At 65.1% G+C, this 55,809-nt stretch carries 55 protein-coding genes and 2 tRNA genes (1 of these 57 only partly in view); 30 read left to right on the top strand and 27 right to left on the bottom strand.

Annotation, left to right across the window (positions count from 1 at the left end; translation table 11 throughout):
• The 4 genes from SR3_RS16830 to SR3_RS16815 form a co-directional block, all read right to left on the bottom strand.
• Positions 1-514 carry the 5' portion of a tetratricopeptide repeat protein gene (locus SR3_RS16830; RefSeq protein ID WP_157098916.1) on the bottom strand. 425 nt of this gene lie to the left of the window's left edge, so 514 of the gene's 939 nt are visible here — the first part of the coding sequence; it begins with the start codon at positions 512-514; the stop codon falls past the left edge of the window.
• A gap of 15 nt (positions 515-529) precedes the next feature.
• Complete coding sequence (locus SR3_RS16825) at positions 530-1,300, bottom strand: alpha/beta hydrolase (protein ID WP_068088694.1); 771 nt, start codon at positions 1,298-1,300, stop codon at positions 530-532.
• Between the two features lie 102 nt (positions 1,301-1,402).
• The gene (locus tag SR3_RS16820) at positions 1,403-1,597 is read right to left on the bottom strand and encodes a helix-turn-helix transcriptional regulator (protein ID WP_068088691.1); all 195 of its coding nucleotides are present in this window, start codon (positions 1,595-1,597) and stop codon (positions 1,403-1,405) included.
• A 10-nt stretch (positions 1,598-1,607) separates the two neighbouring features.
• Complete coding sequence (locus tag SR3_RS16815) at positions 1,608-2,027, bottom strand: hypothetical protein (protein WP_068088688.1); 420 nt, start codon at positions 2,025-2,027, stop codon at positions 1,608-1,610.
• 149 nt (positions 2,028-2,176) lie between these two features.
• Between SR3_RS16815 and thrS the strand changes: the two genes are divergently transcribed.
• Positions 2,177-4,168, top strand: coding sequence for a threonine--tRNA ligase (thrS, locus tag SR3_RS16810; protein ID WP_068088685.1), 1,992 nt, complete (start codon positions 2,177-2,179; stop codon positions 4,166-4,168).
• A 262-nt stretch (positions 4,169-4,430) separates the two neighbouring features.
• Here thrS and SR3_RS16805 read toward each other — a convergent pair whose 3' ends face one another.
• Positions 4,431-4,985, bottom strand: coding sequence for a hypothetical protein (locus SR3_RS16805; protein ID WP_068088682.1), 555 nt, complete (start codon positions 4,983-4,985; stop codon positions 4,431-4,433).
• A gap of 181 nt (positions 4,986-5,166) precedes the next feature.
• Positions 5,167-6,939 carry a hypothetical protein gene (locus SR3_RS16800; protein ID WP_068088678.1) on the bottom strand — a complete coding sequence of 591 codons (1,773 nt, stop codon included), beginning with the start codon at positions 6,937-6,939 and terminating at the stop codon, positions 5,167-5,169.
• Positions 6,940-7,161: 222 nt separating this feature from the next.
• Between SR3_RS16800 and SR3_RS16795 the strand changes: the two genes are divergently transcribed.
• The 3 genes from SR3_RS16795 to SR3_RS16785 are packed head-to-tail and all read left to right on the top strand — an operon-like array spanning position 7,162 to position 10,884.
• Complete coding sequence (locus SR3_RS16795; protein ID WP_068088675.1) at positions 7,162-8,730, top strand: NAD(P)/FAD-dependent oxidoreductase; 1,569 nt, start codon at positions 7,162-7,164, stop codon at positions 8,728-8,730.
• 10 nt (positions 8,731-8,740) lie between these two features.
• Positions 8,741-9,121, top strand: coding sequence for a GtrA family protein (locus SR3_RS16790; RefSeq protein WP_068088672.1), 381 nt, complete (start codon positions 8,741-8,743; stop codon positions 9,119-9,121).
• Positions 9,118-10,884 carry a hypothetical protein gene (locus tag SR3_RS16785; protein ID WP_068088671.1) on the top strand — a complete coding sequence of 589 codons (1,767 nt, stop codon included), beginning with the start codon at positions 9,118-9,120 and terminating at the stop codon, positions 10,882-10,884. Before SR3_RS16790 ends, SR3_RS16785 begins: the two co-directional genes overlap by 4 nt.
• Positions 10,885-11,113: 229 nt before the next feature.
• Here SR3_RS16785 and msrB read toward each other — a convergent pair whose 3' ends face one another.
• The gene (gene msrB, locus SR3_RS16780; protein WP_068088670.1) at positions 11,114-11,623 is read right to left on the bottom strand and encodes a peptide-methionine (R)-S-oxide reductase MsrB; all 510 of its coding nucleotides are present in this window, start codon (positions 11,621-11,623) and stop codon (positions 11,114-11,116) included.
• 109 nt (positions 11,624-11,732) lie between these two features.
• Positions 11,733-12,446 carry an OmpA family protein gene (locus SR3_RS16775; protein WP_068088667.1) on the bottom strand — a complete coding sequence of 238 codons (714 nt, stop codon included), beginning with the start codon at positions 12,444-12,446 and terminating at the stop codon, positions 11,733-11,735.
• Positions 12,447-12,643: 197 nt separating this feature from the next.
• Here SR3_RS16775 and SR3_RS16770 point away from each other — a divergent pair, with 197 nt between their 5' ends.
• Entirely contained in the window at positions 12,644-13,960 is a 1,317-nt protein-coding gene (locus tag SR3_RS16770) for a hemolysin family protein (protein WP_068088664.1), read from the top strand.
• 314 nt (positions 13,961-14,274) lie between these two features.
• On the opposite strand, the gene SR3_RS16765 is transcribed toward SR3_RS16770, so the two are convergent.
• Genes SR3_RS16765 through ileS form a run of 3 tightly spaced genes read right to left on the bottom strand, consistent with a single transcriptional unit; the run spans position 14,275 to position 18,076 of the window.
• Positions 14,275-14,682 (bottom strand): DUF3035 domain-containing protein, encoded by a 408-nt coding sequence (locus SR3_RS16765; RefSeq protein WP_068088661.1) that lies wholly within the window; start codon positions 14,680-14,682, stop codon positions 14,275-14,277.
• A 5-nt stretch (positions 14,683-14,687) separates the two neighbouring features.
• A complete protein-coding gene (gene lspA / locus SR3_RS16760; RefSeq protein WP_068088659.1) occupies positions 14,688-15,260 on the bottom strand; it encodes a signal peptidase II in 573 nt (190 codons plus the stop codon).
• Positions 15,257-18,076: an isoleucine--tRNA ligase gene (gene ileS / locus SR3_RS16755; RefSeq protein ID WP_068088655.1), complete on the bottom strand. Its 2,820-nt coding sequence runs from the start codon at positions 18,074-18,076 to the stop codon at positions 15,257-15,259. The genes lspA and ileS overlap by 4 nt, the downstream gene beginning before the upstream one ends.
• Positions 18,077-18,289: 213 nt before the next feature.
• Here ileS and SR3_RS16750 point away from each other — a divergent pair, with 213 nt between their 5' ends.
• Positions 18,290-19,057: an aspartyl/asparaginyl beta-hydroxylase domain-containing protein gene (locus SR3_RS16750; protein ID WP_068088650.1), complete on the top strand. Its 768-nt coding sequence runs from the start codon at positions 18,290-18,292 to the stop codon at positions 19,055-19,057.
• 99 nt (positions 19,058-19,156) lie between these two features.
• Here the strand turns inward: SR3_RS16750 and SR3_RS16745 are convergent, their stop codons facing one another.
• The 6 genes from SR3_RS16745 to SR3_RS31880 form a co-directional block, all read right to left on the bottom strand.
• Positions 19,157-20,086 carry a bifunctional riboflavin kinase/FAD synthetase gene (locus SR3_RS16745; RefSeq protein ID WP_068088647.1) on the bottom strand — a complete coding sequence of 310 codons (930 nt, stop codon included), beginning with the start codon at positions 20,084-20,086 and terminating at the stop codon, positions 19,157-19,159.
• 10 nt (positions 20,087-20,096) lie between these two features.
• Positions 20,097-20,579 carry a dihydrofolate reductase gene (locus SR3_RS16740; RefSeq protein ID WP_068088644.1) on the bottom strand — a complete coding sequence of 161 codons (483 nt, stop codon included), beginning with the start codon at positions 20,577-20,579 and terminating at the stop codon, positions 20,097-20,099.
• A gap of 11 nt (positions 20,580-20,590) precedes the next feature.
• A complete protein-coding gene (locus SR3_RS16735) occupies positions 20,591-21,646 on the bottom strand; it encodes a 5-(carboxyamino)imidazole ribonucleotide synthase (protein WP_068088641.1) in 1,056 nt (351 codons plus the stop codon).
• 18 nt (positions 21,647-21,664) lie between these two features.
• The gene (purE, locus tag SR3_RS16730; protein ID WP_068088640.1) at positions 21,665-22,159 is read right to left on the bottom strand and encodes a 5-(carboxyamino)imidazole ribonucleotide mutase; all 495 of its coding nucleotides are present in this window, start codon (positions 22,157-22,159) and stop codon (positions 21,665-21,667) included.
• Between the two features lie 3 nt (positions 22,160-22,162).
• Entirely contained in the window at positions 22,163-22,849 is a 687-nt protein-coding gene (gpmA, locus tag SR3_RS16725) for a 2,3-diphosphoglycerate-dependent phosphoglycerate mutase (protein WP_068088631.1), read from the bottom strand.
• Between the two features lie 118 nt (positions 22,850-22,967).
• Entirely contained in the window at positions 22,968-23,132 is a 165-nt protein-coding gene (locus tag SR3_RS31880; RefSeq protein WP_169805652.1) for a hypothetical protein, read from the bottom strand.
• Between the two features lie 159 nt (positions 23,133-23,291).
• Here SR3_RS31880 and SR3_RS16715 point away from each other — a divergent pair.
• Positions 23,292-23,366: transfer RNA gene (locus tag SR3_RS16715), tRNA-Thr, on the top strand.
• Between the two features lie 210 nt (positions 23,367-23,576).
• On the top strand, positions 23,577-24,329 hold the full coding sequence (locus tag SR3_RS16710) for a FadR/GntR family transcriptional regulator (RefSeq protein WP_084455649.1): 753 nt from the start codon (positions 23,577-23,579) through the stop codon (positions 24,327-24,329).
• A gap of 238 nt (positions 24,330-24,567) precedes the next feature.
• On the opposite strand, the gene SR3_RS16705 is transcribed toward SR3_RS16710, so the two are convergent.
• The 3 genes from SR3_RS16705 to SR3_RS16695 form a co-directional block, all read right to left on the bottom strand.
• Entirely contained in the window at positions 24,568-26,835 is a 2,268-nt protein-coding gene (locus SR3_RS16705) for a putative bifunctional diguanylate cyclase/phosphodiesterase (protein ID WP_068088625.1), read from the bottom strand.
• Between the two features lie 209 nt (positions 26,836-27,044).
• Entirely contained in the window at positions 27,045-28,256 is a 1,212-nt protein-coding gene (locus SR3_RS16700; RefSeq protein WP_068088622.1) for a M20 metallopeptidase family protein, read from the bottom strand.
• A 12-nt stretch (positions 28,257-28,268) separates the two neighbouring features.
• On the bottom strand, positions 28,269-29,153 hold the full coding sequence (locus SR3_RS16695) for a CDP-alcohol phosphatidyltransferase family protein (protein ID WP_245653957.1): 885 nt from the start codon (positions 29,151-29,153) through the stop codon (positions 28,269-28,271).
• Between the two features lie 393 nt (positions 29,154-29,546).
• Here SR3_RS16695 and SR3_RS16690 point away from each other — a divergent pair, with 393 nt between their 5' ends.
• Both SR3_RS16690 and SR3_RS16685 read left to right on the top strand, forming a co-directional pair.
• Positions 29,547-30,647, top strand: coding sequence for an inositol-3-phosphate synthase (locus tag SR3_RS16690; protein WP_068088617.1), 1,101 nt, complete (start codon positions 29,547-29,549; stop codon positions 30,645-30,647).
• A 331-nt stretch (positions 30,648-30,978) separates the two neighbouring features.
• Positions 30,979-31,728 carry a phosphocholine cytidylyltransferase family protein gene (locus tag SR3_RS16685; protein ID WP_068088611.1) on the top strand — a complete coding sequence of 250 codons (750 nt, stop codon included), beginning with the start codon at positions 30,979-30,981 and terminating at the stop codon, positions 31,726-31,728.
• A gap of 224 nt (positions 31,729-31,952) precedes the next feature.
• Here the strand turns inward: SR3_RS16685 and SR3_RS16680 are convergent, their stop codons facing one another.
• On the bottom strand, positions 31,953-32,459 hold the full coding sequence (locus SR3_RS16680) for a DUF2141 domain-containing protein (protein ID WP_068088608.1): 507 nt from the start codon (positions 32,457-32,459) through the stop codon (positions 31,953-31,955).
• Positions 32,460-32,754: 295 nt separating this feature from the next.
• Between SR3_RS16680 and rpe the strand changes: the two genes are divergently transcribed.
• The 6 genes from rpe to SR3_RS16655 all read left to right on the top strand — a co-directional run bounded on the left by rpe (position 32,755) and on the right by SR3_RS16655 (position 39,163).
• On the top strand, positions 32,755-33,417 hold the full coding sequence (rpe, locus tag SR3_RS16675) for a ribulose-phosphate 3-epimerase (protein ID WP_068088606.1): 663 nt from the start codon (positions 32,755-32,757) through the stop codon (positions 33,415-33,417).
• A 3-nt stretch (positions 33,418-33,420) separates the two neighbouring features.
• Positions 33,421-35,349, top strand: a complete 1,929-nt coding sequence (locus tag SR3_RS16670; protein WP_084455648.1) for a heparinase II/III family protein — start codon at positions 33,421-33,423, stop codon at positions 35,347-35,349.
• Positions 35,350-35,741: 392 nt separating this feature from the next.
• Positions 35,742-37,316 carry a bifunctional phosphoribosylaminoimidazolecarboxamide formyltransferase/IMP cyclohydrolase gene (gene purH / locus SR3_RS16665; protein WP_068088600.1) on the top strand — a complete coding sequence of 525 codons (1,575 nt, stop codon included), beginning with the start codon at positions 35,742-35,744 and terminating at the stop codon, positions 37,314-37,316.
• A 214-nt stretch (positions 37,317-37,530) separates the two neighbouring features.
• Positions 37,531-37,674: a hypothetical protein gene (locus SR3_RS31875; RefSeq protein ID WP_169805651.1), complete on the top strand. Its 144-nt coding sequence runs from the start codon at positions 37,531-37,533 to the stop codon at positions 37,672-37,674.
• Between the two features lie 13 nt (positions 37,675-37,687).
• A complete protein-coding gene (gene msrA, locus SR3_RS16660; RefSeq protein ID WP_245653956.1) occupies positions 37,688-38,416 on the top strand; it encodes a peptide-methionine (S)-S-oxide reductase MsrA in 729 nt (242 codons plus the stop codon).
• 273 nt (positions 38,417-38,689) lie between these two features.
• Positions 38,690-39,163: a Fur family transcriptional regulator gene (locus SR3_RS16655; RefSeq protein ID WP_068088597.1), complete on the top strand. Its 474-nt coding sequence runs from the start codon at positions 38,690-38,692 to the stop codon at positions 39,161-39,163.
• Between the two features lie 68 nt (positions 39,164-39,231).
• Here the strand turns inward: SR3_RS16655 and SR3_RS16650 are convergent, their stop codons facing one another.
• Both SR3_RS16650 and SR3_RS16645 read right to left on the bottom strand, forming a co-directional pair.
• The gene (locus SR3_RS16650; RefSeq protein WP_068088594.1) at positions 39,232-39,615 is read right to left on the bottom strand and encodes a VOC family protein; all 384 of its coding nucleotides are present in this window, start codon (positions 39,613-39,615) and stop codon (positions 39,232-39,234) included.
• Between the two features lie 88 nt (positions 39,616-39,703).
• Positions 39,704-41,473, bottom strand: coding sequence for a peptide MFS transporter (locus SR3_RS16645; RefSeq protein WP_068088591.1), 1,770 nt, complete (start codon positions 41,471-41,473; stop codon positions 39,704-39,706).
• Positions 41,474-41,644: 171 nt separating this feature from the next.
• Here SR3_RS16645 and SR3_RS16640 point away from each other — a divergent pair, with 171 nt between their 5' ends.
• The 3 genes from SR3_RS16640 to SR3_RS16630 all read left to right on the top strand — a co-directional run bounded on the left by SR3_RS16640 (position 41,645) and on the right by SR3_RS16630 (position 42,588).
• The gene (locus SR3_RS16640; protein ID WP_068088588.1) at positions 41,645-41,992 is read left to right on the top strand and encodes a GntR family transcriptional regulator; all 348 of its coding nucleotides are present in this window, start codon (positions 41,645-41,647) and stop codon (positions 41,990-41,992) included.
• Between the two features lie 166 nt (positions 41,993-42,158).
• Entirely contained in the window at positions 42,159-42,443 is a 285-nt protein-coding gene (locus tag SR3_RS16635) for an integration host factor subunit beta (protein ID WP_068088585.1), read from the top strand.
• A 60-nt stretch (positions 42,444-42,503) separates the two neighbouring features.
• A tRNA-Leu gene (locus SR3_RS16630) sits at positions 42,504-42,588 on the top strand.
• Positions 42,589-42,817: 229 nt separating this feature from the next.
• On the opposite strand, the gene SR3_RS16625 is transcribed toward SR3_RS16630, so the two are convergent.
• From SR3_RS16625 to ligK, 3 genes are all read right to left on the bottom strand, one after another.
• Positions 42,818-43,693 carry an amidohydrolase family protein gene (locus SR3_RS16625; protein WP_068088584.1) on the bottom strand — a complete coding sequence of 292 codons (876 nt, stop codon included), beginning with the start codon at positions 43,691-43,693 and terminating at the stop codon, positions 42,818-42,820.
• Positions 43,694-43,741: 48 nt separating this feature from the next.
• Positions 43,742-44,803, bottom strand: a complete 1,062-nt coding sequence (locus SR3_RS16620) for a 4-oxalomesaconate tautomerase (RefSeq protein WP_068088581.1) — start codon at positions 44,801-44,803, stop codon at positions 43,742-43,744.
• Positions 44,804-45,042: 239 nt separating this feature from the next.
• Positions 45,043-45,714, bottom strand: a complete 672-nt coding sequence (gene ligK, locus SR3_RS16615; RefSeq protein WP_068088578.1) for a 4-carboxy-4-hydroxy-2-oxoadipate aldolase/oxaloacetate decarboxylase — start codon at positions 45,712-45,714, stop codon at positions 45,043-45,045.
• A gap of 103 nt (positions 45,715-45,817) precedes the next feature.
• Here ligK and SR3_RS16610 point away from each other — a divergent pair, with 103 nt between their 5' ends.
• From SR3_RS16610 to SR3_RS16560, 11 genes are all read left to right on the top strand, one after another.
• Positions 45,818-46,990, top strand: a complete 1,173-nt coding sequence (locus tag SR3_RS16610; RefSeq protein ID WP_068088575.1) for a LysR family transcriptional regulator — start codon at positions 45,818-45,820, stop codon at positions 46,988-46,990.
• A 67-nt stretch (positions 46,991-47,057) separates the two neighbouring features.
• Positions 47,058-47,891: an NAD(P)-dependent oxidoreductase gene (locus SR3_RS16605; protein WP_068088572.1), complete on the top strand. Its 834-nt coding sequence runs from the start codon at positions 47,058-47,060 to the stop codon at positions 47,889-47,891.
• A 59-nt stretch (positions 47,892-47,950) separates the two neighbouring features.
• Complete coding sequence (locus SR3_RS16600; RefSeq protein WP_068088569.1) at positions 47,951-48,979, top strand: amidohydrolase family protein; 1,029 nt, start codon at positions 47,951-47,953, stop codon at positions 48,977-48,979.
• A complete protein-coding gene (gene ligA / locus SR3_RS16595; protein WP_084455647.1) occupies positions 48,972-49,460 on the top strand; it encodes a protocatechuate 4,5-dioxygenase subunit alpha in 489 nt (162 codons plus the stop codon). Before SR3_RS16600 ends, ligA begins: the two co-directional genes overlap by 8 nt.
• Before the next feature lies 1 nt (position 49,461).
• Entirely contained in the window at positions 49,462-50,304 is an 843-nt protein-coding gene (locus SR3_RS16590; RefSeq protein ID WP_068088566.1) for a class III extradiol dioxygenase subunit beta, read from the top strand.
• Entirely contained in the window at positions 50,301-51,260 is a 960-nt protein-coding gene (locus tag SR3_RS16585; protein WP_068088563.1) for a Gfo/Idh/MocA family oxidoreductase, read from the top strand. Before SR3_RS16590 ends, SR3_RS16585 begins: the two co-directional genes overlap by 4 nt.
• Entirely contained in the window at positions 51,257-52,261 is a 1,005-nt protein-coding gene (locus SR3_RS16580; RefSeq protein WP_245653955.1) for an aldo/keto reductase, read from the top strand. Before SR3_RS16585 ends, SR3_RS16580 begins: the two co-directional genes overlap by 4 nt.
• Before the next feature lie 134 nt (positions 52,262-52,395).
• On the top strand, positions 52,396-53,619 hold the full coding sequence (locus SR3_RS16575; protein ID WP_068088560.1) for a glycosyltransferase family 2 protein: 1,224 nt from the start codon (positions 52,396-52,398) through the stop codon (positions 53,617-53,619).
• On the top strand, positions 53,616-54,557 hold the full coding sequence (locus SR3_RS16570) for a glycosyltransferase (protein WP_068088557.1): 942 nt from the start codon (positions 53,616-53,618) through the stop codon (positions 54,555-54,557). Before SR3_RS16575 ends, SR3_RS16570 begins: the two co-directional genes overlap by 4 nt.
• A gap of 52 nt (positions 54,558-54,609) precedes the next feature.
• Positions 54,610-55,206: a class I SAM-dependent methyltransferase gene (locus tag SR3_RS16565; RefSeq protein WP_169805650.1), complete on the top strand. Its 597-nt coding sequence runs from the start codon at positions 54,610-54,612 to the stop codon at positions 55,204-55,206.
• The gene (locus SR3_RS16560; RefSeq protein ID WP_068088550.1) at positions 55,203-55,619 is read left to right on the top strand and encodes a GtrA family protein; all 417 of its coding nucleotides are present in this window, start codon (positions 55,203-55,205) and stop codon (positions 55,617-55,619) included. The genes SR3_RS16565 and SR3_RS16560 overlap by 4 nt, the downstream gene beginning before the upstream one ends.
• A gap of 2 nt (positions 55,620-55,621) precedes the next feature.
• Here the strand turns inward: SR3_RS16560 and SR3_RS32200 are convergent.
• The coding region (locus SR3_RS32200) for a hypothetical protein (protein ID WP_218018837.1) at positions 55,622-55,809 on the bottom strand (188 nt) is incomplete at its 5' end.

The following is a 55,809-nucleotide window of genomic DNA, read 5'->3' as shown; positions in this document are numbered from 1 at the left end:
CGATGGAGGTCATCAGGGCAGGATCGTTCACCGCCTTGGCATCGATGCGCGCCTTGTCGAGCGCGGCCAGCGCGCGGCCAGCGCCGCCCTCCTGCGCCTGCGCCGCGCTGGCGGCCATGGCGCCCAGACGCGCGCGGTTGAGGGCATTGTCTCCGGCAGCATCGCGCCCGGCCAGAAAGGCCTGCTCGGCCATGGGCCAGGCTTCCTGCGCGGAATAGGCGTAGCCAAGGCACAGCTCGGCCTCGGCGCGCTGACTGTCCTTGGCGCCGCCCAGCCAGTCGGTGGCCATTTCGGCGGCGGCGTCGGGATCATGGTCGGCGGTTTCGCGGCAGTGAGTCAGCTTGTTCGATTCGTCGATGCGCTCGGGGCGCGCCGTGATCTCGCTGACGGCGCGACGCCGGTTGGGCGTCGTGGGCCGGTCGATCATCGGCAGGCCCAGCGAGGGGGCCATGCCATCGCCCACCAGCGGGCCGGTCTGGAGCATCAAGACAGTTGCGATTAAAACAAGCGACATCAAATACTTCCCGGATCAGGCATCAATCCCTGCCAGCGCAAGAGCCATGCGCCGGATGAGGGCCAGATCCACCGGCCGACTGAGCCGGTGGTCGCCGTCCTTGACCAAGCATAGCTGAACCGCGTCAGAACGTAAAGTTACAGAGAGGCGCAATGAAATTTCCCAAGGGACATCGTCATCCCGCTGGCCATGGACCAGCACCACCGGCACATCGAGCGGAATTTCGGCGTCCAGCAAGCGGTTATGCTCGCCATCGGCCCAGAAGCGGGCGTGAGTCGGCGTGGGCTCGGGGCCGTAGGGATTGGGTTCGAAAATGGTGCGCCCGGCGATCAGTTCGCCCTTCTGGGCGCTGGTGTAGCCCCATTGCGTGAAATCGGGCGCGGCGGCGATGCCCATGATCCCCACGAGCTTGTCGGCGGGCAGCGCCAGCGCCACCAGCAGCATCAGCCAGCCACCCATGCTGGAGCCGATCAGCACCACCGGACCGGGCACCAGCGCCTCGATCAGGGCCAGCACCTCCTCGCGCCAGCGGGTGAGCGTGCCATCGGCGAAATCGCCATCCGACGCGCCGCAGCCCGAATAGTCCAGCAGCAGGCAGCCCACGCCCTTCTCCCGCGCGGCCTCGAAGAGCATCTCGGCCTTGGACCCGGCCATGTCCGACATATAGCCGGGCAGGAACACCAGCGTCGCGCGCTCCGAGTCGGCGGGCGGCGTCAGGCGACAGGCCAGACGGCGGGCCGGCTTTTCGCCATCGGCGGACAGAGTGTGGAAAAGGACGTCGCTCATGACGCCCCTTGTGCCCTTGCACGCGCGGAGGGGGAAGGGGGAACGCGGCGGGTTTGTACGATGTGCGAAACCTTCTGTCAGCCTGAGGGGCTAAAGCCGGCTTCAGGCATCGCGCAGGAAGATCGCCTCGATGGGCAGGCCGAACAGATCGGCGATGCGGAAGGCCAGCGGCAATGAGGGATCGTAACGCCCCGTCTCGATGGCATTCACCGACTGGCGGGAGACCTCCAGCCTCTGCGCCAGATCCTGCTGGCTCCAGCCCTTTTCGGCGCGCAGCACGCGCAGGCGGTTGTTCACGGGCGGGCCCTCATGCCTTTTCGCTGCGCCACAGGGTGATGGCGTTCCAGATCGCCCCCACGCCCAGCCCCATGAACCAGAAGAAGGCCGCGCCGAAACCATGCTGGCCGGGGGCGACAATGTTGTAATTCTGCAGAAAGTCCCAGATCGTCATCACCGTCAGGCAGAAACCGGTGGCGATCAGCGCCTGACGCACGAAGAGCATCCGCCAGAACTCGTCGGGTTCTTCCACCAGCAGGCGCATCACCGTCCAGACGATGCCCAGCACCGGCAGGGCGGGCAGAATCGCCAGCAGAACATTCCATGGCGCGGCCGGAGGAGCGTGCCGGAACAGCCAGCCCATCGCGAAAACCAGCGCGACATACAGCGTGATGAACCCGCCCAACCGGCGCGAATAGCGTTTGATCGCGGGGGAGTGATAGCGTGCCATGTCTGGTCTCCCTGACGTTTTGACAAGTATGCTTTACATAGCATCTCCGCCGGATGTCAAGTTTGCTTTCCAACGGAGGTCGCTCTTTGCGCCAAACCCGCCATTTGCAAGGTTGAGGCGCGCCCCGCTCCCGGCTAAGGGCCTTTTCCATGTCTGACAGCATCACGATCACCCTTCCCGATGGCTCGCAGCGCGCAATGGCGCCGGGCTCCACCCCTGCCGATGTGGCCGCCGCGATTGGGCCCGGCCTGGCGAAAGCCGCGATTGCCGCGCGCATCGATGGCGAACTGGTGGACCTCACCCGCCCCTTCACCGGGGACGCATCGCTGGCCTTGGTGACCAACAAGGACGAGAAGGACGCGCTGGAGCTGGCGCGCCACGATTTCGCGCATATTCTGGCCGAGGCGGTGCAGGCGCTGTTCCCCGGCACGCAGATCACCTTCGGCCCGGCGACGGACGATGGCTTCTATTACGATTTCGCGCCCGCCGAGCGGCCCTTCACCGACGACGACCTGCCCGCCATCGAGGCGGAAATGCGCAAGATCATCGCCGCCAACAAGCCGCTGCGCCGCGAGGTCTGGACGCGCGAAACGCTGATCAGCCGTTGGAAGCAGCAGGGCGAAACCTTCAAGGCCGAATGGGCCGCCGAACTGCCGGGCGATGAAGACCTCACCGTCTACTGGTCGGGCGACGACTGGCTGGATATGTGCCGCGGCCCTCACCTGCCCAGCACCGGCAAGCTGGACCCGCAGGCCTTCAAGCTGACGCGCGTTTCGGGCGCCTATTGGCGCGGCGACCAGAAGAACGCGATGCTCAGCCGCATCTATGGCACCGGCTGGCTGAACAAGAAGCAGCTCGACGCCCATCTGCTGCGTCTGGAAGAGGCGGCCAAGCGCGACCACCGCAAGCTGGGGCAGGAGATGGACCTGTTCCACCTCCAGCCCGAAGCGCATGGCAGCGTCTTCTGGCACCCCAAGGGCTATATGATCTGGCGCGAGCTGGAGGCCTATATGCGCCGCGCCATCGACAGCACCGGCTATCAGGAGGTGAAAACCCCTCAGGTGATGGACGCCAAGCAGTGGGAGCAGTCCGGCCACTGGGGCAAGTACCGCGAGAACATGTTCGTCATCCCCGACGAGGCGCCCAACACCGAAGACGATGGCCCCATCGTCTCGAAGGACGCCGACTGGATGGCGCTCAAGCCGATGAACTGCCCGGCGCATGTGCTGATCTTCCGCCAGGGCATCAAGAGCTATCGCGAGCTGCCGCTGCGCCTTGCCGAAATGGGCTGCTGCCACCGCAACGAGCCCCATGGCGCGCTGCACGGCATCATGCGCGTGCGCCAGTTCACGCAAGATGACGGCCATATCTTCTGCCGCGAAGACCAGATCGTGGAAGAGGTTCGCGCCTTCTGCGAACTGGCCGACCGCGTCTACAAGGACTTCGGTTTCAAGTACGAGATCAAGCTGGCCCTGCGCCCCGAAAAGCGCTTCGGCACCGAAGAGATGTGGGATCTGGCCGAGACCGAGCTGCGCAACGCCGTGGTCGAAGCCGGTCTGGCGACCGAGGAATACGGCTGGGAAGAGCTGCCCGGCGAAGGCGCCTTCTACGCCCCCAAGCTGGAATGGCATCTCACCGACGCCATCGGCCGCACCTGGCAGTGCGGCACGATCCAGTCGGACCGCGTGCTGCCCGAGCGCCTCGACGCCGCCTACATCGCCGAGGATGGCGAGAAGCATCGCCCCGTGATGCTGCACCGCGCGATTCTGGGCTCGTATGAACGCTTTATCGGCATCCTCATCGAGCATTTCGCCGGCAAGCTGCCCGTGTGGCTGGCCCCGGTGCAGGCCGTGGTGGCCACCATCGTGTCGGATGCGGACGATTATGCGGCGGATGCGGTGGCCCAGTTGAAGGCCGCCGGTATCCGCGTCGAGGCCGATACCCGCAACGAGAAGATCAACTACAAGGTGCGCGAGCACTCGCTGAAGAAGGTCCCGTATCTGCTGGTCGTCGGCAAGCGCGAGGCCGAGGAAGGCACCGTCGCCGTGCGCGTGCTGGGCGAGCAGGCGCAGAAGGTTATGCCTTTGGCTGAGGCTATCGCCCTGCTGAAGGGTGAGGCGACTGCGCCGGATTTGAAGTAAGTTAAAAGGGATAAGTGCGAGGGGGTTACCCCCTCGCGCTCCCATTACCGTCCGCGTTGCGCCGCGGGTTCAACCGCAGGGCAACGTCGCCGCGCCGCAGGCTTTAACTTGGCCCGCGCGGCCCTATCCATCAAACATGATTGCCTGCGGCGCTCGGCGCTGCGCAGGTGGAGAGGCTGGGCGCTCCGTTTCGGCGCCACTGCCCTATCGTCGGAAGACGTAATGGGGGTGCAGGGGGCAATGGCCCCCTGCTTCAACCCTATTACTTCCCCTGAGCCTTCGCGGCCTCATCCGCCTCGGCCTTGGCGCGCTGGCGCTCGTCGTAAGCCTTTTCTTCCTTCTCCACCGCCGACTGGGTCGCGGCGGCGTCGGCATCGACATGCGACTCGCGCTCGGCCCGGGCATCCTGAATCATCTTCGAGAAGGCGACATCGCTGCCCAGCTTCTTCTCGAGATAGGCGTTATGCACGAACTGATTGGCGCAGCCCGTCCAGCCGCCCGCGCCCACCGGAGAGCAACTCATCGGGCCGGTCGCGCCAACCATTTCGTAGCTCTTCACGCGCTCGGTCCAGGAGGTGTTGTTGGTGCTGCCCGGATTGCGGAAGGGCTCGGGGATGCGATAGCGCTCGGCCTCTTCCTTGCGGGCGCAGACCACGATGTCCTGATCGTTGGTTTCCGGGCATTTGTCGTCACCATAGACGATGACCATGTTGACCCGGCTACCGTCAGACCCCTGCGCCATCGCGGGTGAAGCCATCCCGCCCAGCCCCAGAGCCCCGGCCAGAACAGTGCTGGCGGCGAGAAGAAGGCGGTTCATGGGCAGGCTCCTTGGCGTTTGGCAGTCAATCTGGGCCTGATATAGGCGGTGTTCGTGTTGAATGGTAGCTGAAGCTGGGCGGGTTGTTCCATTGTTTGGCAAGAAGATTTCAAGCGCGCGCGAGGGCCCGGAGCATCTCTCTTGAGAGATGCGACCAACAAAAACTCCCCCCTCGCATTTCCTACTTCAAAACCTTCACCCCGCACCCTGCCCCCTTGAAGGCCTGAGCCGTCTCGGCAAAGCGCTGATTGGCCTCCCCGCTCGCCGGCCGGCCGAACAGCGCATCCTCCTGCGCAAAGAACGAATCCTGAGGCAGGGCGATGCTCTTCCCCCCGCCCCGGCACAGCCGCGCGGCGAGGGCATCGGCGTCCTCGATCTCCCAGATGGAGAGGCGCAGCGGGCGGTTGGAAAGGTCGGGTCGATTGAGGATCAGGTCCAGCGCGAAGGCGCCGTCATTGCCGCCAATGATGGTGTAATCGGCGCCGGAAGCGTTGATGGCGTCATTCTCATGCGAGAAAGCCGCGTAAAGGCGGTGAGTCAGCGAGCCCTGCGCCACCATCAACCCCAGCGTGCCCAGACTGGCGACCGCCAGAGCGGGGCGCAGGCGGGTGTGCCATGGCGCCAGCCGCTGCCAGCCGAACCCGGCCAGCAGGGCGGCGTTGCCCAGCAGGCCGTGGAGATAGCGATAGCCAAAGCCATAGCCCTGATAGGGCAGGATCACCACCATCACGATCACCGGCAGCACCAGCCCGGCGAGCAGCGCGGCCACGCGCCCGTCGCGAAAGGCCAGACCCGCGCCCAGCGCCGCAAGGGGGATCAGGGCGAGGTGGTTCCACAGGGTGAAGCGCAGCAGGTTGGCGCTCATCATGGAAAGGTTGTGCTCGTTCTGGGCCAGCAGGTCGAGCAGACGGGAGAGGTAGCTGGTGCCGACATCACTCTCGAAGCTGCCCGGCCCCCAGATCAGGCTGTGAGTCACATGCGGCCAGGCCAGCCAGAACAGGCCACTGGCGCCATAGACCACCCCGTAGAGCCCCAGCCGCCGCCATTCGCCGCGCACCAGCAGCAGGGCCAGCCATGGCGCGACGAACATCGGGTGGAACAGCGGCTGGTGCAGCCCGGTGCCGAAGAAGCCCACGGCCAGCGCGGCGACATCGGCGCGGGGGCGGTTCGCCAGAAACAGGCGCAGCCACAGCAGATTCACCGCCAGATGGGCGGGCATGGCAAAGGCGCTCATGCTGGCGAAAAGCGACTGGCCCGAGAGCAACAGCATCAGCACCGCCACGCTGGCGCCCTCGCGGGTCAACATGGTGCGGGCAATGCTCCACAGCAGCCAGAGCGAGACGCCCAGCATCAGCGGCCCTGTGAAGGCGGAGCCGCCCAGCCAGTTCGGCGCGATCAGCCCGATCAGCGCGCGCAGCCCGGTATGGCCGGGCAGATAGCTGGAGATCCACGCCACCGGCCTCCCCACCGGCAGCATGAACAGGTTGTTGAGCATGGGAAAATCGACACGCCATTCAGGCGGAAGCGGCCATGCAAGGCGGCCATGAGCGTAGATCCAGGCGTCGAATGTCGCCATCTGCTCGTCGCGGGAGAGGTCGTAATCGAGCAGCAGCCAGTGCCGCCCGGCCACCGCCGCGGCCATTGACAACACAGCCAGAACCGCCACGGCACGCGGAGAAAATCCCATGCCGCGCGGCCTGAAGCGGAATCGCGCGATCCGCGCCGTCAGTGCCGAAAGCAGCGCCACGCCCAGCGCCAGCGCCAGCAGCCAGCGGTCCTGCATCAGCACATAGGCGCCCGCGATGCCCTGCCCGCCATGGGGGCTGAGGGTGCTGGCCAGCACGAAGCACAGGATCAGCGCCGCCAGCCAGCCAAGGCAGGCGAGCCAGACTTGCGCGCGCGATGCTTGGGGCGAGCCCTGCGCGGGCCGCCAGCCTCCGGTTCTTCTCTCCATCGCGGGCACTCTAGCGCATAGTCGCGCGCGGGCGGCATGGATTCTGCGCATCCGAATCGGGGCCCGCCGCCGCGAATCGACCTTACCGGCGCGTTCACCGTATTATGGCCCGCAAAACCGGGCTTTTCAGGCCCCTTCCCGCCCCTTCTTCATCATTGCTTAGGCATTTTCCTTCAGGCCTTTTGCAGGGGTCCGGTGAGGGCTGATGTGGCAAGGTTTGGTATGAGCAGCGACCGACAGCAAGCAGTGGATGTGGCGATCATCGGCGCCGGACCGGCAGGCCTGACCGCCGGCTATCTGCTGACCAGGGCCGGTTACACCGTTTCCATCATCGAGAAAGACAAGCGCTATGTCGGCGGCATCAGCCGCACGGTGGAGCATGAGGGCTATCGCTTCGACATCGGCGGCCACCGCTTCTTTTCCAAATCGCAGCAGGTCGTGGATCTGTGGAACGAGATCCTGCCCGACGATTTCATCCAGCGCCCGCGCATGAGCCGCATCTATTACGAGGGCCGCTTCTACTCCTATCCGCTGCGCGCCTTCGAGGCTTTGCGCAATCTGGGCCTGTGGCGCTCGACGCTGTGCATGGCCAGCTTCGCGCTGGCCAAGGCCTTCCCGCGCAAGGAGGTCCGCAGCTTTGAAGACTGGACGATCAACCAGTTCGGCCAGAAGCTCTATTCGATCTTCTTCAAGACCTACACCGAGAAGGTCTGGGGCATGCCCTGCGACACGATGAGCGCCGATTGGGCCGCCCAGCGCATCAAGGGGCTTTCGCTGGGCAAGGCGGTGCTGGACGGGTTCAAGCGGTCGCTGGGGCTGAACAAAAAGCCCAATGACGGCATGGCCACCAAGACTCTGCTGGAAAGCTTCCGCTATCCGCGCCTTGGCCCCGGCATGATGTGGGAAGAGGCCGCGCGCAAGATCGCCGCCACGGGCAAGGGCAGCATCCTGATGGGCCATGGGCTGAAACAGCTCTCGCAGGATGCGCAGGGGCTGTGGCAGCTCACCGCCAGCCATGACGACGGCGAGAGCGTGATCGCCGCGCGCCATGTGATCTCCAGCGCGCCGATGCGCGAGCTGGCCGGCCGCATCCACCCCCTGCCCGCCAGCCTGCCTGAGGCCATGGAGCTGAAATACCGCGACTTCCTGACCGTGGCCCTGAAGATCCGCAGCGAAGACCTCTTCCCTGACAACTGGATCTACATCCATGATTCCAAGGTTCAGGTCGGCCGCATCCAGAACTTCCGCAGTTGGTCGCCCGAAATGGTGCCGGACGAATCCGTCGCCTGCGTGGGCCTCGAATATTTCTGCTTCGAGGGTGACGGGCTCTGGTCGATGGCCGACGACGATCTGGTCGCGCTGGCCACGCGGGAAATGCAGACCCTTGGTCTGGTCAATCCCGATCAGGTGATCGGCGGCGCGGTGGTCCGTCAGGAAAAGGCCTATCCGGTCTATGACGAGACCTATGCCAGCCATGTCGCCGCGATGCGCAGCGATCTGGAAGCGCGCTTCCCCACGCTGCATATGGTGGGCCGCAACGGCATGCACCGCTACAACAATCAGGACCACGCCATGATGACCGCCATGCTGACGGTCGAGAACATCAAGGCCGGGCACCGGGTCTACGACATCTGGTGCGTCAATGAAGACGCCGAATATCACGAATCAGGCGATGAAGGCGCACAGACTCGGCTGCCTGAATCGCGCGCCGTCACGCCCGATCAGGCTGCCGCTTTGGGGTCGCTGCGCGATGTGCCCGCGCGTGTCTCGCTGAAGGCCGAAGCGGCCTGATCCCCTCGCCATGAGCGCCCGGACCCTGCCGCGCTATCTGGGCGCCAGCCTGATCGCGCTGGGCGTGGATCTGGGCTGCTATCTCCTTTTGCTGCATTTCGGGCTGATGCCCACCCTCGCCTCGGCGCTGGCCTATGCGCTGGGGATCGCCGCGCACTGGCTGCTGTCGAGCCGCGCCGTCTTCACTGCCCAGCTTTCGGACAACCGGCGCGGGCGGCTGCGCCAACAGGCCCTGTTCATCGCCTCCGCCCTGCTCGGGCTGGCGGTGACGAGCGGCGTCGTCGGCGCGCTGACCATGCTGGGTATCGATCCGCGACTGGCCAAACTCGCCGCCATCGGCGCCAGCTTCATCCTCACCTGGCTGGTGCGCGACAGGCTGGTCTTCGCATGAACCGCCCCCCCGCTCCGGGGGCCATCCTGCCACCGCTGCTGCGGGGCACGAAAGGCCTGCTGCTGGTCTGGCTGGTCGCCAGCCTGATCCTGCTGGCCATCGCCGCGCCCATGCTGCCGGGCATGCAGGCGAAAGACCCCGACGATTTCATGCGCCTGCTGGAGGTGCGCGACTGGCTCTCCGGGCAAAGCTGGTGGGATGTCCGCCAGCACCGCATGCTGCCCCCGCTGGGGGCGGATATGCACTGGTCGCGGCTGGTCGACCTGCCGATCGCCGCGACGCTGCTGGTCTTCCGCCTGTTCCTTGCCGAGCCCGCCGCCTCCACCGCCGCCATGGCGCTGGTGCCGCTGATCGAGCTGCTGGTCGCCATGGCGCTGATCCGCCGCCTGCTGCTGGCGCTGGGCGAGCGCGAAGCGGTGGCCTTGGGCGGCGCGGCGCTGGTGCCGCTGTTTCCCGTGCTGACCAGCAATTTTCTGCCGCTGCGCATCGATCACCATGGCTGGCAGGCCATTCTCGCGCTGGCCTGCATGCTGGCCACACGCGAACGGACCCGGCGCGGCGCAGCCATCGCCGGATTGCTGGCGGGCCTGTGGCTGACGATCAGCCTTGAAGGGCTGATGCTGGTGGCCGCGCTCTGCGCCCTGCTGGCATGGCGCTATGTGGCCACCCGCGAGCGCGCGCTGTCCCCTTTCCTCGGCGCGGCAGCAGTCAGCATGACGCTGCTGTTTCTGGCCACAAGGCCGCTGTCATGGCTGGCCCAGCCTACGGTCGATGCCGTCAGCTGGCCCCATATCGCCGCCTTCGCCGCCGCCGCCCTGCTGACCGCCCTCGCCCCGCGCCTGCCGGGACAGCGCGGGCCCACCGGGCGCGCTCTGGCGCTGGCTCCCGCCGCTCTGGCCGGGGCCGCGATCATCTTGGCGGGCCTCGGCCCCGCCGCCGCCGATCCCTTCAGCCGCATGGACCCCATCGTCCGCCGATGGTGGTTCGACTATATCCCCGAAGGCCTGCCCATCACCGCGCAGGATGCCTCCACCACGCTGATGCTGCTCTGGACGCCGGGACTGGTGGCTGCCGGCTGGCTGACTCTGCGCAGCATCCGGCCCGCCACCGCCGCCCGCTGGAACGAGCCCGTCGCCATGGCGCTGATCGCCGCGTTGCTCTCGCTGGTGGTGATGCGCACTTGCGTGGCCGCGCAGTTGCTCTGCGTGCCGCTCTCCGCCGTGATGATCGCCCGCGCCCTGCCCTCCTTGCGCGCCTCTCGCCTGATGGTGGTGCGCGTGGCTGGAACGGTGCTGTGCCTTGTCACCCTGACGCCCAGCCTCGCCTCGGGTCTGGGCAAACATCTGCCTGTCGGTGCTCCCGCGACATCCGCCAGGCCCTCTTCCGCTGGCAGCGCGCCCTGCAGGCTGGAGACCCTGAACCGCCTCCCCCGCAGCCACATCTTCACCACGCTGGGGCTGGGGCCGGAGATCCTCGTCCGCACGCCGCATAGCGTGGTCATCGGCAGCTATCACCGCAACGATGCCGCCATGCGCCAGGTGATCGAGGCCTTCAGCGGCGATCCTCGCACGGCTGAGGGCATCGTGCGCGGGCAGCATGCCGCCTATGTCGTGCTTTGCGACAGTGATCCGGAGAGCCATGTCATGGCCTCACGCCGGGGGGATGCTCTGGCCGGGGCGCTGCTGGCGGGGCATGGGCCCGGGTGGCTGGAGGCTGTGCAGGGGTTTGATGGGGCTTTGAAGGTGTTCAGAGTCAGGCATTGAGGGAAAGATGGGAGGGCCATCGCCCTCGCGCTCCCTTGAGTGTCTACGTTGCGCATTGGGTTCGGCCAAAGCGCTCAGTTTGCCGCGCCGCAGGCAGAAATCCCTAAATTCTGCAGCGCTTTACGTCACGCAGGTGGAGAGGCTGGGCACCGCGACAGGGCGCCATTGCCCTATCGCCGGAAGACGAAATGGGAGCGCGAGGGGATAATCCCCTCGCATGTTCTCTTCTTCACCCTGCCTTGAACGTCATCGCCACGCCATTCATGCAATAGCGCAACCCCGTGGGCCGGGGGCCGTCATCGAAGACATGCCCCAGATGCCCGCCGCAGCGGCTGCAATGCACCTCGGTACGGGCGTAACCCAGTTCATGATCCGTGCTGGTGCCCACGGCACCGGGCAGGGGCTTCCAGAAACTGGGCCAGCCGGTGCCGCTCTCGAATTTGGTGTCGGAGGAGAACAGCGCATTGCCGTCCGCCGCACAGAGGAAGGTGCCCTTGCGATGCTCCTTGAGCAGCGGCGAGGTGAAGGGATATTCCGTCGACTGCTGGCGCAGCACTGAGAACTGCTGTGGCGTCAGCCGCTTTTTCCACTCCGCATCGGTGAAATGGACGGGGTAGCTTCCGGTGGCGGCCTGCGCCTCCTGCGGCCACAGGCGGAAGCCCAGCGTGATGGCCGAAACGCCGAGCGTCAGCCCAGCCAGCATATGGCGGCGCGACGGGTGGAGCGTGGTATCCTGCATCCTGCATCTCCTTCACCAGCTATTACGCAGCGAAGGGGCGAAAGGATACACGGCCTCGCGAAAAACGCTGGCGCGGGGGCTTCAGCCGTGTGGAGCCCCCGCCGCCTGCTCAGTAACTGCCGCCCTGAGAGCGGGCCGCCCGCACCTGATCCTGCGTGATCGGCACGATCTTGATTTCCACGCGGCGGTTGCGGGCCTTGCCTTCGGGCGTGGTGTTGTCGGCCACGGGCATGGTCGCGCCGAAGCCCTGCGCCCGCACGCGCGCCGCGCTGACGCCCCGGATCGAAAGGTAATCGGCCACGGTGCGCGCGCGGTTTTCCGAAAGCACCTGATTGTGCTGCGGCGTGCCGGTGATATCCGTATGGCCGTACACGTCGATCAGGCTGTTGGGATAGTCGTTCATGCTCTGCGCGATCTTGTCCAGCGTGGGGCGGAACTGCGGCTGCAGGGCATAGCTGTCGCTGTCGAAGGTGACGCCGTCGGGCAGATTCACCAGAATGGCGCGGCCATCGTCGGTCTGGCTGATGTTGACGCCGGTGCCGGCGGTCTTTTCGCGCAGGTCGCGGATCTGCTTGTCCTTGGCATAGCCGATCGAGCCGCCCACAATGCCGCCGATCCCCGCGCCGATGATGCGGCCCGTGCCGCCACCGATCAGCCCGCCGATCAGAATGCCGCCCACGATGCCCGCACCCGCGCCGATCGCCGTGCGCGACACTTTCTTGTGGCCGGTGTTGGGATCGGTGACGCAGCCCGCCGTCATCAGGGACAGCGCGGCGATTGCGCCAACAGCTGCCCGCTTCCCTGGGCGTGACTTGGTGAGCATCAATGCGGCCTCCTGTGCGACACTATGAATGTCGCAAGGCGTATCACGCGTTTTCCGTGAACGACAGCTTGACCAGAGAGTTATGAACCATCGGGCATGTGAAATCTTGCAATCTTCCAGCGTGAGGTAAGGGTGGGGCGAATGGCTTGGCAATGCCTCTTCGCGCGGGAATGGAAAGCTGTTAAGGTGGGATTATTGTGACACCCTTTCCCTGGACAGACCTGTTGATGATCGCGGGGCTGGTCGTTTTGAACGGCCTGTTCTCGATGTCGGAACTGGCAATCGTATCGGCCCGCCCGGCCCGGCTCAAACTTCTGGTGGAGCGCGGGCGGCGCGGCGCACGCGCGGCCCTTGAACTGGCCGAAGACCCCGGCAAGCTGCTCTCCACCGCGCAGATCGGCATCACGCTGATCGCGCTGGTGACGGGCGCCCTTTCCGAGGCCAGTCTGGGCACGCCGGTCGCTCAGCGGCTGGAAGGTTTGGGCATTCCTCACCGCTTCGCCGATGAAACCGGGCTGGTGCTGGTGATGGGCATCACCACCTTCGTCAGCCTGATCGCGGGCGAGCTGGTGCCCAAGCAGCTGGCCCTGCGCATGGCCGAACCCATCGCCTGCCTCGCCGCCCCCGTCATGGTGCGGCTGGCGCGCTGGACCGCGCCGCTGGTCTGGGTGCTGGACCGCAGCTCGCAAGGGCTGCTGCGCCTGATGGGCGTGAAACACACCGACGAGCCCTCCGTCACCGAAGAAGAGCTCCACCTGATGTTCGCCGAGGCCACCCGCTCCGGCGTGATCGAGGAGGATGAGCGCGAGATCATGACCGGCATCATGCGCCTCGCCGGCCGCCCCGTGCGCGAGGTGATGACGCCCCGCAACCAGATGGACTGGATCGACGTCAACGCCAGCGAAACCGCCGTGCGTGAGCGTATCGCCGCCAGCCCGCACTCGATCATGCCCATTGGCGATGGCTCGCCCGACACCATCCTCGGCGTGGCCAAAGTGCGCCAGATTCTGGCCGTTCTGCTCTCGGGCCGCACGCTGAACCTGCGCCGCCTGATGAAAAAGGCCGAGATCATCCCCGACCAGCTCGACGCCATGGACGCCCTGCGCATCCTGCAGCAGTCGGGCATCTCCATGGCGCTGGTGCATGACGAATATGGGCATCTGGAGGGTATCGTCACCCCCGCCGACCTGCTCTCCGCCATCGTCGGGAATTTCGTGAGCCATCAGGACGATGGCGATGGCCCGATGGTGATCGAGCGCGAGGATGGCAGCCTGCTGATCTCGGGCGCCCTGCCCGCCGATGCCTTGAGCCGCCGTCTGGGCCTCGATCTGCCGGAGCACCGCGATTACGCGACGACGGCGGGCTTTGCGCTGTCCGTGATGAAGCGCTTTCCGGACGAGGGCGATGTGTTCGAGGTGCCCGGGTGGCGGTTCGAGATCGTCGATATGGATGGGCGGAAGATCGACAAGCTGTTGGTCAGCAAGATCGTTTTGGCTGAGGTGGAAGAAGAATAAAGGAAAGGGCGAGGGGGTTACCCCCTCGCGCTCCCATACCGTCTCCCGACGATGGGGCAGCAGTTGCCCATCGTTGCGCCCAACCTCTCCACCAGCACCACCCAAGGCGCCGCAGGCAGTAAAACCATGCGGCATGATCTGGGGCCTGCGACGCTGCGACGTTGCTCTCAGGCCGAGCTGAGCGCGCGACGTAGACATTCATGGGAGCGCGAGGGTGTAACACCCTCGCATTTCCCCTTCATTCTTGAAGCCCAAAACAAAACCGCCCGCGAGGCATCCCTCGCAGGCGGCTCTGCAATCCAGAGACCGAAGCCTTACTTGGCGGTGGTCGTCTGTGCCTCGCGACCGTTGCCTTCGGGCGCCGCGATGATGTCGCGGGTGATGTCACCCTTGTCGACGGCGTTGGTCTTGGGGTCTGCTGCGGTCGAGCGGATGCCCGCTTCGGGTTCGCCAGCCTTGCGCAGGGTGGCGTTCTCGACCGGGCTCTTGCCGGCCTCGCCACCGAACATGGCGGCCAGCGCGTCCTGCTGACTCGAGCGGCTGGCGGGGCGGGGCGCGCCGGGGGTCGGCGGGGTCAGCGCGAAATCTGGCGGGATGTAGAGCGGGGCCTGGCGCTGCACCGCGAATTCATCGGGGCGCACGCGCGCGAAGAGACGATCGGTGCAGCCCGACAGCGTCAGGGTGATGGCGCTCGCCAGCAGAATGGCGGTGGACTTGCGCATGTGTGTCAGCTCTCCGTCGCGGTGTTGGCCTGATCCTGTGGCCGAGTGGCGCGCTTTTCGCCTGAAAGGAAGGATCGGGCAAGGATAATCAGGACGCCGATGGTGATGGCGGCATCCGCCAGGTTGAAAATGAGGAAGGGGCGGAAGGCGCCGAAGTGCAAATCCGCGTAATCAACGACATAGCCCAGCGCCGCGCGGTCGCGGATGTTGCCAAGGGCGCCGCCCAGAATCATGCCCAGCGCGGCGGTATCGGCGAAGCGCTTTTCGCGCAGCATCCAGATGGTGACGAAACCGGCGATCAGCGCGGTCATGGCGACGAGCGCCCAGCGCGCCGCGTCCGACCCGGCGGTGAAGAGGCCGAGGGAAACGCCAAAATTCTGCTGCCAGCTGAGGCCGAAGAAGGGGATCAGCGGCAGATCGGGAACGGCAGGGTTCCAGGTGGCGTTGTCGATGTTGCTGTCATGCAGCGCGGGCAGGGCGATGGGGTGCACGACCGCCCACTTCACCGCCTGATCGGCGGCAAAGGTCAGGGCGGCAACGCCCAGCCCCAACAGGCGGTTGCGCGAAGACAGACTCATTCCGCAGCGTCCATGGCGGAGACGACATGATCGCAGCGTGAACAGAGATCGCCATCCTCGGCCACTTCGGGCAGGTGACGCCAGCAGCGGCCGCATTTATGCTTGTCGGTGCGGGTGACCGAGAGGGCCTCGCCACGCGCGACAGCCGCGCTGATGAACAGTTCGGCCAGATCAGCCTCCGGCGCATCGGCGGGGACGGTGACTTCGGCTTCGAGGCTGGAGCCCAGAGTCTTGTCACGGCGCAGCGGCTCGATGGCGGCCAGCGCCTCGGCGCGCAGGGCGCGCAGGGCGGTCCAGCGTTCGGCGTCCAGCGTGGCTGCGGGCAGGGTGGGCCATTCCAGCAGATGGACGCTCTCACCAGCGAAGCGCGACTGCCACACCTCTTCCGCCGTGAACACCAGGACCGGCGCGGCATAGCGGATCAGCGCGTGGAACAGAATATCCAGCACGGTGCGATAGGCGCGGCGCTTCACGTCATCCGGGGCGTCGCAGTACAGCGAATCCTTGCGGATATCGAAGAAGAAGGCCGACAGGTCCTCGTTGCAGAAATCGACCAGCGCGCGGACATAGGCGTTGAAGTCGAAATCGACGGTGGCCTGGCGCAGCGTGCCATCCAGCTGGGCCAGCAGGCCCAGCACATAGCGCTCCAGCTCGGGCATCTGCTCGACCGGCAGCTTTTCGGCGTCCGAAAAACCGTCCAGCGCGCCCAGCAGATAGCGGAAGGTGTTGCGCAGCTTGCGATACTGGTCGGCGATGCCCTTGAGGATCTCGTCACCGATGCGGTGATCCTCGGTGTAATCGACCGAAAGAGCCCAGAGGCGCACGATATCCGCGCCATAGGTCTCCATCACCTTGAGCGGATCGACCGTGTTGCCCAGCGACTTGGACATCTTGTGACCCTTGGCATCCATGGTGAAGCCGTGAGTCAGGATGGCCTTGTAAGGCGCATGGCCGCGCGTGGCGCAGCCTTCCAGCAGCGAGGACTGGAACCAGCCGCGATGCTGGTCGCTGCCTTCAAGGTACAGATCGGCGTGCGGGCCGGTGTAGCCTTCCGGGCGCAGCAGGTCAGGCCAGCGGCCCGATTCCAGCACGAAGGCATGGGTGCTGCCCGAATCGAACCACACGTCGAGAATGTCGGTGACGCGCTCATAGTCGGCCAGATCGTAATCGGCGCCCAGATAGGCCTGTGCGCGTTCCTCGTCCCAGGCGTCGACGCCCTCGGCCTCTAGCCCCGCGATGATGCGGGCGTTGACGGCGGGGTCGCTGAGATACTGGCCGGTCTTGCGGTCCACGAAGAGCGTGATCGGCACGCCCCAAGCGCGCTGGCGGCTCAGCACCCAGTCCGGGCGGCCCTCGACCATGGCGCCGATGCGGTTGCGGCCCTTTTCGGGGACGAAGCGCGTGTCGGCAATGGCCTGCACGGCCTTGTCGCGCAGGGTCTTTTCGCCATCCTCGGCGCGGTCCATGGGGACGAACCACTGCGGGGTGCAGCGGAAGATCACCTTGGCCTTCGAGCGCCACGAATGCGGGTAGGAATGCTTGTAGTCGGCGCTGGCGGCCAGCAGGGCGCCGGTTTCACGCAGGGCGGTGCAGATCGGGCCATCAGGCGCGTTGAACTTGGGGTTGATGACCGAGCCTTCGCCGCCCAGCCACGGCCAGTCGGCGCGGTACTTGCCATCGCCCTCGACCGCGAAGACCGGCTCGATGCCATTGGCCTTGCAGAGCAGGAAGTCGTCCTCGCCATGGTCGGGCGCCATATGGACGAGGCCCGTGCCGCTGTCGGTGGTGACGAAATCGCCCGCGAGGAAGGGGCGGGGCCTGGTGAAGAAGGCACTCTCGGGGAACTGCGCCGCCATGGGGTGGCGGGCGATGGTGCCGGCGAGGTCTGCGCCTTTGAAGGTGGCCAGCGCATGCTCGGACACATTCATGCCCGTGGTCAGGCCCTCGGCGTGCGGGGCGAGGCCCGTGCGCTCAAGGAAGCTGCCCAGCAGATCGACAGCCACGATGAAGCGGCGGCCATCATCGGCGCGGTAGAGATGGTAATCCACCTGAGGCCCATAGGCCAAAGCCTGGTTGGCCGGGATGGTCCAGGGCGTGGTGGTCCAGATCACCGCATAGGCGCCGACCAGCTCGGCAATCGGCGATTCCGTGATCTCGAAAGCCACATCGATCTGGGTCGAGGTGATGTCTTCGTATTCCACCTCGGCTTCGGCCAGCGCGGTCTTTTCCACCGGCGACCACATCACCGGCTTGGCCCCGCGATAGAGCTGGCCGCTCTCGGCGAACTTCAGCAGTTCGGCCACGATGCCCGCCTCGGCGGCGAAATCCATCGTCAGATAGGGGTTGTCCCAATCGGCATTGACGCCAAGGCGCTTCAACTGCTCGCGCTGGGCATCGACCCACTGGCGGGCATAGGCGCGGCATTCGGCGCGGAATTCCTTGGCGGGAACCTCGTCCTTGTTGCGCTTCTTCTTGCGGTACTCTTCCTCGACCTTCCACTCGATGGGCAGGCCGTGGCAGTCCCAGCCGGGCACATAGGGCGCGTCCTTGCCCAGCAGGCTCTGGGTGCGCACCACCATGTCCTTGAGGATATGGTTCAGCGCATGGCCGACGTGAATGTTGCCATTCGCATAGGGCGGGCCATCATGCAGAATGAACTTCTCGCGACCGGCGCGGGTATCCCGCAGCTTGCGGTACAGATCCTGATCCTGCCATCCCTTCAGGATGCCGGGCTCCTTCTGGGGAAGGCCCGCCTTCATGGGGAAATCGGTCTTCGGCAGGAAGACGGTCGGTCGGAAGTCGCGCTTTTCGGTCATATCGCCGGGTGCCTTAGCGATTGTGAGGGATTCCTGCAAATGGAAGGGGGGCAGGAAAAGAGAGAATGCGAAAGGGCGTTGCCCGATGCCGGACAAAGCAGCAACCGTGACCTGCTTCACACACCTGCCTGACGTCCTTAACCGCTGATCGAAATTCACTTTATTTCGATACTATGACAACTTAAACGGCGGCCTTCTATCTGGAGACCCCCCTTGAACTGGAGAGAAACTGTCGCCGCACGCGGCTGGAAAGTGCCTTTCGTGAACAAGTCACTGTTCATGATCGGCAAGGATCTGCGCCCCAAAATCGATGCGATCATCATGCGCGATTCCAAAATCCCTGACTCAGCGATTCAGGACAAAGGCTTCTTCGCCTGGGTTCCCAAACTGGAAGCCCGCTGGCAGGAGATCCGTGACGAAGCCATCGCGCTGCAGCCCAAGGAGATTCCCTCGCTGGGCGATCTTTCCTTCGATCATGGGCGGATCGCGGCGGACCGGCGCTGGCGCTCGTTCTTTCTGAAGGGCTATGGCTATCGCATGGCAGGCAATGCCAGCCGCGCTCCGGTGACGGCGGCGCTGATCGAGCAGGTGCCGGGGCTGGTGACCGCCAATTTCTCGGTGCTGGAGGCGGGCGGGCATATTCCGCGCCACACCGGCATGACCAAGGGCATGCTGACCTATCATCTGGCGCTGAAAGTCCCGCAGGAGCGCGACAAGTGCCGGATGAATGTGGAAGGCGCCGACCAGCTGCATGTGCTGACATGGCAGGAGGGCGAAAGCTTCATCTTCGACGACATGTTCAACCATGAAGTCTGGAACGAGACGGATGAGGATCGCTATATCCTGCTGATCCAGATCAAGCGCCCATGCCGTTTTCTGGGCAATCTGATCCAGAACACCTTCCTGGCGGCGGTGCGCCACTCGCGCTTCGTGCAGGACATCAAGAAGAACATCGACCGCGGCGGCATGGCCAAGGCCTGAGGTTCAGTCTGGGCGCAACGTAGGCATTAAAGGGAGCGCGAGGGCGCCATAGCTTGTCGGTTGCGACAAGCGCAGGCTTGGGGCCCTCGCATCTTCTCTTCAAACTTCCGCCAAGATCTCTTTCGCCTTTTGGCAATCCGCGCCGATCTGCTCGATCAGCGCGTCCATCGAGTCAAACTTCGCCTCGCCGCGCAGGAAGGCGTGGAAGGCCACCTCGATCTCCTGCCCATAGAGATCGCCCGAAAAATCGAAGAAATGCGGCTCGAGGAGTTCCTTGGGCGGATCGAAATGCGGACGGATGCCGATGTTCGCGGCCCCCTTCAGCACGCGGCCATCGGGAAGGTGCCCCGTAACAGCATAGATCCCGTAAGCCGGGCGCAGATAGTCGCCCAGCGCCAGATTCGCCGTGGGGAAGCCGATGGTGCGGCCCAGCTTGTCGCCATGCTGCACGGCGGCGCGGATGGTGAAGGGGCGGGTCAGCAGGCGGGCGGCGGTTTCGGGGTCGCGCTGGTGCAACGCGTCGCGGATGCGGCTGGAGGAGATGACGCCCTGCGCATCCTCGACAGGCGCGATGGCGCGGGCCTGCATGCCCACCTCGGCGCCCAGCGTGGAAAGGGTGCCGATATCGCCCTCTCGCCCCTTGCCGAAGGTGAAATCGGTGCCGGTGACGACGCCTGCCGCGCCGATGGTGCGGCCCAGCACCTCATGCACCCAATCGTGGGCGGAGGAGGCGGCAAAGGCGCGAGTGAAGTTGAACACCAGCATGGCGGCGGCCCCGGCGGCGGCGAAAAGCTCCTGCCGCTGGTCCAGCGTGGTGAGGCGGAAGGGAGCGGCCTCGGGCGCGAAGAGGGTGACGGGGTGTGGATCGAAGGTGGCAACGATGGCGGGGCGGCCCTCGGCCTTGGCCCAGCGGATCGCCTCGCCCACAACCGCCTGATGGCCCTGATGAAAGCCGTCGAAATTGCCCAGAGCGACGATGGCGCCGCGCAGGTGATCGGGAACGCGCAGGTCTGAGGTGAGGCGAATCATGGGGTCTGCTCTATAGGTCACGCGTCAGCGTGACGAAAGCGAAGCCGGGGCGGCTGCCTTCCGGCGCATGGGTTTCACGTGAAACTTCATGCCATTGGGCCCCAAGGGGGGGCATATGGGTGTCGCCCTCGACGGTCAGATCGACTTCGGTCAGTTCGACGCGCGAGGCGCGATCCATAAACAGGGCGTAGATTTCCGCGCCGCCGACCACAGCCACCTCGCCAGCGCCCGCCAGCGCCAGAGCATCCTCAACGCTGTGCGCCACCTCGGCGCCCGCGCGGGCCCAGCCGGTGTCGCGGGTCAGCACGATATGGCGGCGGCCGGGCAGGGGGCTGGGGAAGCTCTCGAAGGTCTTGCGGCCCATGATCATCGGCTTGCCAAGGGTCAGCGCCTTGAAATGCTTGAGATCCGCGGGAAGATGCCAGGGCAGGCGATTGTCCACCCCGATGGTGCCATTGGCCGCGCGGGCATAGATCAGGAACAGCTCTGCCATGCGCGTGGGCCTTACAGCGTCAGCCGGGTGACATGACCCATCTTGCGGCCGGGCCGGATCGAGGCCTTGCCGTAAAGATGCAGATGGTTGGCCGGATCGGAGAGGATGCCTGCCCAGTCCTGCGCATCGTCGCCGATGATGTTACGCATCTCCACGCCTTTGGCGGCCAGACCCGTGGCGCCCAGCGGCAACCCGCAGATGGCGCGGATATGGTTCTCGAACTGGCTGGTGATCGCGCCTTCGGTGGTCCAGTGGCCGGAGTTGTGGACGCGCGGGGCCATCTCGTTGAAGATCGGGCCTTCCGCCGTGGCGAAGAATTCCACCGCCAGCACGCCGACATAGCCCAGCGCCTCGGCGATCTTCTGCGCCATGGCGCGCGCGGCGGGCACCTGCTCCAGCAATTCGGGCGCGGCGGGCACGGTGGAGAGGGCAAGGATGCCGCTCTCATGGACATTCTGCGCCGAATCCCAGAAGCGGATATCGCCATCTGAGCCGCGCGCGAGAATCACCGAGAACTCGCCGAAAAAGCGCACGAAGCCTTCATAGACCAGCGGCACGTCGGGAAGATCGATGGCGGCGGCGTCTTCGGGCGACATGATGCGCCACTGGCCCTTGCCGTCATAGCCATCCCGGCGGGTCTTGAGGATACCGGGGGTGCCGATCTCGGCCATGGCGGCTTCCAGATCGGCCCGGCTGTCCACGGTGGCGAAGGGGGCGGGGGTGCCGCCCAGATCACGGACCAGGCTCTTCTCGCTCACCCGGTCCTGCCCCACTTCCAAAGCGCGGGGCGGGGCCAGCAGCGGGGTGGGGGCAATGGCGGCCAGAGGCCCCACCGGCACATTCTCGAACTCATAGGTGACGACGGCGCAATCCGCCGCGAAAGCACGCATGGCCGCCGCATCGTCCCACGCCGCCTGTGTAAAGGCCGCGCAGACCTCGGCGGCCACCGAATCCTCTTCGGGCGCATAGATATGCACCCGGTAACCGAGGTTCGCTGCCGCCATGGCCATCATGCGGCCCAACTGGCCGCCACCCAGAATGCCGATCGTCTCGCCGGGGGGAATCATGGTGTTGCTGGTAATCCTTCAGGCGTCGGTGGGGCGCTCGGCCACCGATTCGGTCTGCGCCACGCGATAGGCTTTCACCCGGGCGGCCAGCGCTTCATCGCTGGTGGCCAGGATCTTGGCCGCCAGCAGGCCGGCATTGGTTGCGCCCGCCTCGCCGATGGCCAGCGTGCCCACGGGGACACCGGCAGGCATCTGCACGATCGAGAGCAGCGAATCCTGCCCCGACAGCGTCTTGGACTGCACCGGCACGCCCAGCACGGGCAGATGCGTCATCGAAGCGACCATGCCCGGCAGATGCGCCGCGCCGCCCGCGCCCGCGATGATGACCTTGAAACCCTCATCCGCTGCCGTCTTGGCGAAATCCACCAGACGGTCGGGCGTGCGATGCGCCGAAACGATGCGCACATCATGCGGCACATCCAGCGCGGTGAGGATATCGGCGGCCTTCTTCATGGTGTGCCAGTCAGACTGGCTGCCCATAACGATGGAAACAATGGCTCCGGGACGGGTCATGGCTTAGCGCTCCGACAGATAGTAGCGTTCCGTGGCATTCAGATCGGCATCGAGTTCAAAGATGATGGGCTGACCGGTGGGGATTTCAAGGTCGAGAATGTCCTCATCCGAAATCTTCGACAGATGCTTCACCAGCGCACGCAGCGAATTGCCATGCGCGGCGACGATCACCGTCTCGCCAGCCTTCAGTTGGGGGGCGATGGCTTCCTCATAGTAAGGCAGCACGCGGGCGATCGTGTCCTTCAGGCTCTCGGTCTGAGGGATGGCGATGCCGGCGTAGCGCGGATCGGTCGAGAGATCGAACTCGCTGCCCTTCTCCTGCACCGGAGGCGGCACGTCGAAGCTGCGGCGCCAGATCTTCACCTGATCCTCGCCGTGCTTTTCGGCGGTCTCGGCCTTGTTGAGGCCGGTGAGGCCGCCATAGTGGCGCTCGTTCAGGCGCCAGTCCTTGGTTTCGGGAATCCAGGCCAGACCGGCGGTCTCCAGCGCCAGATGCAGCGTGCGGATCGCGCGCGTCTGAAGCGAGGTGAAGGCCACGGTGGGGATCACGCCCTTGTCCTTGAGCAGCTCGCCGGCGGCCATCGCCTCGGTCTCGCCCTTGGGGGTCAGATCGACATCCCACCAGCCGGTGAAGCGGTTTTCAAGGTTCCACTGGCTCTGGCCATGGCGGACGAGGATCAGGCGAGGCATCGGTAATGGGCTCCCTCTCGTAGAGGCCGGACCGTGCGCCGACGAATGTGGCGGGAGGCGGCCCGGCAATAACAGGCCCGAGGCCCTAGCCGGTTGGCCCGGATTTGGAAAGGAAAGCTTACGCGCCTTTTTCGCTCTCTCCGTTGTCCTGCGCGTTGGTCTGTTGCGCGGCGTCCTCGGCGCTCAGGGCGCGGGCCTGCGTTTTACGGCGGCGCAGATTTTCGCGCAGCTTGGCGGCAAGGCGTTCCTCGCGGGTGAGGGGGGCTGATGGGTCGGAAGGCATGGGGCGGGTCAAATCCTGAAGGTTCGGTGGGGCAGGGCGCGTGCCTGACAGAGATTTTCATTCAATGCAAAACAGGCGCTTGACAAGGGATGATCGGGCGGTCATTAGCGCCCCCCTGCCCGGCGGCGCTTTTCGCTCCAAACGGCAAGACTGTGGTGTGCTGCTGTAGCTCAGTGGTAGAGCGCATCCTTGGTAAGGCTGAGGTCGGGAGTTCAATCCTCCCCAGCAGCACCACAGTTTCTGATCTCGGGTATGGCCTGATCGATCACCTCCCCCTCGGGGAACACCTTTCAGCATAATCAGCATGATGATCCCGCTGCGGCGCATTGGCCACAGCGACGGTCTGACTGCGCCCATTCCTGTGTCCCGAAGCGGCTCGGCTCTTGCCAAGCTGTCTGGCGACGCCTCTACTGCCCACAAAGACAAGACGTTGGGAGTATGGGAATGGATGTGTCGCTGGCCGATGGCCGCAGGATGCCGGGGCCAGAGGCGGGGCTCGGGCGCAATCTGACCTATGGGCTGCTTGATCTGCTGGGCAAAAGGATCGTCACCGGCGCCTATGAAACCACCAGCTTCCCCACCGAGGCCGAACTCTCCGATCAGCAGGGCGTCAGCCGCTCCGTCACGCGCGAAGCGGTGAAGATGCTGACCGCCAAGGGCCTGCTCACCGCGCGCCCCCGGCAGGGCACCAGCGTCCAGCCCGCCGCCTGCTGGAACCTGTTCGACCCCGATGTGCTGCGCTGGATGCTGGAGCGCAAGGTGACCGCTCAGTTGCTGGAGCAGTTCAACCAGCTGCGCAGCGCCATCGAGCCGGGCGCAGCCGCGCTGGCGGCCCGCACCGGCGATCCAGCGGGTCTGGCAGGCATCGAGGCCGCCTTTGCCCATATGCAGGCCACAGAGGCCGGGCAGGAGACCTACGCTCACCATGAGGCGCTGGAGGCCGATATCGGCTTCCACCTCTCGATCCTGCGTGCCTCGGGCAATCCGTTCTTCATGCAGTTCCGCGATGTGGTGGCGACGGCGCTGCGCACCTCGATCCGCATGACGCGCAGCATCTCGGGCAAGGTCTTCGATCTGGCCGCGCATGAGGCGGTGATGCTGGCCATCCTGCGTGGCGATGCCGATGCGGCCTTTGCCGCGATGGCCGCGATCATCGGGGAGGTGTCGCGGATCATGGAGCAGGAAAAGGCGGCCTGAAGGGGATCGAAGGAGAAGATGCGAGGGTCATAACCCTCGCGCTCCCTTTAGTGTCTACGTGGCGCACAGGGTTCAGCGACAAAGCAACGTCGCTGCGCCACAGGCAGAAAGAGCTTTAAAGCCTGCGGCGCCTGAGGTGGTACAGGTGGAAAGCCTGGGCACAAGGATCGGGCGCCACTGCCATCTCGTCGGAAGACGGAATGGGAGCGCGAGGGGGTAACCCCCTCGCATTTTCTTCTTATCTCCCCGGAATCATCTTCTCCAGCTCGCGAGCCCCCACAGGCCGGCTCACCAGATACCCCTGGAAGTGGTTGCAGCCACACAGAGCCAGCCGCCGCCGCTGGCTCTCGGTCTCCACGCCCTCCGCCACGATATCCAGCCCCAGAGCGCGCCCCAGCCGGACAATCGCATCGATCAAGGCCTCGGCCTCCTCCCCGCTGTCGAGGTTCTGCACGAAGCTGCGGTCGATCTTGATCTTGTCGATGGCGAAGCGGTGCAGGTTGGTCAGGCTGGCGTAGCCCGTGCCGAAATCGTCCAGCGCGATGGTGAAGCCTTCCTGGCTCAGCACCGTCAGATTGTTGCGGGTGACGCCATCGTCGCCCAGCAGCGCGGTTTCGGTGATCTCGAACTCGTAATGGCGGGGGTCGATGTCATATTCGGCCACCAGCCGCGTCACCATCGCCATGAACACCGGCGAGCGCAGCTGCAGCGCCGAGACGTTCACCGCCACGCGCAGACCGGGCCATTCGCGCGTCTCCTCGAAGACGCGGCGCAGGATGTATTCACCAAGTTCGTGAACCAGTCCGCTCTCCTCGGCCAGCGGCACCAACACGGTGGGCGAAATCGCGCCCTTGGTGGGGTGCTGCCAGCGCACCAGCGCCTCGACGCTGACGACGCGGCCATCGCGGTCGATCTGCGGCTGATAGGCCATATGGATCTGGCCCAGGGCCATGGCCTGGCGCAGATCGCCCTCAAGCGCGCGGCGCAGGCGCAGGGCGGCGTCCATTTCGGGCTCGAAGAAGGCGCTGCCGTTGCGGCCCGCTTCCTTGGCCGCATAGAGCGCCAGATCGGCCTGACGCAGCACATCGGAGGATTCGATCTTTGGATCGGACACCATGGTCACGCCGATGGAAGCGCTGATCTCCACCTGACCGAAGGTGAGATCGATCGGGCGCGACAGCTCGCGCAGGATGCGCGCCGCCAGATGCGAGGCGCCCGCCGCGGTGGTGCCGGGCTGGAGAATCACGAATTCATCGCCGCCCAGCCGCGCCACCGTATCGGATTCGCGGCACAGCTCCTTCAGGATCGCGCCGACCTTGCGGATCAGTTCGTCCCCGGCATGGTGGCCCAGCGTGTCGTTGACCTCCTTGAAGCGGTCGAGATCGAGGCAATGCACCGCCAGATCGGCAGGAAAACCGGGCGTGTTGCGCCGGGCGATGGCCAGCAGCTGGCTCAGCCGGTCGAACATCAGGGCGCGGTTGGGCAGGCCGGTCAGCGTGTCGTGATAGGCGACGTGGCGGGCGAGGGCCTCGCTGTCGATCAGCTCGCGGGTCATCTGCGAGGCTTCACGCACGAAAATCCAGCTGCCCCAGCTGAAGGCCACCAGCAGCATGATGAGCGGCGCGGCGATCTCGCGCAGCAACGCCGAGCCGGGGCGCTGGGGCGACCACACCATCCAGCCCAGATCGGCCCCGTCGAGCCCCTTGAGCAGGATGCGCGCCATCGTGTCATCGCGCGGCGGCATGGGCGTCACGACCATATCGGCAATACGGTAGCGCTGGCCGAAGAGCCTGAGCATCGGCGCATCGAGCGGAATCGCCACCATGGCGATGGAGAGCGGGCCCTCGCGCGGTTTGACCTTGCCACCGTCGGGCTGAATCAGATGGGCGCTGACGATCCACACCTGTCCCTCGGCGCGGGCCAGAGCGGTGGTATGGACGGCATGGGCCAGCGCTTGCCCCGCAACAGGCGGCTGATGCGCGGGCGCTTCACGCTGGCGCAGCCCCGGCAGCATTGCCTCGGCGGCGGGGGCGAAAGGCGCGAAGATCGCATCGGGCGAGGCATTGGTGGGCTTGCCGTCACGCGCGCCATAGACGGGCCGCCCATCGCCCTGAAGCACGAAGGCGCGGGTTGCGCCCACCTGCGAATGCATGAAAACGGCGAAATAGGCATCGGCCCAATGGCGGTCGAGGCGATTGCCCAGATGGTCCACCGCCTCGTCCCATTCGACCTGCGGGATGACGGCCTGTTCCAGCTCATGCATGCGCAGGGCGAGGCCGCGCGCCACCATGGCCTGTTCATGCTCGCGGGTTTCGCGGTCGTTGCTGGCCACCAGCTGCATGGCGATCACCGCCAGCAGCAGCAGCGCCACCACCGCCACCACCGCCACGGGGCGGAAGATGCGGGCTCGGCGCCGGTCGAAGCTGCGGTCGGCATCGGCGTCGAGCGCCGCGATTCTGGGCGCGACGGGTTCGACCTCGGGCTCGGGTTTGGGCAGCGCGAGCATGGCGGTCAGAGTCCGGCGCGCGCCACACCAATCGCCTGCCCGAATTCGGGGCCAGCGAGCAGGCTGTGGCCAGGGACGTGGTGACCGAGTCTCATTGTGCCGCCATAGTCTACGCCGTGTTAGGGAAGGATGCGGAGCTTTCCTCCGGAATGTCCCTAGGCTTGTGTTGTCGTTGGATCAGGAGCCTGAAAAGCCTAGACTCACTTTGGTTACCAACCGGTTTCGAGGAAGGCCTGACCCAGCCCGGCCAGCAGGGCGCTGCCGCGCGGCAGCACCGCCTCATCCAGCACCATGCGGGGGGAGTGGATGCCATTGGCCCGGGCCGCGTCCACATCGCAATGGGCCGCGCCCAGGAAGAGCATGGCGCCGGGGGACTGCTCCAGCACATAGGAGAAATCCTCGGCCCCCATGATCGGCGCGGGGAGGCGCAGGAAGCTGTCCGCCTCGAACAGCTGGCCGCTGACTTTTTGCGCCAGATCGACGGCGCGCGGATCGCAGAGCGTGACCGGGAAGCCGGGATGGATCGTCACTTCGGCCCGCTGGCCATGCGCTGCGGCGATTCCCTCGGCCAGCCTGGCGAGCGCTTCACGCAAGGCGGCGCGGTTGGCGGGGGAGAGCGAACGCATCGTGCCTTTCAGATGCGCGGTATCCGGGATGACATTGTGAGTCGTCCCCGCCTCGATTTTGGCGATGGTGACCACCACCGGATCATGAGCGTTGAACTGACGCGTCACCATGGTCTGGATCGCGGTGACGATCTCGCAGGCAACGGGAATCGGGTCGGCGGCGTGATGCGGCATGCTGGCATGGCCGCCCGCACCCGTCACGGTGATGTCGATCTGGTCGGCGCTGGCCATCAAGGCCCCAGCGCGGCCCTGCACCTGCCCGTGCGGGGCATTGGGCATGACATGCAGCGCGAAGGCGGCATCGGGCTGGCGGCCATCGGGGGTTTGCAGCAGCCCGTCCTCGATCATGAAACGCGCGCCGTGATGGCCTTCCTCGCCGGGCTGGAACATGAACAGCACGTCGCCGGGCAGGGTGTTGGCCCGGGCCGCCAGCAGCTCCACCGCGCCGGTCAGCATGGCGGTGTGGGCGTCATGACCGCAGGCATGCATGGTGTTGGGGATGGTCGAGGCGAAGGGCAGGCCGGTTTCCTCGCCCATCGGCAGCGCGTCCATATCGCCGCGCAGCAGCACCACGCGGCGGTTCTGTTCGGGCCCCGCGCCGCCGCGCAGAAAGGCCACGGCGCCGGTGGTGGAGGGGCCTTCGCGCCATGCGAGCGGCAGATGAGCCAGCGAGGCCTTCACCTTGGCCAGCGTTCTGGGCGTGTGCAGGCCCAGTTCGGGCTCGGCATGGATGGCGCGGCGCAGGATGGTCAGGCGTTCCGAGAGATCCTGCGCTTCATCGTAAAGCGTCGCCATGCCGCCCTCCCTTTAACCGATGGCCTTCAGAATCCGCAGAGCTGCGGCATTGTGCATGCGGATCGAGGCCTTGAGCGTCAGATTGAGGCCAATCACCAGCCACAGGAAAAACCAGATCGGGCTGCCCGCCAGCATCGAGAAGCCCAGCAACACCGCGCGCGGATTGGGGCCAAGCACCTTGAGGATGCCCAGAAGGCGTGGCGCTTCCTTCTTCGCGGCGGCGCGAATCGCCTCCAGCCGCGCCGGATGGCCCTGAGCCTGATCCACCGCCTCGTCGATCTGCGGCGTGTTGCCCGCGAATTTGCCGCCGACATACATATAGAGCGACACCAAAGCGCCCGAGGCGCCCTCCTTGGTGCTGGCATCGGCCTTTTCGCGGGTCTGGCGAATCCACGGCTTGGCATAGACCCACCACTGGTAGGAACGCTTCTGCACCTCGACATGGTTGGCCTGAACCACATGGCTCACGCCCGCCGCCAGCATCAGCGGCCAGGCAAGCAGCGCAATCAGCGAGGAGCCGGTCCAGCCCGCGATCTGCTCGTAAGCGATCCAGCCCAGCACGAAATACATCACCACATGGCTGGCATAGTCGCAGATGCCGTCCACCATCTCGCCGATGGGGCTGGCGCGGCCGGTGATGCGGGCCAGATCGCCATCGGCGCCATCCCACACATGCCACGCCATATGCAGCACCATGCCGACAGCCGCGCCCTTCCACCCCCAGCCATGGGCAAAGCCCCAGCCATAGACGAAGGCCGCGCCCACCACATTCATCGCCCCGATCACCGAGACGATGTTGGGCGTCAGCGGCGTTTTGGCCAGCAGCAGCGCCAGCCGCCACGCCAGCGGGTGATAGAGGTAATGGTTAAGGCCGTCCTGCAGCTCACGCGGGCGCATCGGGCGCGCAGGCCTTTTGCTCCCGGGCTCCTGCCCCGACTCTCGTGACGTATTCATCTGCGGTGCGCCATCTGTCGCTACCTTACCCCCGACCGATGCCATGCGCTTGCGAATGCCCTTTGCCAGCGATATAAAAATCGCATAAAAATACTTAGATCTACGGGGCGTTGGCCTGCAACTCATCGCAAACCCGCGCTATCGCGACCAAAGCAGCATATCGCTAAAATGCTTGGCGTAACACCGCTTTGTGGCGGTCCTGCGACAGTTTTGCGCGGGAGACGCCTATCTGGCCGCTTGACCGCGGCCCAACTTCTTGCTTTGGACCTGTGATTTACCGAGAAACGCGCAAGGCGGAGTGCGTCCCCCCGCGTCTCGCCTGGAGGAATTGAATTGATGAAACCGATTAAGGTCGCCGTGATCGGCGTGGGCAATTGCGCCAGCTCGCTGGTTCAGGGCGTTGCCTATTATCGTGCCAACAACTCGTCGGAAGGTCTGATCCATGACCGCATCGGCGGCTATGGCGCCGGCGATGTGGACTTCGTGCTCGGCATCGACGTCGACAAGCGCAAGGTCGGCAAGGACATTTCCGAAGCCATCTTCGCAGGCCCCAACTGCACGGCCGTGTTCCATGCCGACGTGCCCGCCAGCGGCACCAAGGTCATCATGGGCAAGATCCTGGACGGCGTGGCCGACCACATGACCGGCATGGGCGACAAGGGCTTCATCCTGGCCGACGAGCCCGAAGCCACCAAGGACGGCATCATCGCCGCCATCAAGGACAGCGGCGCCGAGGTTCTGGTGAACTTCCTGCCCGTCGGTTCGCAGACCGCCACCGAATTCTACATGGAATGCGCGCTTGAGGCCGGCGTTGCCGTCGTCAACTGCATGCCCGTGTTCATCGCCAGCCGCCCCGAGTGGGAAAAGAAGTTCGCTGACAAGCGCCTGCCCATCGTCGGCGACGACATCAAGGCCCAGGTCGGTGCCACCATCGTGCACCGCGTGCTCTCCAGCCTGTTCGCCGCCCGCGGCGTGACCGTGGAGCGCACCTACCAGCTCAACACCGGTGGCAACACCGACTTCATGAACATGCTCGACCGCCAGCGTCTGGGTTCCAAGAAGGAATCGAAGACCGAAGCCGTGCAGGCCATGCTGGCCACGCGCCTGGAAGACGAGAACATCCACGTTGGCCCCTCGGACTATGTTCCCTGGCAGAAGGACAACAAGCTGTGCTTCCTCCGTCTGGAAGGCGCGCAGTGGGGCAACGTGCCCATGAACCTGGAGCTGCGCCTCTCGGTGGAAGACAGCCCCAACTCGGCCGCCTGCGTGATGGACGCCATCCGCTGCTGCAAGGTCGCGCTGGAGCGCGGTGAGGGCGGCGCCCTGACCGGCCCCTCGGCCTACTTCTGCAAGCACCCGCCCGTGCAGTTCAGCGACGATGTCGCCGCGCAGATGGTCGAGAGCTACATCGCTGACCAGGCCATCGCTGCCGAGTAAGCTGTTCGCTTTTGAACAACATGACGCCGGTTGGGTTTGCCCAGCCGGCGTTTTGTTTTTGCAGGATTGGAAGCAAGGAAGATGCGAGGGGGTTACCCCCTCGCGCTCCCATTCCGTCTTCCGACGAGAGGGCAGGGGCACCGCATCGTTGCGCAAGACCTCTCCACCTGCGCCACCCAAGGGCGCCGCAGGCTTTAAAACCTTTTCTGCCTGCGGCGCTTTACGGGCGAAAACCCCGGCCTAGTCAGAGCGCAACGCAGACACTAAAGGGAGCGCGAGGGTGATGACCCTCGCATTTTCACTTTTCTTCAAAACCACCCGAAAGCCCCGAATGGACGCCCTGATCATTGCCGCCGGCTACGGCAGCCGCCTTGCCGACATTTCACCCAGCAAGCCGCTGACCCCCATCGCAGGCATTCCCTTGATCGAACTGGGCATCCGCAACGCCAAGGCGGCGGGCGCGGGCAAGGTGGTGGTGGTGACAGGCCATGCGGCGGACCGCCTCGAAGGCGCGCTGCCCGCACTGTCGGACCGCGTGGGCATCGCCGTGGAGCCGGTGCGAATCGGCGACTGGTCCAAGCCCAACGGCTGGTCGGTGATGGCCGGGGCCGAGCGCATCGCGGGTGATTACCTGCTGATGATGGCGGACCATATCTTCGCCCCCTCGATCCTGCAGCGCCTCGCCAAACAGGGCGGGACGGATCGCGGTGTGACTCTGGCGGTGGACCAGCGCATCGACAGCCCGCTGATCGATCCCGACGACGCCACATGGGTCGAAACCGACGACCGGGGCTTCATTCAGGCCATCGGCAAGACGATTCCCATCTGGAACGTGGTGGACTGCGGCGCCTTCCTCGCCACGCCGGAACTGGCTGAGGCCATTGGCGAGGCCATCGCTCAGGGCAAGGGCGGCAGTCTGTCGGAAGGCATGCAGGTGCTGGCCAACCGTGGCCGCGCCGCCACCTTCGATATCGGCGAGGACGAGAACGACGCGTGGTGGATGGATGTCGACGATCCCCGCGCGCATGAGCTGGCCGAGGCTTTGGCGCCCCGGTATCTGGCTGGGTATTTTCAAAGGTAAACAAGGATATGCGAGGGCCATCGCCCTCGCGCTCCCTTTAGTGTCTGCCTTGCGCGTCGGGTTCGGCCTTGCGCATAGTTTGCAGCGCCGCAGGTTTCACAGGTGGAGAGGCTGCGCGCCCCATCTGGGCGCCACTGCCCATGAGCCGGAAGACGTTATGGGAGCGCGAGGGGGTAACCCCCTCGCATTCCCTCCTTAAGCCCCTTCAAAACCTGCTTAAAATATCAAGGATACTTCATCTTGATATGCGACGTCAGCCCGTCACGCGTCACGTTCAGGCGCACGGAACTGAACGTCGGCAGCCCCAGCAAGGTGGGCGGGTTGTTCGAGAAACCATAGCCTTCGGCGGGCATCTTGAAGCTGGTCAGGTCGAACTTCTGGTTCGAGTTCTCGTCATGATACAGCGCCAGCACCCACACCCCTGTTTTCGGCAGGTAAATGCAGGTGTTGGTGGTCCCGGCGACAGCCTTGGTCCGCCCCACATAGAGCGAGCCGTGCTTCACCAGAAACTTGCTGGAATCATCGGCATAGAGCGTGATGGCGATCTGGCCGGAATCGTTGCGCACATTTTCCACCACCACATTGATCCAATGCGGGCTGGCGGGGCCGGTGCATCCCGGAGGCGCTCCATCGGCCAGAGCGGGCGTGGCAGGCAAGGCAGCTGCGAAAGCCACGGCGGCGACTGCAACACGCAGCCGACGGGCGAGCAGGGGGAGGGGCGAAAAAGGCATCTGGTCTGGCATCCAGTCGAACAAGCAACACTGGCCCACCGCAAGCGAGGGGCCTCCAACAGGGTTAACCTTCCTGCCATCCCCCCCGGGCCTGACTGGTCGGGCGGGGCAATACAGGAGTGCAGCCTGTGGTGCCAGCACTTCTTGGCAACAGTATGGCAACGTAATTCTCCTTAAACACCCGCAACTTGAGGCCCGGTGGCGGCGAACTGTGTGGAAAATGGCAGGGTCGGTGCTTGAGTGGCCGCGAATCGGGGGTTAAGCCAAGTCGATTTCCGTCGAGAGCCTGCCCGTCATGACCATTCCCCTGATTGCTCCCTCGATCCTTTCGGCCGATTTCGCGCGGCTGGGCGAGGAAGTGCGCGCCATCGACGCCGCCGGGGCGGACTGGATCCATGTGGATGTGATGGACGGGCATTTCGTGCCCAACATCACCATCGGCCCGATGGTGGTGAAGGCGCTGCGCCCGCACACGCAAAAGCCTTTCGACGTGCATCTGATGATCTCGCCGGTGGACCTTTATCTGGAAGGTTTCGCCGAGGCCGGGGCCGATCACATCACCTTCCACCCGGAGGCCGGTCCGCATCCGCACCGCACGGTGCAGGCGATCCGCGCGCTTGGCTGCAAGCCGGGTCTGGTGCTCAATCCGGCCACGCCGGTCGATTGCCTCGACTATCTGCTTGAGGATCTCGACATCGTGCTGCTGATGAGTGTGAACCCCGGCTTCGGCGGGCAAAAGTTCATCTCCAGCCAGCTGCGCAAGATCGAGACGGTGCGCAACATGATCGAAGCCACCGGCAAGGCCATTCACCTTCAGGTGGATGGCGGTGTCGATGTGGAAACCGCACGCCAATGCGTGTCCGCGGGGGCGGATGTGCTGGTGGCGGGAACGTCCAGTTTCCGGGGTGGGCCGGAGCATTATGCCGCGAACATCGCGGCGCTGAAAAGGGCCGGATGAACGATGTGGGAGGTCGGGGGAACGTCAGGTGCTGATCCTTCGGGTTCCCGTGAAGGGACGGTGCGTACGCGCGCCATTCCCTTGACCTCCACCCAGCCCTCGCATGAGGAAACCGCCCTGCTCGCCGATGAGCGACAGGGATCAGGCCGCAGCCGCGATGCCAAGCTGATCGAACCCAGCCGCGCTCTGGCGCTGGCCGATTTCGGGCCCCCAAAGGTGGGCGCGGGCGAGCGCTTGATCCGCATGGCCTATCGCATGGGCGTTTCGGGCGGAATGCTCGCCGCGCCGTTCCGCAAGCCCGCCAAGCCGCGCCTGCTGGCCGCCGTCGCCAATCCGCTGCCGGGCGACCGCGCCTCGGGCATGGCCCTGCGCTCGGGTCATTTTTTGGTGCATGGGCTGAAACTGCCGATCATGCAGGTCGATTTCGCGGGCGTGGCGCGTCTGGCGCCGCCCGTCGAGCAGGCCGTGCATGGCTTCGGCTGGCTGGCCGATCTGGAAGCGCTGGGCCAGGCCGACCGTAACAGCCGCGATGGCCGCGACCAGATCACCCCCGTCGCCGAACGCATTCTGGGCGCCTGGATGCAGGCCAACCCCAAGCCGCCCTCGCGCCCCGGCAAAGGCCCGGCGTGGAGCGTGGACAATGCCGGCAACCGCCTGCTCAACTGGCTGGTGCATGCCCCGCTGATCCTCTCCGGCCCGGACCGGGCGCAGCGCCACCGCATCATGGAGGTGATCGCCGACACCGCCCGCTGGCTCGACCGCAATGTGACCCGAGGCGAGGATCTGCTGGCGCAGGTGACGGGCTGGTCGGCCATTGTCGCCGCCGGTCTGCTGCTGCCCGATGGCCGCCCGCGCCGCCTCTATGGTGAATCGGGCCTGATCGCTGCATTGGGCGAGCTGCTGGGTGACGATGGCGGCGTGATGAGCCGCAGCCCGCTCGGCCAGATGGAGGCGATGGGCGCGCTTGTCCGCCTGATCGCCTGCTATCGCGCCACCCGCCGTGAGCCGCCCCGTGCGCTCGATTCGATCCTGCAGCTGATGGTGCCGCCGCTGCTGGCGCTGGCGCATGGCGATGGCTCGCTGGGCAGCTGGCAGGGCAGCTGGGCGGTTTCGGCGGATGCGGTGTCGCGCATGATCGCGGCGACGGGCGTGCGCACCCGCCCGCTGCGCGATGTGCGGCAGTGGGGCTATCAGCGCGTCAGCGCGGGCAAGAGCCTGCTGCAGTTCGATGCCGCGCCCCCGCCGCTGGCGCGCCACGCCCGCACCGGTTGCGCCTCGACTTTGGCTTTTGAGCTGAGCCACGCCGGGCAGCGCATCATCGTCAATTGCGGCGGCGCGGCGGCAGCCGGTGGCCTGATGCCGGTGCGACTGGAGCAGGGGCTGCGCGCTACGGCAGCCCATTCCACGCTGGTGCTCGACGATGCCAACTCCACAGCCGTGCTGATCAACGGCGGCCTTGGCAATGGCGTGGCCGAGGTTGAGGTCGATCGCCGCACGCTGGAGGGCGAAGGCACCGCCGGCAGCTGGGGCGCCACCCGTCTGGAAGCCAGCCATGACGGTTATTCCACCCGCTATGGCCTGATCCACCGCCGCATCCTCATTCTGCGCGATGATGGCACCGAACTGCGCGGCGAAGACCTGCTCGTGCCGCAAGGCCGCAAAGGCAAGCGCGGGATGGTGAGCTATGCCATCCGCTTCCACCTTGGCCCCGGGATCGACGTCGGCCTGTCCCAAGACAAGCAGGGCGTGGGTCTGGCGCTGCCCGATGGTTCCTACTGGCAGTTCCGCGTCGGCTCGGGCGAGATCGCCATCGAGGAATCAATCTGGTGTGACGGGCAAGGGCGCCCGGTGCCGGTGCAGCAGATCGTGATTCAGGGCATGGTCTCGCGCGGGGGCGGGAATTTTGCCTGGTTGTTGAAGAAGATGGGGTGAAGGTTTGAAGGGAAGATGCGAGGGGGTTACCCCCTCGCGCTCCCATTCCGTCTCCCGACGAAGCCGCAGGGGTTCCCGATCCTTGCGCCCGGACGAGCCACCTGCACCACCTCAGGCGCCGCAGGCTTTAAATCCTCCAGCACCGCGCGCTCGTTCCTGCCTGCGGCGCGGCGGCGTTGCTCTATGGCCGAACCCGAAGCGCAACGCAGACAATAAAGGGAGCGCGAGGGTTATGACCCTCGCATTTAATCTTTTCCTTCCTGCCCTTTACCTTCTCGAATCCTTCAAAACCCCGCAGGCCCCCTAGCCAAACCGGCCAAAATCCTTATGGGGGCGCGCAACAGCAGGGCGACGACAACCCGCCCATCCGCCTCCGCAGGAAAGGCCGCAAGATGACCGATATCGTTCCCATTCGCCGCGCATTGCTCTCCGTTTCGGACAAGACCGGGCTGGTCGATCTGGGCAAGTCTCTGGCGGCAAAGGGTGTTGAGCTGGTCTCGACGGGCGGCACGGCCAAGGCGCTGCGCGACGCCGGTCTGGCTGTGAAGGACATCAGCGAGCTGACCGGCTTCCCCGAGATGATGGATGGCCGCGTGAAGACGCTGCACCCCAAGGTCCATGGCGGTCTGCTGGCGGTGCGTGACAATGCCGAACACGTCGCCAGCATGCACGAGCATGCCATCGGCGCGATCGATCTGGTGGTGGTGAACCTCTATCCCTTCGTGCAGACGGTCGCCAAGGGCGGCACGCGCGAGGAGATCATCGAGAACATCGACATCGGCGGCCCCTCGATGGTGCGCAGCGCGGCCAAGAACCATGAGTTCGTCGCCATCGTCACCGATCCGGCCGATTATGCCGCTGTGGCTGCTGGCGAGACCACGCTGGCCCAGCGCCGCAAGTTCGCCGCCAAGGCCTATGCGTTGACGGCCAGCTATGACGGCGCGATCAGCCAGTGGTTCGCCCATGCCGATCAGGGCGAGATCTTCCCCGAAACCCTCGCGATCACCGCCGAGCGCACCACCACGCTGCGCTATGGCGAGAACCCGCATCAGAAGGCGGCGCTGTACCTGCCCAAGGGCCCGGCGGCCAAGGGCATCGCCAATGCCGTGCAGGTGCAGGGCAAGGAGCTGAGCTACAACAATTACAACGACGCCGACGCCGCGCTGGAGCTGGTCGCCGAATTCCGCGATGCCGAGCCGACGGTGGTGATCGTCAAGCACGCCAACCCCTGTGGCGTGGCCACCGCCGCCACGCTGGTGGAGGCCTATGAGGCTGCCCTGAAGTGCGACTCGGTCAGCGCGTTCGGTGGCATCATCGCCGTGAACCGCCCGCTCGATGGCCCCACCGCCGAGGCGATCAGCGGCATCTTCACCGAAGTGGTCTGCGCCCCCGACGCCGATGACGCCGCCAAGGAAGTCTTCGCCAAGAAGAAGAACCTGCGCCTGCTGCTGACCGGCGAACTGCCCGATCCCAAGCGCGAGGGCCTGACGGTCAAGCCCATCGCCGGTGGCCTGCTGGTGCAGAACCGCGACAATGGCAGCATCACGCTGGACGATCTGAAGGTCGTCACCAAGCGCCAGCCCAGCGAACAGGAGCTGACCGACGCCCTCTTCGCCTGGACCGTGGCCAAGCATGTGAAGTCCAACGCCATCGTCTATGCCAAGGACGGCATCACGGCGGGCATCGGCGCGGGTCAGATGAACCGTCGCGATTCCAGCCGCATCGCCGCCGCCAAGGCCAAGGAAGCCGCCGAGACGCATGGCTTTGCCGATGTCCACACCAAGGGCAGCGCGGTCGCCTCGGACGCCTTCTTCCCCTTCGCCGACGGTCTGCTGGCCGCTGTCGAAGCCGGCGCCACCATGGTGATCCAGCCGGGCGGCTCGATGCGTGACGATGAGGTCATCAAGGCTGCCGACGAGGCCGGTCTGGCGATGGTCTTCACCGGCATGCGACACTTCCGACACTAATGACGACAAAGGTGAACCGCGCCGAAAGGCCGGGTTCATCGACTCCACGCTAATCAGGCGCTGCGACGAGCCGTTCGTCGCAGCGCCACGCCTTTTTGTCGCGCAGGAAACTGTGTCAGACCAAAGAGGGGCTGGAACTTTTTGACGGCAGCACCATTTAGGGCCTCCCCCCAAAGGGCTTCCCCAAAGCCCGCCAGACAAGTCGACCCCTCCCATGAGCCTTTTCAAATCAGACCTGTTCCGCTCTTTCGCCGTCGGCTTCACGCTGGGCGCCATTGCGATCTGCCTGTTCCTGACCACCCATAACGGTGCCAGCAACTCGGTGATTCCCGCTGCGGTGGCTGCTCCCTCACGCTAAGGATGCCCTGACCATGCGCCCCGCCCTGGCTGTTGCGATGCTGATGCTGGCGGCAGCGTGTTCGCCAGCCGATACGGCGCAGGCCGGTGGGCAAAACGCCGGTGGGCAAAACAGGGGGCAGGCCACCGCGCCTGCGGGCGAAACCATCCTCCTGACTCCCGAAGCCAGGATTCCCGCGCAGGAAGCGCCCGGCAAGAAGGTCGCGATCTTCTCCGGCGGCTGCTTCTGGGGCGTGGAAGGCGTCTTCTCGCATGTGAAGGGCGTGACCAGCGCCGTTTCCGGCTATCAGGGCGGCAGCGCCTCCTCCGCCAATTACGATAGTGTGAGCGAGGGCGACACCGGCCATGCCGAGAGCGTGCGCGTCACCTATGACCCCGCGGTGGTGCGCTATGACCAATTGTTGCGCATCTTCTTCTCGGTGGTGGCCGATCCCACGCAGTTGAACCGTCAGGGCCCGGACAGCGGCACGCAATATCGCAGCGCGCTGGTGCCTCAGAGCCCGGAGCAGGACAAAGTCGCCCGCGCCTATCTGGCTCAGCTGGATGCCGCCCATCTGTGGAAGGGCGCCGTGGTCACCCGGGTGGAGCCCATGAAGGGCTTCTATCCCGCCGAGACCTATCATCAGGATTTCATGCTGAAAAACCCCGGCCATCCCTACATCCAGTATTGGGACGTGGCCAAGGTGGAAGGGCTGAAGAAGCTGTTTCCTCAGGCCTATAAAGCTGATTTTACGAGGAATTGAGGGATTGAAGCAGAGGGCGGCGTTTTAAGTGCCGATTTCTCGAGAGAAATCGGTTGGCTCCCCTGCACCCCCATTATGTCTCCCGACACAGATGGAGCGCAAAGCCAGATCCCAGCACAAACGTTCCACCGCCGGAGGCTTTATGGCCTGCGGCGCTGCAACGTTGCTCCGAGGCTGAACGCTGTGCGCAACGCAGACACTCATGGGAGCGCGAGGGGGTAACCCCCTCGCATCTTTCTTCCTTCTTCCTCTTAACCCGGCTACAACAAGCTCATGTCCGCACATCACCACCATCACGAACTCTCCGGCGACGGCCTTGTCCACGCCGCCCGCGCTGCGCTGGAGCTGGCCGGCGAGCAATGGACCGACATGCGCGGCGATGTGTATGATGCGCTGGCTGGTGAGGGCAAACCGGCCTCGGCCTATGACATTGCCGAGGCGGTCTCGAAGCTGCGCGGCAAGCGCGTGGCGGCCAACAGCGTCTATCGCATTCTGGACCTGTTCGTGCGGACCAATCTGGCGCGGCGGGTGGAAAGTGCGAACGCTTATATCGCCAACCCGCATCCAGGCTGCCGCCACGACTGCATCTTCCTGATCTGCGAAGTCTGCGGCAAGGCCGTGCATATCGACGATGACAAATTGACCGGCGCCTTGGTCGAGGCGGCCAAGGCGGCGGGCTTTGCCGATGTGCGCCCCGTGGTGGAGCTGCGCGGCATGTGCGCCGATTGCACCGCCGGGGCCGAATAAGAACCTTAAGCTTTTGTTGTCGCATCGTTTTAAGCGAAAAACCGGTTCCCACTTTTTCGCACGATGCTTCAGAACTGCGTCAGGCTGAGCAGATTGCCTTCGGGGTCGGGGAACCATGCCACCATGGTCCGGCCATCGGGGGCGGTCCAGACGCCGTCCGAGTCTTGCCCGAAACCCTCATAGGTCTTGAACGCCACGCCCTTGGCTTTCAGCGCGAGGATGGTGGCGCGGATATCCACCACGCTCCAGCCGAAGGCGGTGTGGGGTTCGGGCTTATGGCTAGGCAGGTTGGTCAGGCGCAACATCGCGCCCTGGCCCAGATCGAAGGCGATGGCGAAATCGTCCTCTCCGGTCGGCGGCAGGCCCAGCACATCGGCGTAGAAAGGTTTGAGCGCCTGAGGGTTGATGCTGAAGACGAAACCGATGGGATGGGCGCTGGGCGGCAAGGTCATGGCAGGCTCCATGGCTGGAACCTTGCCAATCTCTCACCGCCTGAGCCTGCCGTCAAACCCTTCAGCGCAGGACTCTTGGTTTGGGTGCTTAACGCACACCGTGCATCAGCCGCTTGAGCAGCGGCGCAATCGCCAGCAACACCACGCCCACGCCCACCGATGACCAGCCGATCTGGCGATAGGTGGCGATATAGGTTTCAAGGCTGAGCTTGAGGTTGGTCACCTCGCCCCCCACGGTCTTCACCGTGGCCAGCTGCGCCAGCAGGCCTGCGCCATACTCGCCCAGCGCCATGGAGAGATACCATGTTCCCATCATCAGGCCCACCACGCGCGGGATCGCCAGCTTGGTGATCATGGAAAGCCCCACGGGCGAGAGGCACAGTTCCGCGATCGAATGGATCACATAGAGCCCCGCCAGCCAGATCAGCCCCACCTTGAAGCTGGGCCCGGCAAATTGCGCGCCCAGCACAAGAAACAGGAAGCCTGCCCCCACGCCGATCAGGCCCAGCGCGAATTTCACGGGAATCGAGGGTTCCCACCCCCGGCGGCCCATCCAGCCCCATAGCGCGCCCATCACCGGCGCCAGCACGACGATCGCCACCGAGTTGAACTGCTGAGTCTGCGGCGCGGACATGCTCAGGCTGCCCCAGATGGTGCGGTCGGTGTTGCGGTCGGCAAAGAGGGTGAGGGAGGAACCGGCCTGCTCGAACAGGCTCCAGAATACGGTGTTGAAGGTGATCAGCACCATGGCCGCCACCATCATCTGGAATTCGATGCGGCTGCCCACCCGCCATGACCAGATCAGGATCGCGGGCAGGGCCACCGCAAAGGTGCCGCACAGGAACTTGCCCATCAGCGGCAGGCCCAGCAGGTAACCGGCAAGGCCCGCGCCCGCGACGGGCTCCGGCGTGTCCATCAGATTGACGAAGAGCAGGTAGAACAGCGGGATGGCCAGCACGGCCAGCGCATAGATCGTCCATGCGCGATCCCCGCCCTCGCGCTGCGGGGTTTCGCCATAGCCGGCCAGACGCCCGCCATCGAAGCGCAGCATGCCCCAGGCCAGCAGCATCACCGCGCCTGCCGAACCGAAACCGGCGGGCCAGCCATAGGCGTCAGCCAGCCACGGCGCCACCGTCTGCCCGATCATCGAGCCGAGGTTGATGCCCATGTAGAAGATGGTGAAACCGGCATCGCGCCGCCTGTCGCCCTGCTCGTAAAGCGCGCCGACCATGGTGGAGATGTTGGGCTTGAAGAAGCCGTTGCCCACCGCCACGGCGGAGAGCGCCATCAGCATCAGCGCCACGCGCCAGCCTTCGCGTTGCGCGCCTTCCTTCAGCGTACCGGAGGCCAGATGGCGGGCGACCTGGCCATCACCGGCCAGCAGGTCGATGTTGCCATCGTCATTGCCGCGGATCTGCTCGGGGCTTCCATTGACGATCACCACGCGGCGCTCCTGCGCGCCGCTGGTGGGGCCATCGTGGAAATGTTCGATCACCACATCGTGGCGCGCGCCATCGAATTCGACCCATGGTTTCGCTGCCGCGCCGCCGAAGGCCAGCGCGAAATAGCCCGCGGCCATCACCAGCGCGCCGAATTTCACCGAGCGTTTCGACCCCAGAAACTGGTCCGCCACCAGACCGCCCGCCAGCGGCGTCAGATAGACCAGCGCGGTGTAGCCGCCATAGATCCCGGTCGAGGCGTGATCGCCCAGCACGAAATGCTTGGTCAGATAAAGGGTTAGCAGCGCCCGCATGCCGTAGAAGCCGAAACGCTCCCACATCTCGATGGAGAACAGGCGGGCAAGCTGTACGGGGTGCCCCATCCATTGGCGCGGGGCGGCGTTCGAAGCATCTCTCATCGCGGCAGGATTAAAGCATTGCGCCCAAAAGTGGGAACCGGATTTTCGCAAAAGGCGATGAAGTAACGAAACGTCAGATCGACCGCCAAAAGCGCCCGATTGCATTACGACCAAAGGCCAAACCCCGCAGGAAAGCTTGCGTGAGAGGCTGTATTATGGCACTCATGCACCATGGTCGCATCACCCAAGCCCGTCTATCTCAAGCTGCGCGACATGATCGCCGCAGCCATCATCGATGGCACCTATCCGGAAGGGACATTGCTCCCCTCGGTGCGGGCGCTGGCAGCGGAGCAGGGCGCCAACCCGCTCACCGTGGCCAAGGCCTACCAACAGTTCCAGCTGGACGGTCTGGTGGAAGTGCAGCGCGGCGTGGGCATGCTGGTGGCCCCCAACGCCGCCACCCGCCTGCGCAAGACCGAGCGCGACCAGTTCCTGACAGAAGAGTGGCCCGCCATCCGCCAGCGCATCGACCGCCTGGGCCTGGACGCGCAGGAATTGCTGGCGAAGCAGACGGGCTGAGAATCTGCTGCGGAAAATGGGCCTGTCCCATTTCCGGATTGGCGAGAACTCTTGACTGTTCCGCAACTTATGGCACTTATAAGCATTGCACTGATGGAATGATGCCGCCGGCCGGAAGTGGGACCGGCGGAGGCATCGGTAGCTTTCACGGGTTGGGGGAAGTTGAATGATCCGATCGGAACTGCTTCAGGCTCTGTCCAAGGCGAACCCCGAACTGCGCGCCGACGATGTCGAGCGTGTGGTCGATGTCTTCTTCGACGAAATCGCACAGCGTCTGGCCGAAGGCGGCCGCGTTGAACTGCGCGGCTTCGGCGCCTTCTCCTCGCGTGAGCGTGAGCCCCGCAAGGGCCGCAACCCGCGCACCGGCGAATCGGTGGACGTGCCCGGCAAGCGCGTGCCCTTCTTCAAGCCCGGCAAGGAAATGCGCGCGCGCCTCAACGTCGAGGCTTGATTCGCGACTGTTTCGGGGCACTTGCTCCGTCTGGCATGATCTGCCACAGGCACGATGTGCGCGGACGTGGCGGAATGGTAGACGCCGGAGACTTAAAATCTTCTGAGCCTTGCTCGTGCGGGTTCGAGTCCCGCCGTCCGCACCAAAGGTTTTTAAGGGATTGAAGCAGGGGGCCAAAGCCCCCTGCACCCCCGTTACGTCTTCCGGCACAGATGAAGCGCCAAGCCTGATCCCAGCACAAACGTCCCACCGCCGGAGGCTTTATGGCCTGCGGCGCTGCGAGCTTCTCTCCATGACCGAACCCGTAGCGCAACGCAGACATTAAAGGGAGCGCGAGGGCGATGGCCCTCGCATGTCTCTTTTAATCCCTAAGCTTAAAGTTCTTCGGGCCAATACAACCGCATCGGATTGGTCACCAACAGCTTCTGCTGCAGCTCCTCCGTGGGCGCGATGCGCGGGATCATATCCACGATATGCCCATCATCGGGGATGTTCTTTTCCATGTTGGGGTGCGGCCAATCGGTGCCCCAGATCACGCGATCCTGATAGTCCTCCACCAGCGGCGCGATGGCGGCGGCGAAGTCGTTCCACGGATCGCCGCTGGCGTCGAGGCGGTCGGGGCAGGTGGGCTTGAACCAGATGTCATCGCGGCTTTCCAGCAGGCGGCGGAAGGCTTTCAGATCCTCGCCATCGGGGCCCTGGGAGACATCGGGGCGGCCCATATGATCCACCACCACGGGCACGGGGATGGCCGCGATGAAGGGGCGCAGCTCTTCGAGGATATCGGCCTCGAAATAGATCACCACATGCCAGCCTTCGGGCAGGCGGGCAGCGAGATCGAGGAACTTATCCTTGGGGGCGTTGTCCACCAGGCGCTTGAGGAAGTTGAAGCGCACGCCGCGCATGCCCTTGGCGTGCAGATCGGCCAGATCTTCCGCCGAAATATCGGGATCGACCACGGCCACACCGCGCGCCTTGCCTCCGGAGAGCGCAATGCCGTTCAGAGTCGCGGCATTGTCGGTGCCGTGGCACGACGCCTGCACAATCACATTGCGCGAGAAGCCGAGATGGTCACGCAGGGCGAAGAGCATGTCCGGCCCGGCATCCTCGGGCAGATACTTGGCCTTGGGGCTGAAGGGGAACTCCGCCATGGGCCCGAAAACGTGGCAATGGGCGTCCACCGCGCCGGGGGGCGGGGTGAAGGCGGGCTTGGACGGGGCGCTGTGCCACGAGGTGATACGGTCAGTCATTGAAACTCTCCTCTGGCATGTTTCAGCCGAAAACTTGCTGGAAGGTGTTCATCCGAAAACGATGCCATCCATCAGCTTGCGCGCGGTGCGCAGCAGGGCGGCGGTGGCGACCTGCCCCTTGTCGTCCAGCTCCAGCACGCAGCTCATCTCGCCGGTGGGGTGCTCGACCGAGAGCATCTTGCGGTTGCCATCGGGGGTATCGGCCACTTCGGCGGCGGGGGAACCCTGAATCAGGCAGGCCGTGGCGACAGAAACCGCGCCCAGCACGCCGATGGTGGCATGCGCGCGATGCGGGATAAAGCTGCGCACGGTAACCGCGCCGCCGTTCTTGGGAGGCGCCACCAGCATCATCTTGGGGACGGACTTTTCCTTCACATCGCCCAGATTCATGGTTTCGCCCACGGCCAGACGGATCGCTTCGATCCTGGCTTTCAGCTCGGTGTTGGCGTCGAGGCTGTCGCGGTCCTCATAGCCGGTGATGCCGACATCCTGCGCCTTCATCACCACGCAGGGCATGCCATTGTCGATCAGCGTGACCGGCACGCCATTGATCACATCCACCGCATTGCCGCTGGGCAGCAGCGCGCCGCAGGACGACCCGGCGGTATCGCGGAACTCCAGCGGAATGGGGGCGTGCGAACCGGGCACGCCATCGATCTTCGCGTCACCGTTGTAAGTCACCACACCGCCCGGCGTCTGCACGGTAGCCACGGCAACCTGCCCGGTGTTCTCCATAAAGATCGCCACACGGGTTTCGTCACCCGTGGCCTCGATCAGACCGCGCTCGATGGCGAAGGGCCCAATGCCCGCCAGAATGTTGCCGCAGTTCTGCGCATCCGTCACAATCGCCTGATCGACGAAGACCTGCAGGAACAGGTAATCGACATCGATCCCCTCCCGCGCGGATTTGCTGACGACCGCCACCTTGCTGGTCAGCGGATCGGCGCCGCCCATGCCATCGATCTGGCGCTCGTCCGGGCTGCCCATCACGCCCAGCAGGAAGGCATCGCGCTCGGCGGTGTCGGCGGGGAGGTCGCTCTTCAGGAAGAAACCGCCCTTCGACGTGCCGCCGCGCATCCACAGGCAGGGGGCGGAAAATCCGGTGGTCATGATGGGGTGTCCTCTCTTTGGATTATGAGAAGGAAGATAAGATGCGAGGGTCATAACCCTCGCGCTCCCTTTAATGTCTACCTCGCGCCACGGGTTCGGCCTTGGAGCGAGGCCCGCAGCGCCGCAGGCAATCAAGCCTCCGGCGGTGGGACGTTTGCGCTGCCATCGGGCCTTGCGCATCATCCGTGTCGGAAGACGTAACGGGGGTGCAGGGGGCGATGGCCCCCTGCTTTCATCCCTTAAATATACTTCAGGCCTTCCTTCTCCAGACGCTCCCGCATCTTGTACATATCGAGGCCCAGCACGCCGGAAGCCAGCTTCTCGCGCTTCTCGCCCTCGTTGGCCTCACGCGCCTGAGCGGCCTTCAGCACCTCGGCGGCCTTCTCGCGCGGCACGACCACAACGCCGTCATCGTCGGCCACGATCACATCGCCCGGCTGCACGGCGGCATTGGCGCAAACCACCGGCACGTTCACCGAGCCCAAAGTGTTCTTCACCGTGCCCTGCGCCGAAACGGCCTTGGACCATACGGGGAAGTTCATCTCGGTCAGGTCGCGCACGTCACGCACACCGGCGTCGATGATGAGGCCGCGGCAGCCACGCGCCTGGGCGCTGGTCGCCAGCAGGTCGCCGAAGTAGCCGTCCTCGCAGGGGCTGGTGGGGGCGAGAAGCAAAACATCGCCCTCCTTCAGTTGCTCGATGGCAACGTGAACCATCCAGTTGTCGCCGGGGGCGGCGCTGATCGTCACGGCGCTGCCCGCGATGCGCGCGCCGGCGTAGATGGGGCGCATATAGGCGGCCAGCAGACCGGTGCGGCCCTGGGCTTCATGGACGGTGGCCACGCCGCATTTGGCAAGACCGTCGATCACATCCTGATCGGCGCGGAGGATATTCTGGACGACGACACCCATGGGGGTTCTCCTCAAATCTGTTTGGGGCGTGGGATGGGCCTTTGGCGCCGATGATGGAAAGCGGAAGTCTGGCGTGGCTATTAGATTTCGCTAAGATGGCGCGATGGAGATCTGGCATTTCAACCTGCGCCATCTGGCCGCCATCGTGCGGATTTCGGAGCTTGGCACGATGATTGCCGCCGCCGAGGCGGTGAGTCTGACCCAACCGGCCATAACACAGGCCTTAGGACGGATGGAAGAACAGCTCGGCCTGCCGCTGTTCGAGCGGCGGCACAATGGCATGGTGGAGACCGAAGCGGCGCAGCTGCTGGTGCCGCGATTCCGCGCGGCATTGGATCATATCGGCTCGCCGCATGTCACCATGTCGCGGTTGCGGGCGATGCTGGCGCTGGCCGATGCCGGGTCTTACGTGGGGGCGGCGCAGATCACGGGGCTGTCCCTGCCGTCGCTGCATCGCGCGGTGAACGATCTGTCGCTTTCGCTGCGGCGGCAGTTGGTGGCGCGCCGCGGCAAGGCGATCATGCTGACCGAGGCGGGGCGGGCCATGGCGCGCTCGCTGCGACTCGGGCGGATCGAATTGGAGACGGCGCTGGCCGAACTGGCATCGCTGAAGGGGGATGAGCAGCGCAGTCTGGCGGTGGGGGCGATGCCTTTGTCGCGCGCGCGGGTGCTGCCGGCGGCGGTGACTCGCTTTGTGCGGCGCCATCCGCAGGTGCGGCTGCGCATCGTGGAGGGTTCACGCGCCGAGCTGGTCGAGCCTTTGCGCAATGGCGCCATCGATCTGATGATCGGTGCGCTGCGCCAGCCGCTGATGGAGCCCGATCTGGTGCAGACCGAGCTGTTCCTCGACCATCCGGTGGTGCTGGGGCGGCGCGATCATCCCCTGGCGGGGCAAGCTCCCTCCCTGGAGGATCTGGCGCAATGGCCGTGGATTATTGCCGCCCAGGGAGCGCCTTTGCGCGATGCGTGGGAGCAGATGTTCGCCCGCGCCGGGCTCGATCAGCCGCAGGTGCTGGTGGAGGCCGGATCGGTGATGACCATCCGCCAACTGCTGATCGAAAGCGATTGCCTCACCCTTTTGTCCCCCGATCAGGTTTCCGTGGAGCTGGAGGCCGGTTGGCTCACCACATTGTGCGCCGCGCCGCCGGGGCTGGCGCGCATGATTGGCGTCACAACGCGCGCTTCGTGGGTTCCCACGCAGGTTCAGGTCGATTTTATCGAACAACTGCATCAGCTTACCTCTTCCAATCCGGATCACGATCCGCAACAGGATTAGCATGATCTTATAGCAAGCGGGCAGTTCCGATTGGCTGTTTCCCGCGATCGGGGGCAGGTCCGGCGGCATGACGCTCAACCCCGCCACCTCGCTGCCCCTATCGCTCGCCCTGATCGGCTTTGGCGAGGCGGGCGAGACCTTTGCCAGTGCCGCCGGATGGCGCGCGGGCAACGAACTCAATGCCGGGGCCTGCGATCTGAAGTCCGAGCGACTGGCTCAGGCCCAGACGCTGGGGCTGGGCACGGGCGATGCGCAAGCCGTGCTGAGCGACGCCGATCTGGTGCTGTGCCTTGTCACCGCCGATGAGGCGCTGCCCGCTGCCGTGGCCGCCGCGCCCCTGCTGCCCAAGGGCGCGATCTGGTGCGATGGCAATTCGGTGGCGCCGGGCACCAAGCGCGCCGCCGCCGAGGCCATCGAGAAGGCGGGCGGCATCTATGTCGATATGGCGATTCTGGCGCCGGTGAATCCCGCGCGCCTCGATGTGCCGCTGCTGCTGAGCGGCGCGGCGGCCGACGATGCCGCAAAGCTTCTGGCCCGCGCCGGTTTCCGCAACATCCGCGTGGTGGGTGACGAGGTGGGCCGCGCCAGCGCGATCAAGATGATCCGCTCCGTGATGGTGAAAGGCGTGGAAGCGCTGACCGCCGAGATGATGCTGGGCGCGCAAAAGGCAGGCGTGGTGGATGAGGTTCTTGCCTCGCTCGACGCCAGCGAAAAGCCCAAGCCCTGGGCCGAAAAGGCCGCCTACAACATCGAGCGCATGGTGACTCACGGCGCCCGCCGCGCCGCCGAAATGGAAGAATCGGCCAAGACTTTGGAAGGCCTCGGCATCGAGCCGCTGATGACCACCGGCACGGTGGCCCGCCAGCGCGAGATGGCCGGGCGTAAGGATCGCCTCATCTAATTCCGGTTGCGCGCAAGGCCGACCGACAGGACAGCAATTTCGAAGGGAAGGATAGCAACGTGACTTTGGTGATCGACTGCCACGGGCATTACACCACCGCGCCAGACGCCCATACCGCATGGCGCGACGCGCAAAAGGCCGCCTTCAAGGCTGGTGAGGCGGCCCCCGCCTATCCCGCCATCAGCGACGATGAAATCCGCGAGACGATCGAGAAGAACCAGCTGCGCCTCATCAAGGAGCGCAAGGCCGATCACACGATCTTCAGCCCCCGCGCCTCCACCATGGCGCATCATGTGGGCGACCAGCAGGTGTCGGAAAGCTGGTCGATCCATTGCAACAATCTGATCGCCCGCGTGGTGGAGCTGTTCCCCGAAACCTTCACCGGCGTCTGCCAGCTGCCGCAGAACCCGCAGAGCGATCTGTCGGTCTCGATCAAGGAGCTGCGCCGCTGCGTTGAGGAGCTGGGCTTTATCGGCTGCAACCTCAACCCCGATCCGGGCGGCGGCCACTTCACCAGCCCGCCGCTGACCGACGAATACTGGTTCCCCATGTATGAGGCCATGAGCGAGCTGGACGTGCCCGCCATGATCCACGTTTCGGGCAGCTGCAACCCCGCGCAGCACGCCACCGGCGCCTTCTACATTGCGGCGGACACCATTGCCTTCATGCAGCTGCTGGAAGGCGATCTGTTCAGCCGCTTCCCCAATCTGCGCTTCATCATTCCGCATGGTGGCGGCGCGGTGCCCTATCACTGGGGCCGGTATCGCGGGCTGGCCGACATGCTCAAGAAGCCCGCGCTCGATGGGCATCTGATGAACAATGTGTTCTTCGACACCTGCGTCTATCATCAGCCGGGCATCAACCTGCTCAACGAGGTGATCGAGACCAAGAACATCCTGTTCGGCAGCGAAATGGTCGGCGCGGTGCGTGGCATCGATCCCACCACCGGCCAGTATTTCGACGATACCAAGCGTTATGTCGATGCCCTGCCCGTCACCGATGAGCAGCGCCATGCGATTTTTGAAGGCAATGCCCGCCGCGTTTTCCCGCGTCTGGATGCCAAGCTGAAGGCCATTGGCCATGAGTGACAAGGGCGCGTCTGATACCCCCGAAGATCTGGGCGAGCCCAAGGGTGAAGCCACGGGCGCCATCGGCCCCGTCGGCAATCAGGGCGACATCGCCGAATATCTGGAAGAGCTGGAGGATATCCCCGGCACGCGCGTCTACACCGCCGCGCGCGCCCGCAAGGGCTACTGGCTCAACCAGTTCGCGATGAGCCTGATGAAGGAAGAGAACCGCACCCGCTGGCGCGCCGACGAAAAGGCCTATCTCGATGAGTGGCAGCTTTCGGACGCGGTCAAGCAGGCACTGCTCGACCGCGATTACAACCGCCTGCTCGATCTGGGCGGCAACATCTATTTCCTCGCCAAGGTCTTCTCGACCGACGGGCTCAGCTTCCTTCAGGCGGTCTCCACCATGACCGGCATGAGCGTGGTTGAGTACAAGGCGATGATGGATGCCGGTGGCCGCAGCCCCGAAGGCGTGCGGTCCATCAAAGGAGGTTATTGATATGGCGCGGATTACCGCCGGTGTCGGCTCCAGCCATATCCCCCTGCTGGGTGTGGCGGTCGATCAGGGCAAGACCACGGACGACTATTTCACCCCGATCTTTTCGGGCTATGAGTGGACCAAGGAATGGATCAAGGGCGAAAAGCCCGATGTCATCATTCTGGTCTACAACGATCATGCCTCGGCCTTCGATGCCAACATCATCCCCACCTTCGCCATCGGCACGGGCGAGCGCTACAAGCCCGCCGATGAGGGCTGGGGCCCGCGCGAGGTGCCCGATGTGATCGGCGAGCCCGATCTGGGCTGGCATATCGCCCAGAGTCTGATCCTCGACGAGTTCGACATGACCATCATCAACGAGATGGATGTCGATCATGGCCTCACCGTGCCGCTCTCGATGATGTTCGGCCAGCCCGAGGCGTGGCCGGTGAAGGTCATTCCGCTGGCGGTCAACGTGGTGACTTATCCCGTCCCCACCGGCAACCGCTGCTGGCTGCTGGGCGAGGCGATCCGCCGCGCCGTGGAAAGCTATCCGGAAGATCTCAACGTGCAGATCTGGGGCACGGGCGGCATGAGCCACCAGCTTCAGGGCCCGCGCGCAGGTCTCATCAACGCGGATTGGGACAACACCTTCATGGACGGGCTTGTCGGCACCTCCGACAAGAACCGCACCATCCCCCATATCGAATATCTGCGGGAAACCGGCAGCGAGGGGATCGAGATGGTGATGTGGCTCATCATGCGCGGCGCGCTGGGGGCCGAAACCCGTCTTCTGCACCGTCATTATCACGTGCCATGCAGCAACACGGCCGTCGGCCATATCGTTTTGGAGCCTGTAACATGAGAATCGCAGTCGTTGGCGCCGGTGCTTTCGGTGAAAAGCATATCGATGGCCTGAAGAACATTCCCCACGCCGAAGTGGCCGTGGTGGTCTCCAACTCGCTGGACAGCGCGCAGAAGGTGGCCGACAAATTCGGCATCACCGAGGCCAGCGACAACTATGACGCCGTGTTGCAGCGCGACGACATCGACGCGGTGATTCTGGCCACCCCCACCCAGATGCACGCTTCGCAGGCGATTGCCGCGATGAAGGCGGGCAAGCATGTGCAGGTGGAAATCCCCGTGGCGGACAGCTGGGCCGATGCTCAGGAAGTGCTGCGCGTGCAGCAGGAGACCGGCAAGGTCTGCATGGTGGGCCACACCCGCCGCTTCAACCCCAGCCACCAGTGGGTGAAGAACAAGATCGACGCGGGCGAGTTCAACGTGCTGGCGATGGACGTGGAAACCTTCTTCTTCCGCCGCAAGAACATCAACGCCAAGGGCGAGCCGCGCAGCTGGACCGACCATCTGCTGTGGCACCACGCCGCTCACTCGGTCGATATCTTCCAGTACATGACCGGCGCCAAGGTGGTGAAGGCCAACATCCTGCAGGGCCCCAAGCATCCCGAACTCGGCATCTCGCTCGACCAGTCGATCCAGCTCAAGACCGACAAGGGCCAGATCCTGACGCTGGCGCTTTCGTTCAACAACGATGGCCCGCTGGGCACCTTCTTCCGCTACATCGGCGACACCGGCACCTACATCGCCCGCTACGACGATCTGGTGAACGGCAAGGAAGAGCCCGTCGACGTGTCGGGCGTGGCCGTCTCGATGAACGGCATCGAGCTGCAGGACCGCGAGTTCATCGCCGCCATCACCGAAGGGCGCGAGCCCAACAGCTCGGTCGCCGGCGTGCTTGACTGCTACCGCGTGCTGGGCGAACTGGCCGCCAGTCTGGAAGAGCAGGACGGTTGGTCATGATGCAAGCTGTGGCGGTTGAACGGAATCTGGGGGGCACGGCGCTGCCCCCCATCGGGCTGGGATGCATGTGCCTGTCATGGGCCTATGGCCTGCCACCCTCGACGGAGGAGGGCATCGCGCTGCTCCACCGCGCGATCGATCTGGGATACCGCCACTTCGATACGGCCCGGCTCTATGGGCTGGGCCGTAACGAGATCCTTGTCGGGCAGGCGCTGAAGGGCAAGCGCGACAAGGTCTATCTGGCCAGCAAGATGGGCATCATCGTCGATGATGCCGGTCGCCGCATCGACTGCAAGCCGGAGACCATCCGCGCCGAGGTCGAGAAGAGCCTGACCGCGCTGGAGGTCGATCATATCGACCTCTATTACATGCACCGCCGCGATTTCACCGTACCCATCGAGGAGTCGGTCGGCGCGATGGCCGATCTGATCGCGGAAGGGAAGATCGGCGCCATCGGCCTGTCGGAAATGAGTGCGCAGACGCTGGAAAAGGCCGTGGCCACCCATCCCATCGCCGCAATGCAGACCGAATATTCGCCCTGGACGCGCAATGTCGAAATCGCCGTGCTGGAGGCCACGAAGCGCCTTGGCACCGCGCTGGTCGCCTTTTCGCCGGTGGCGCGCGGCGTGCTGGCCAACGGGCTGCGCGACCCGAATCTGCTGGCGGAAAAGGACATCCGCCGCCCCATGCCGCGTTTCTCGGTGGAGAACTGGCACCAGAATCTGGCGCTGGTCGATGCCTTCAACGTGCTGGCTGAGGAAGCGGGCGTCACCCCCGCGCAGCTGTCGCTGGGCTGGGTGCTGTCACGCGGGGAGCATGTGCATGTCATCCCCGGCACCACCAGCATCGCCCATCTGGAAGAGAATGTCACCCGCGCGGACTGGCGCCCCGATGCGGAGCTCTCGGCCAAGGTCGATGCGCTGATCAACCAGCAGACGGTGGCGGGCGGCCGCTACGACGCCAAGACCCAGACCACCATCGAGACCGAGGAATTCGCCTGAACGGGCGAAACACGGGGTAAACTCGGCTAACATTCTCTGTTCTTGCCGCTTTGTGCCTGTTAGGCAGGCCGTGGGGCAAGACAGGGGATGGTACAACCTACCCGCTCACGCGCCCCATCGGGAGCTAGCCGGGTTTGAGCGATACCATAACATCCAGCCAGACTGATGAGGCCATTCCGGCAACACAACCGGATGTCTCGATCATCATGCCCTGCCTCAACGAGATCGAATCCCTGCCGCATTGCCTCGCCAATGCGCGCGAGGCGGCGCAGGCGATCCACGCCAAATACGGCCTGACCAGCGAAATCCTGATCGCCGACAATGGCTCGACAGACGGCAGCCAGGCCTATGCGCAATCGCAGGGCGCGCGTGTGGTGCCGGTGGCGCGGCGCGGCTATGGCGCGGCGCTGATCGGCGGGTGCGAGGGCGGCCATGGCCGCTATCTGCTGATGGCCGATGCCGACGGCAGCTACAATTTCCTCGACGGCGTGGCGATGATCGGGCGACTGGTGGCGGGCGCGGACCTCTGCATGGGCAGCCGCTTTGCCGGGGGCATCGCCAAGGGCGCCATGCCCTGGAAGAACCGCTACATCGGCAACCCCATCCTGACCGGCGTGCTGAACCTGTTCTTCCGCGCCGGGATCGACGATGCGCATTGCGGCATCCGCGCCATCACCAAGCAAGCCTTTCTGGCTTGCGGCCTGTCGTCCACCGGCATGGAATTCGCCAGCGAGATGGTGATCAAATCCACCCTGCTGGGCCAGCGCATCGAGCAGGTGCCGGCCACCCTCGGCCCCGACCTGCGCGACCGAGCGCCCCATCTGCGCCCATGGCGCGATGGCTGGCGCCACTTGCGCTATCTGCTGATGCTCAGCCCGACATGGGTTTTCGGCGTGCCCGCGCTGCTGGCGCTGCTCGCCGGACTGGTGCTGATGGGTGGGGCGGGCACAGAATTCTTCCGCCCCAACACCCTTCCCCAGATCGGCAGCTACTGGACCCTGCTGGGCGGAGCATTGGTGGCGATGGGGCATCTGGCCTTGCTGATGGCGGTGGCCACCCATCTCTATTCCATCCGTCAGGGCTATCGCCGCGCCACATGGGTCACGGGCATGGTCAATGGGGTAGCCAGTCTGGAAAGCATGCTGCTGGCAGGGTTGGGGCTGATGGCGTTGGGCGCGCTGGCGCTGGCGCTGGTGGCCTACGGCTGGGTCGCGCGTGAATATCAGGCGGCTTCCTCGCTATGGCCGGCGGCCATGGGCGTGATGCTGGTGCAGCTTGGGCTGCAGAACGCCCTGGGTGGTTTCCTGATGGCAATCATGGCCGGGCATGAGGCGCGCTTTTTCACCGGTCTGAAATGACTCCCTGGCTCAGTGTCATCCTGCCGATCCACAAGGGCGCAGCCTTTCTGGATGCAACCCTGACCAGCGCGGCGGCGGGCGATTGCTCGGGCATGGAATTCCTGTTCTATGATTCCGGCCAGGATGGCGGCGCTTCGCACGCCATCGCCATGCGCCATGCCGACCGTCTGAACATTATATGGACCGATACCCCCGAAACTGGCCCATGGACGGCTAAAATCAACCGGGGCGTGGCACAGGCGCGCGGGGCTCATATCACCATGCTGCATCAAGACGATCTGTGGCTGGCCGGGCATCACCGGGCGCTGGCGGACACCGTGAAGACGATGGGCGATGCGGCGCTGTCCATCGGCCCTTCACGCCTGATCGGCTCTCGAGGGCAGAATGTCGGGCCGTGGCGCATGCCTTTCACGCCCGGGCGGCACAAGGGCCGCGACCTTGCAGCCACGCTGATCGTGCAGAACACCATTGCCGTGCCCTCGCCGATCTTTCGCCGCGACACGTTTCTGGCTGTGGGCGGCATGGACGATGCGTTGTGGTACACCGCCGACTGGGATCTTTATCTGAAACTGGCGCTGGCGGGCGATGTGCTGGTGCGTGACGGAGCGACCACCGGCTTTCGCCTGCATGGCCAGTCGCTGACCATGACCGGCAGCCGCGACATTGCCGATTTCCGCGCCCAAAACCAATTTGTGCTGGACCGCCATCTGCCCGCCCTGCGCCCCCTGCCCAAGGGAGGCGAGGCCCGGGCGATGGCTTCGGTGGCGGTCAATTGCGCCTTGGCCGAGGCATCGCGTGGCCGTCCCGGTGGATTGGCGCGGGCGATAGCTCAGGTTGCGACGTTGGGCCCGGCGGGCTGGCGACGCTTCTTGCGTGAAACCAGCCTGTATGACCGGGTGGCGGCGCGCGTGCGGCTCAAGCTTGCGGGAGATATGTGAGATGGCAATAGGCGCGCTGGTCCGACGGGCGTTCGGGCGGCATGAAAGGCGTGTGTCCGAACTGTGGCGGGCGATGTTCCTCGATCTGGCGGACTGGACCCAGCTTGTGGCGCGCTGGCAGCCGGCGCCCGCCCGCGTGTTGGAACTGGGGTGTGGCGAGGGCTACAGCACCGAGCGCCTTGTGGCGACCTTTCCCGGCGCGGCGATCGAAGCGATCGATGTCGCCGAAACCATCGGCCGGCTTTACGCCGGGCCGCCGGGTCGCGTCCGCTTCCGTAAGATGTATGCCGAGGAGCTGGCCAAGGAGATGCCCGGCGCCTTCGATCTGATCGTGCTGTCCGATGTGCTGCACCATGTGCCGGCCGGTGCGCGGTCATCCCTGCTGGCGGCGATCCGCGGCTTGATGGCCCCCGGCGGCGTTCTGGCCTTCAAGGACTGGCACCGCGATACCACGCCGATGACCTGGATGGTTTGGGGCTCGGATCGTTTCCTGACCGGTGACCGGGTTGCCTATCTGACCCGAAGCGAGGCGCGGCGCGTGCTGGAGGAGGCATTCGGCGCAGGATGCATCACCGACGAGGCGGCCATTGCCCCATGGTCGAACAACTATGCCTTTCGCATCGTTCCGGAAACCGGCACGGCACCATGAAGCTGTATGCCGCCGCCCGACGCCTGACCCACTTCGAGCCCATGCGCTATCTGGGTGTGGGCGCGGTGGTGACAGTGCTCAACAACATCGTGCTGATCGGCGGGGACCGGGCCGGGCTGGGCTATGGGCCGCTCATGGCGCTCAGCTGGTTTGTGGGTGGTACGGCGGGCTATCTGCTGCATGCGCGGCATACGTTTCGCCGGGCGCATGGCTGGGGCGCCTATGCGCGCTTCATGGCCGGAGTGGCGCTGGGCGTGCCCCTGGCGCTGGCGATGCTGGCGGGGCTGAAATCGGGGCTGGGCCTGCCGATGTGGGTGGCCGCGCCTACAGCCACAGTGGGTATGCTGGCTTATAATTACCTTAGCGCGCGGCTGGCGATCGTCTGGCGGGCGTGGCTCGGGCGATCGGCTTGAAGTCAGTTCTGAAGCAGGAAAAGTAAGATGCGAGGGCCATCGCCCTCGCGCTCCCTTTCGTTGTCGGCGTTGCGCATCGGATGCGGCCAAGGCGCCTGGATCGCCGCGCCGCAGGCAGGATGATGATTGAAAGCCCGCGGCGCCCAAAGTGGTGCAGGTGGATAGTCTGAGCGCAACAATTGGGCGCCAC

The sequence above is a fragment of the Novosphingobium rosa NBRC 15208 genome (assembly GCF_001598555.1).
In the GTDB taxonomy this organism is placed as follows: domain Bacteria; phylum Pseudomonadota; class Alphaproteobacteria; order Sphingomonadales; family Sphingomonadaceae; genus Novosphingobium; species Novosphingobium rosa.
This window is presented reverse-complemented; position numbering and strand designations above follow the sequence as displayed.

Excerpts from the sequence above, each read along its gene's own strand:
- SR3_RS16680 (WP_068088608.1), bottom strand. The coding sequence starts at position 32,459 with ATGCCTTTTTCGCCCCTCCCCCTGCTCGCCCGTCGGCTGCGTGTTGCA.
- ileS (WP_068088655.1), bottom strand. The coding sequence starts at position 18,076 with ATGACCGAAAAGCGCGACTTCCGACCGACCGTCTTCCTGCCGAAGACC.
- purH (WP_068088600.1), top strand. The coding sequence starts at position 35,742 with ATGACCGATATCGTTCCCATTCGCCGCGCATTGCTCTCCGTTTCGGAC.
- SR3_RS16620 (WP_068088581.1), bottom strand. The coding sequence starts at position 44,803 with ATGACCACCGGATTTTCCGCCCCCTGCCTGTGGATGCGCGGCGGCACG.
- lspA (WP_068088659.1), bottom strand. The coding sequence starts at position 15,260 with ATGAGTCTGTCTTCGCGCAACCGCCTGTTGGGGCTGGGCGTTGCCGCC.
- SR3_RS16650 (WP_068088594.1), bottom strand. The coding sequence starts at position 39,615 with ATGACCTTGCCGCCCAGCGCCCATCCCATCGGTTTCGTCTTCAGCATC.
- SR3_RS16710 (WP_084455649.1), top strand. The coding sequence starts at position 23,577 with ATGGATGTGTCGCTGGCCGATGGCCGCAGGATGCCGGGGCCAGAGGCG.
- SR3_RS16740 (WP_068088644.1), bottom strand. The coding sequence starts at position 20,579 with ATGGCAGAGCTGTTCCTGATCTATGCCCGCGCGGCCAATGGCACCATC.
- SR3_RS16790 (WP_068088672.1), top strand. The coding sequence starts at position 8,741 with ATGAGCGCCCGGACCCTGCCGCGCTATCTGGGCGCCAGCCTGATCGCG.
- SR3_RS16815 (WP_068088688.1), bottom strand. The coding sequence starts at position 2,027 with ATGGCACGCTATCACTCCCCCGCGATCAAACGCTATTCGCGCCGGTTG.
- SR3_RS16580 (WP_245653955.1), top strand. The coding sequence starts at position 51,257 with ATGATGCAAGCTGTGGCGGTTGAACGGAATCTGGGGGGCACGGCGCTG.
- SR3_RS16705 (WP_068088625.1), bottom strand. The coding sequence starts at position 26,835 with ATGCTCGCGCTGCCCAAACCCGAGCCCGAGGTCGAACCCGTCGCGCCC.
- SR3_RS16625 (WP_068088584.1), bottom strand. The coding sequence starts at position 43,693 with ATGACTGACCGTATCACCTCGTGGCACAGCGCCCCGTCCAAGCCCGCC.
- rpe (WP_068088606.1), top strand. The coding sequence starts at position 32,755 with ATGACCATTCCCCTGATTGCTCCCTCGATCCTTTCGGCCGATTTCGCG.
- SR3_RS16610 (WP_068088575.1), top strand. The coding sequence starts at position 45,818 with ATGGAGATCTGGCATTTCAACCTGCGCCATCTGGCCGCCATCGTGCGG.
- SR3_RS16735 (WP_068088641.1), bottom strand. The coding sequence starts at position 21,646 with ATGATTCCCCCCGGCGAGACGATCGGCATTCTGGGTGGCGGCCAGTTG.
- msrB (WP_068088670.1), bottom strand. The coding sequence starts at position 11,623 with ATGCAGGATACCACGCTCCACCCGTCGCGCCGCCATATGCTGGCTGGG.
- SR3_RS16785 (WP_068088671.1), top strand. The coding sequence starts at position 9,118 with ATGAACCGCCCCCCCGCTCCGGGGGCCATCCTGCCACCGCTGCTGCGG.
- SR3_RS16690 (WP_068088617.1), top strand. The coding sequence starts at position 29,547 with ATGAAACCGATTAAGGTCGCCGTGATCGGCGTGGGCAATTGCGCCAGC.
- SR3_RS16765 (WP_068088661.1), bottom strand. The coding sequence starts at position 14,682 with ATGCGCAAGTCCACCGCCATTCTGCTGGCGAGCGCCATCACCCTGACG.
- SR3_RS16685 (WP_068088611.1), top strand. The coding sequence starts at position 30,979 with ATGGACGCCCTGATCATTGCCGCCGGCTACGGCAGCCGCCTTGCCGAC.
- thrS (WP_068088685.1), top strand. The coding sequence starts at position 2,177 with ATGTCTGACAGCATCACGATCACCCTTCCCGATGGCTCGCAGCGCGCA.
- gpmA (WP_068088631.1), bottom strand. The coding sequence starts at position 22,849 with ATGCCTCGCCTGATCCTCGTCCGCCATGGCCAGAGCCAGTGGAACCTT.
- SR3_RS16825 (WP_068088694.1), bottom strand. The coding sequence starts at position 1,300 with ATGAGCGACGTCCTTTTCCACACTCTGTCCGCCGATGGCGAAAAGCCG.
- SR3_RS16745 (WP_068088647.1), bottom strand. The coding sequence starts at position 20,086 with ATGATTCGCCTCACCTCAGACCTGCGCGTTCCCGATCACCTGCGCGGC.
- ligA (WP_084455647.1), top strand. The coding sequence starts at position 48,972 with ATGAGTGACAAGGGCGCGTCTGATACCCCCGAAGATCTGGGCGAGCCC.
- purE (WP_068088640.1), bottom strand. The coding sequence starts at position 22,159 with ATGACCCGTCCCGGAGCCATTGTTTCCATCGTTATGGGCAGCCAGTCT.
- SR3_RS16560 (WP_068088550.1), top strand. The coding sequence starts at position 55,203 with ATGAAGCTGTATGCCGCCGCCCGACGCCTGACCCACTTCGAGCCCATG.
- SR3_RS16635 (WP_068088585.1), top strand. The coding sequence starts at position 42,159 with ATGATCCGATCGGAACTGCTTCAGGCTCTGTCCAAGGCGAACCCCGAA.
- SR3_RS31875 (WP_169805651.1), top strand. The coding sequence starts at position 37,531 with ATGAGCCTTTTCAAATCAGACCTGTTCCGCTCTTTCGCCGTCGGCTTC.
- SR3_RS16640 (WP_068088588.1), top strand. The coding sequence starts at position 41,645 with ATGGTCGCATCACCCAAGCCCGTCTATCTCAAGCTGCGCGACATGATC.
- SR3_RS16605 (WP_068088572.1), top strand. The coding sequence starts at position 47,058 with ATGACGCTCAACCCCGCCACCTCGCTGCCCCTATCGCTCGCCCTGATC.
- SR3_RS16585 (WP_068088563.1), top strand. The coding sequence starts at position 50,301 with ATGAGAATCGCAGTCGTTGGCGCCGGTGCTTTCGGTGAAAAGCATATC.
- SR3_RS16570 (WP_068088557.1), top strand. The coding sequence starts at position 53,616 with ATGACTCCCTGGCTCAGTGTCATCCTGCCGATCCACAAGGGCGCAGCC.
- SR3_RS16670 (WP_084455648.1), top strand. The coding sequence starts at position 33,421 with ATGTGGGAGGTCGGGGGAACGTCAGGTGCTGATCCTTCGGGTTCCCGT.
- SR3_RS16795 (WP_068088675.1), top strand. The coding sequence starts at position 7,162 with ATGAGCAGCGACCGACAGCAAGCAGTGGATGTGGCGATCATCGGCGCC.
- SR3_RS31880 (WP_169805652.1), bottom strand. The coding sequence starts at position 23,132 with ATGCCTTCCGACCCATCAGCCCCCCTCACCCGCGAGGAACGCCTTGCC.
- msrA (WP_245653956.1), top strand. The coding sequence starts at position 37,688 with ATGCGCCCCGCCCTGGCTGTTGCGATGCTGATGCTGGCGGCAGCGTGT.
- SR3_RS16590 (WP_068088566.1), top strand. The coding sequence starts at position 49,462 with ATGGCGCGGATTACCGCCGGTGTCGGCTCCAGCCATATCCCCCTGCTG.
- SR3_RS16805 (WP_068088682.1), bottom strand. The coding sequence starts at position 4,985 with ATGAACCGCCTTCTTCTCGCCGCCAGCACTGTTCTGGCCGGGGCTCTG.
- SR3_RS16645 (WP_068088591.1), bottom strand. The coding sequence starts at position 41,473 with ATGAGAGATGCTTCGAACGCCGCCCCGCGCCAATGGATGGGGCACCCC.
- SR3_RS16700 (WP_068088622.1), bottom strand. The coding sequence starts at position 28,256 with ATGGCGACGCTTTACGATGAAGCGCAGGATCTCTCGGAACGCCTGACC.
- SR3_RS16655 (WP_068088597.1), top strand. The coding sequence starts at position 38,690 with ATGTCCGCACATCACCACCATCACGAACTCTCCGGCGACGGCCTTGTC.
- SR3_RS16775 (WP_068088667.1), bottom strand. The coding sequence starts at position 12,446 with ATGCTCACCAAGTCACGCCCAGGGAAGCGGGCAGCTGTTGGCGCAATC.
- SR3_RS16800 (WP_068088678.1), bottom strand. The coding sequence starts at position 6,939 with ATGGAGAGAAGAACCGGAGGCTGGCGGCCCGCGCAGGGCTCGCCCCAA.
- ligK (WP_068088578.1), bottom strand. The coding sequence starts at position 45,714 with ATGGGTGTCGTCGTCCAGAATATCCTCCGCGCCGATCAGGATGTGATC.
- SR3_RS16695 (WP_245653957.1), bottom strand. The coding sequence starts at position 29,153 with ATGCGCCCGCGTGAGCTGCAGGACGGCCTTAACCATTACCTCTATCAC.